Annotated in this window: 59 protein-coding genes, 1 tRNA gene and 3 pseudogenes (1 of these 63 running past the window's edge); 28 read left to right on the top strand and 35 right to left on the bottom strand. The window is 65.5% G+C overall.

Annotated elements, in window-relative coordinates:
• A pseudogene (locus tag ACIQ3B_RS07680) lies at positions 1-39 on the top strand (hypothetical protein) (its annotated part extends 167 nt beyond the left edge of the window); the annotation flags it as partial.
• A 264-nt stretch (positions 40-303) separates the two neighbouring features.
• Here ACIQ3B_RS07680 and ACIQ3B_RS07675 read toward each other — a convergent pair.
• Entirely contained in the window at positions 304-888 is a 585-nt protein-coding gene (locus ACIQ3B_RS07675) for a hypothetical protein (protein ID WP_397401244.1), read from the bottom strand.
• Positions 889-948: 60 nt separating this feature from the next.
• Between ACIQ3B_RS07675 and ACIQ3B_RS07670 the strand changes: the two genes are divergently transcribed.
• Positions 949-2,763 carry an AMP-binding protein gene (locus ACIQ3B_RS07670; RefSeq protein ID WP_397401242.1) on the top strand — a complete coding sequence of 605 codons (1,815 nt, stop codon included), beginning with the start codon at positions 949-951 and terminating at the stop codon, positions 2,761-2,763.
• A 6-nt stretch (positions 2,764-2,769) separates the two neighbouring features.
• Here ACIQ3B_RS07670 and acpS read toward each other — a convergent pair whose 3' ends face one another.
• The 5 genes from acpS to rpoZ form a co-directional block, all read right to left on the bottom strand.
• Complete coding sequence (gene acpS / locus ACIQ3B_RS07665; RefSeq protein WP_397401240.1) at positions 2,770-3,168, bottom strand: holo-ACP synthase; 399 nt, start codon at positions 3,166-3,168, stop codon at positions 2,770-2,772.
• Positions 3,165-3,923, bottom strand: a complete 759-nt coding sequence (locus ACIQ3B_RS07660) for a pyridoxine 5'-phosphate synthase (RefSeq protein WP_397401238.1) — start codon at positions 3,921-3,923, stop codon at positions 3,165-3,167. The genes acpS and ACIQ3B_RS07660 overlap by 4 nt, the downstream gene beginning before the upstream one ends.
• Positions 3,920-4,504, bottom strand: coding sequence for an orotate phosphoribosyltransferase (gene pyrE / locus ACIQ3B_RS07655; RefSeq protein ID WP_397401236.1), 585 nt, complete (start codon positions 4,502-4,504; stop codon positions 3,920-3,922). The genes ACIQ3B_RS07660 and pyrE overlap by 4 nt, the downstream gene beginning before the upstream one ends.
• A gap of 47 nt (positions 4,505-4,551) precedes the next feature.
• On the bottom strand, positions 4,552-6,720 hold the full coding sequence (locus ACIQ3B_RS07650; RefSeq protein WP_397401234.1) for a RelA/SpoT family protein: 2,169 nt from the start codon (positions 6,718-6,720) through the stop codon (positions 4,552-4,554).
• Between the two features lie 107 nt (positions 6,721-6,827).
• Positions 6,828-7,187, bottom strand: coding sequence for a DNA-directed RNA polymerase subunit omega (rpoZ, locus tag ACIQ3B_RS07645; protein ID WP_397401232.1), 360 nt, complete (start codon positions 7,185-7,187; stop codon positions 6,828-6,830).
• Between the two features lie 359 nt (positions 7,188-7,546).
• On the opposite strand from rpoZ, the gene ACIQ3B_RS07640 reads away from it, so the two are divergent.
• From ACIQ3B_RS07640 to ACIQ3B_RS07625, 4 genes are all read left to right on the top strand, one after another.
• Positions 7,547-7,756 carry a cold-shock protein gene (locus ACIQ3B_RS07640; protein WP_397401230.1) on the top strand — a complete coding sequence of 70 codons (210 nt, stop codon included), beginning with the start codon at positions 7,547-7,549 and terminating at the stop codon, positions 7,754-7,756.
• Positions 7,757-7,822: 66 nt separating this feature from the next.
• Positions 7,823-8,032 (top strand): hypothetical protein, encoded by a 210-nt coding sequence (locus ACIQ3B_RS07635; RefSeq protein ID WP_397401228.1) that lies wholly within the window; start codon positions 7,823-7,825, stop codon positions 8,030-8,032.
• Between the two features lie 60 nt (positions 8,033-8,092).
• Positions 8,093-8,254 carry a hypothetical protein gene (locus ACIQ3B_RS07630; protein ID WP_397401226.1) on the top strand — a complete coding sequence of 54 codons (162 nt, stop codon included), beginning with the start codon at positions 8,093-8,095 and terminating at the stop codon, positions 8,252-8,254.
• A 6-nt stretch (positions 8,255-8,260) separates the two neighbouring features.
• On the top strand, positions 8,261-8,521 hold the full coding sequence (locus ACIQ3B_RS07625) for a hypothetical protein (protein ID WP_397401224.1): 261 nt from the start codon (positions 8,261-8,263) through the stop codon (positions 8,519-8,521).
• On the opposite strand, the gene ACIQ3B_RS07620 is transcribed toward ACIQ3B_RS07625, so the two are convergent.
• A complete protein-coding gene (locus ACIQ3B_RS07620) occupies positions 8,522-8,914 on the bottom strand; it encodes a hypothetical protein (protein ID WP_397401222.1) in 393 nt (130 codons plus the stop codon).
• Positions 8,915-8,995: 81 nt separating this feature from the next.
• Between ACIQ3B_RS07620 and ACIQ3B_RS07615 the strand changes: the two genes are divergently transcribed.
• Positions 8,996-9,919 (top strand): hypothetical protein, encoded by a 924-nt coding sequence (locus ACIQ3B_RS07615; protein WP_397401220.1) that lies wholly within the window; start codon positions 8,996-8,998, stop codon positions 9,917-9,919.
• Positions 9,920-9,925: 6 nt separating this feature from the next.
• On the opposite strand, the gene folK is transcribed toward ACIQ3B_RS07615, so the two are convergent.
• Entirely contained in the window at positions 9,926-10,423 is a 498-nt protein-coding gene (folK, locus tag ACIQ3B_RS07610) for a 2-amino-4-hydroxy-6-hydroxymethyldihydropteridine diphosphokinase (protein WP_397401218.1), read from the bottom strand.
• Positions 10,424-10,474: 51 nt separating this feature from the next.
• Here folK and ACIQ3B_RS07605 point away from each other — a divergent pair, with 51 nt between their 5' ends.
• Both ACIQ3B_RS07605 and ACIQ3B_RS07600 read left to right on the top strand, forming a co-directional pair.
• Entirely contained in the window at positions 10,475-11,113 is a 639-nt protein-coding gene (locus ACIQ3B_RS07605) for a uracil-DNA glycosylase (protein ID WP_397401216.1), read from the top strand.
• 66 nt (positions 11,114-11,179) lie between these two features.
• Positions 11,180-12,568 (top strand): M20/M25/M40 family metallo-hydrolase, encoded by a 1,389-nt coding sequence (locus ACIQ3B_RS07600; protein WP_397401215.1) that lies wholly within the window; start codon positions 11,180-11,182, stop codon positions 12,566-12,568.
• Here ACIQ3B_RS07600 and ACIQ3B_RS07595 read toward each other — a convergent pair whose 3' ends face one another.
• From ACIQ3B_RS07595 to dapA, 3 genes are read right to left on the bottom strand one after another with little or no spacing between them, the layout of a single operon-like run.
• Entirely contained in the window at positions 12,569-13,300 is a 732-nt protein-coding gene (locus ACIQ3B_RS07595; RefSeq protein ID WP_397401213.1) for a GNAT family N-acetyltransferase, read from the bottom strand. It lies immediately after the preceding gene.
• Positions 13,301-13,759: an SsrA-binding protein SmpB gene (gene smpB / locus ACIQ3B_RS07590; protein ID WP_397401211.1), complete on the bottom strand. Its 459-nt coding sequence runs from the start codon at positions 13,757-13,759 to the stop codon at positions 13,301-13,303.
• Positions 13,759-14,643 (bottom strand): 4-hydroxy-tetrahydrodipicolinate synthase, encoded by an 885-nt coding sequence (gene dapA / locus ACIQ3B_RS07585; RefSeq protein ID WP_397401209.1) that lies wholly within the window; start codon positions 14,641-14,643, stop codon positions 13,759-13,761. The genes smpB and dapA overlap by 1 nt, the downstream gene beginning before the upstream one ends.
• 128 nt (positions 14,644-14,771) lie before the next feature.
• On the opposite strand from dapA, the gene ACIQ3B_RS07580 reads away from it, so the two are divergent.
• Complete coding sequence (locus tag ACIQ3B_RS07580; protein WP_397401207.1) at positions 14,772-16,877, top strand: transglycosylase SLT domain-containing protein; 2,106 nt, start codon at positions 14,772-14,774, stop codon at positions 16,875-16,877.
• Here ACIQ3B_RS07580 and ACIQ3B_RS07575 read toward each other — a convergent pair.
• The 5 genes from ACIQ3B_RS07575 to ACIQ3B_RS07555 all read right to left on the bottom strand — a co-directional run bounded on the left by ACIQ3B_RS07575 (position 16,874) and on the right by ACIQ3B_RS07555 (position 20,702).
• Positions 16,874-17,395 (bottom strand): DUF1993 family protein, encoded by a 522-nt coding sequence (locus ACIQ3B_RS07575; RefSeq protein WP_397401205.1) that lies wholly within the window; start codon positions 17,393-17,395, stop codon positions 16,874-16,876. The genes ACIQ3B_RS07580 and ACIQ3B_RS07575 overlap by 4 nt on opposite strands.
• Positions 17,396-17,540: 145 nt before the next feature.
• On the bottom strand, positions 17,541-18,302 hold the full coding sequence (locus ACIQ3B_RS07570) for an ABC transporter ATP-binding protein (protein ID WP_397401203.1): 762 nt from the start codon (positions 18,300-18,302) through the stop codon (positions 17,541-17,543).
• Positions 18,299-19,285: a FecCD family ABC transporter permease gene (locus ACIQ3B_RS07565; RefSeq protein WP_397401201.1), complete on the bottom strand. Its 987-nt coding sequence runs from the start codon at positions 19,283-19,285 to the stop codon at positions 18,299-18,301. Before ACIQ3B_RS07565 ends, ACIQ3B_RS07570 begins: the two co-directional genes overlap by 4 nt.
• The gene (locus ACIQ3B_RS07560) at positions 19,282-20,049 is read right to left on the bottom strand and encodes an ABC transporter substrate-binding protein (protein ID WP_397401199.1); all 768 of its coding nucleotides are present in this window, start codon (positions 20,047-20,049) and stop codon (positions 19,282-19,284) included. Before ACIQ3B_RS07560 ends, ACIQ3B_RS07565 begins: the two co-directional genes overlap by 4 nt.
• A gap of 17 nt (positions 20,050-20,066) precedes the next feature.
• Positions 20,067-20,702 carry a TetR/AcrR family transcriptional regulator gene (locus tag ACIQ3B_RS07555; protein WP_397401197.1) on the bottom strand — a complete coding sequence of 212 codons (636 nt, stop codon included), beginning with the start codon at positions 20,700-20,702 and terminating at the stop codon, positions 20,067-20,069.
• 139 nt (positions 20,703-20,841) lie between these two features.
• Here ACIQ3B_RS07555 and ACIQ3B_RS07550 point away from each other — a divergent pair, with 139 nt between their 5' ends.
• From ACIQ3B_RS07550 to ACIQ3B_RS07520, 7 genes are all read left to right on the top strand, one after another.
• Complete coding sequence (locus ACIQ3B_RS07550; protein ID WP_397401195.1) at positions 20,842-21,738, top strand: class I SAM-dependent methyltransferase; 897 nt, start codon at positions 20,842-20,844, stop codon at positions 21,736-21,738.
• Positions 21,735-22,526, top strand: a complete 792-nt coding sequence (locus ACIQ3B_RS07545; protein WP_397401193.1) for a TrmH family RNA methyltransferase — start codon at positions 21,735-21,737, stop codon at positions 22,524-22,526. Before ACIQ3B_RS07550 ends, ACIQ3B_RS07545 begins: the two co-directional genes overlap by 4 nt.
• Before the next feature lie 12 nt (positions 22,527-22,538).
• Positions 22,539-22,676, top strand: coding sequence for a hypothetical protein (locus tag ACIQ3B_RS07540; RefSeq protein WP_397401191.1), 138 nt, complete (start codon positions 22,539-22,541; stop codon positions 22,674-22,676).
• A 78-nt stretch (positions 22,677-22,754) separates the two neighbouring features.
• A complete protein-coding gene (locus ACIQ3B_RS07535) occupies positions 22,755-23,111 on the top strand; it encodes a hypothetical protein (RefSeq protein WP_397401189.1) in 357 nt (118 codons plus the stop codon).
• Between the two features lie 50 nt (positions 23,112-23,161).
• Positions 23,162-23,464, top strand: coding sequence for a DUF6516 family protein (locus ACIQ3B_RS07530; protein WP_397401187.1), 303 nt, complete (start codon positions 23,162-23,164; stop codon positions 23,462-23,464).
• A 5-nt stretch (positions 23,465-23,469) separates the two neighbouring features.
• Positions 23,470-23,823, top strand: coding sequence for a hypothetical protein (locus ACIQ3B_RS07525; RefSeq protein ID WP_397401185.1), 354 nt, complete (start codon positions 23,470-23,472; stop codon positions 23,821-23,823).
• Positions 23,824-23,953: 130 nt separating this feature from the next.
• A complete protein-coding gene (locus tag ACIQ3B_RS07520) occupies positions 23,954-25,888 on the top strand; it encodes a TonB-dependent receptor domain-containing protein (RefSeq protein WP_397401183.1) in 1,935 nt (644 codons plus the stop codon).
• Here the strand turns inward: ACIQ3B_RS07520 and hrpB are convergent.
• Positions 25,885-28,314 (bottom strand): ATP-dependent helicase HrpB, encoded by a 2,430-nt coding sequence (hrpB, locus tag ACIQ3B_RS07515; protein ID WP_397401181.1) that lies wholly within the window; start codon positions 28,312-28,314, stop codon positions 25,885-25,887. The genes ACIQ3B_RS07520 and hrpB overlap by 4 nt on opposite strands.
• Before the next feature lie 126 nt (positions 28,315-28,440).
• Between hrpB and ACIQ3B_RS07510 the strand changes: the two genes are divergently transcribed.
• From ACIQ3B_RS07510 to ACIQ3B_RS07490, 5 genes are all read left to right on the top strand, one after another.
• Complete coding sequence (locus ACIQ3B_RS07510) at positions 28,441-29,967, top strand: amino acid permease (RefSeq protein ID WP_397401179.1); 1,527 nt, start codon at positions 28,441-28,443, stop codon at positions 29,965-29,967.
• A gap of 75 nt (positions 29,968-30,042) precedes the next feature.
• Positions 30,043-30,729, top strand: coding sequence for an MBL fold metallo-hydrolase (locus ACIQ3B_RS07505; protein WP_397401177.1), 687 nt, complete (start codon positions 30,043-30,045; stop codon positions 30,727-30,729).
• A gap of 66 nt (positions 30,730-30,795) precedes the next feature.
• Positions 30,796-31,533: a response regulator gene (locus ACIQ3B_RS07500; protein WP_397401175.1), complete on the top strand. Its 738-nt coding sequence runs from the start codon at positions 30,796-30,798 to the stop codon at positions 31,531-31,533.
• Complete coding sequence (locus ACIQ3B_RS07495; RefSeq protein WP_397401173.1) at positions 31,530-32,867, top strand: sensor histidine kinase; 1,338 nt, start codon at positions 31,530-31,532, stop codon at positions 32,865-32,867. Before ACIQ3B_RS07500 ends, ACIQ3B_RS07495 begins: the two co-directional genes overlap by 4 nt.
• 105 nt (positions 32,868-32,972) lie before the next feature.
• Positions 32,973-33,185, top strand: coding sequence for a general stress protein (locus ACIQ3B_RS07490; protein WP_397401171.1), 213 nt, complete (start codon positions 32,973-32,975; stop codon positions 33,183-33,185).
• Here the strand turns inward: ACIQ3B_RS07490 and egtB are convergent.
• Entirely contained in the window at positions 33,182-35,383 is a 2,202-nt protein-coding gene (egtB, locus tag ACIQ3B_RS07485) for an ergothioneine biosynthesis protein EgtB (protein ID WP_397401246.1), read from the bottom strand. The genes ACIQ3B_RS07490 and egtB overlap by 4 nt on opposite strands.
• Positions 35,384-35,536: 153 nt before the next feature.
• Positions 35,537-35,752 carry a CocE/NonD family hydrolase C-terminal non-catalytic domain-containing protein gene (locus ACIQ3B_RS07480; protein WP_397401169.1) on the bottom strand — a complete coding sequence of 72 codons (216 nt, stop codon included), beginning with the start codon at positions 35,750-35,752 and terminating at the stop codon, positions 35,537-35,539.
• Positions 35,753-35,881: 129 nt separating this feature from the next.
• On the opposite strand from ACIQ3B_RS07480, the gene ACIQ3B_RS07475 reads away from it, so the two are divergent.
• Positions 35,882-37,441 carry a long-chain-fatty-acid--CoA ligase gene (locus tag ACIQ3B_RS07475; protein WP_397401167.1) on the top strand — a complete coding sequence of 520 codons (1,560 nt, stop codon included), beginning with the start codon at positions 35,882-35,884 and terminating at the stop codon, positions 37,439-37,441.
• Here the strand turns inward: ACIQ3B_RS07475 and ACIQ3B_RS07470 are convergent.
• From ACIQ3B_RS07470 to ACIQ3B_RS07435, 8 genes are all read right to left on the bottom strand, one after another.
• Positions 37,438-38,052 (bottom strand): glutathione S-transferase family protein, encoded by a 615-nt coding sequence (locus tag ACIQ3B_RS07470; protein WP_397401165.1) that lies wholly within the window; start codon positions 38,050-38,052, stop codon positions 37,438-37,440. The genes ACIQ3B_RS07475 and ACIQ3B_RS07470 overlap by 4 nt on opposite strands.
• Positions 38,053-38,115: 63 nt before the next feature.
• On the bottom strand, positions 38,116-38,577 hold the full coding sequence (locus ACIQ3B_RS07465) for a hypothetical protein (protein WP_397401163.1): 462 nt from the start codon (positions 38,575-38,577) through the stop codon (positions 38,116-38,118).
• A gap of 66 nt (positions 38,578-38,643) precedes the next feature.
• The gene (locus ACIQ3B_RS07460) at positions 38,644-40,128 is read right to left on the bottom strand and encodes a flavin-containing monooxygenase (RefSeq protein ID WP_397401161.1); all 1,485 of its coding nucleotides are present in this window, start codon (positions 40,126-40,128) and stop codon (positions 38,644-38,646) included.
• 76 nt (positions 40,129-40,204) lie between these two features.
• Positions 40,205-41,281 carry a phosphotransferase gene (locus ACIQ3B_RS07455; protein WP_397401159.1) on the bottom strand — a complete coding sequence of 359 codons (1,077 nt, stop codon included), beginning with the start codon at positions 41,279-41,281 and terminating at the stop codon, positions 40,205-40,207.
• Entirely contained in the window at positions 41,278-41,634 is a 357-nt protein-coding gene (locus ACIQ3B_RS07450; RefSeq protein ID WP_397401157.1) for a nuclear transport factor 2 family protein, read from the bottom strand. Before ACIQ3B_RS07450 ends, ACIQ3B_RS07455 begins: the two co-directional genes overlap by 4 nt.
• The gene (locus tag ACIQ3B_RS07445) at positions 41,631-42,869 is read right to left on the bottom strand and encodes an FAD-dependent oxidoreductase (RefSeq protein WP_397401155.1); all 1,239 of its coding nucleotides are present in this window, start codon (positions 42,867-42,869) and stop codon (positions 41,631-41,633) included. The genes ACIQ3B_RS07450 and ACIQ3B_RS07445 overlap by 4 nt, the downstream gene beginning before the upstream one ends.
• Positions 42,870-43,037: 168 nt before the next feature.
• The gene (locus ACIQ3B_RS07440; RefSeq protein ID WP_397401153.1) at positions 43,038-43,604 is read right to left on the bottom strand and encodes a histidine phosphatase family protein; all 567 of its coding nucleotides are present in this window, start codon (positions 43,602-43,604) and stop codon (positions 43,038-43,040) included.
• A gap of 221 nt (positions 43,605-43,825) precedes the next feature.
• Positions 43,826-44,686, bottom strand: coding sequence for an MBL fold metallo-hydrolase (locus ACIQ3B_RS07435; RefSeq protein ID WP_397401151.1), 861 nt, complete (start codon positions 44,684-44,686; stop codon positions 43,826-43,828).
• A gap of 110 nt (positions 44,687-44,796) precedes the next feature.
• Between ACIQ3B_RS07435 and ACIQ3B_RS07430 the strand changes: the two genes are divergently transcribed.
• Complete coding sequence (locus ACIQ3B_RS07430) at positions 44,797-44,961, top strand: hypothetical protein (RefSeq protein ID WP_397401149.1); 165 nt, start codon at positions 44,797-44,799, stop codon at positions 44,959-44,961.
• On the opposite strand, the gene ACIQ3B_RS07425 is transcribed toward ACIQ3B_RS07430, so the two are convergent.
• The 6 genes from ACIQ3B_RS07425 to gatB form a co-directional block, all read right to left on the bottom strand.
• Complete coding sequence (locus tag ACIQ3B_RS07425) at positions 44,958-45,980, bottom strand: sensor histidine kinase (RefSeq protein ID WP_397401147.1); 1,023 nt, start codon at positions 45,978-45,980, stop codon at positions 44,958-44,960. The genes ACIQ3B_RS07430 and ACIQ3B_RS07425 overlap by 4 nt on opposite strands.
• Positions 45,981-46,200: 220 nt before the next feature.
• Positions 46,201-46,977 (bottom strand): sulfite exporter TauE/SafE family protein, encoded by a 777-nt coding sequence (locus tag ACIQ3B_RS07420; protein WP_397401146.1) that lies wholly within the window; start codon positions 46,975-46,977, stop codon positions 46,201-46,203.
• 65 nt (positions 46,978-47,042) lie between these two features.
• Positions 47,043-47,483: an RrF2 family transcriptional regulator gene (locus ACIQ3B_RS07415; protein ID WP_397401144.1), complete on the bottom strand. Its 441-nt coding sequence runs from the start codon at positions 47,481-47,483 to the stop codon at positions 47,043-47,045.
• Between the two features lie 69 nt (positions 47,484-47,552).
• A tRNA-Ser gene (locus tag ACIQ3B_RS07410) sits at positions 47,553-47,642 on the bottom strand.
• A 112-nt stretch (positions 47,643-47,754) separates the two neighbouring features.
• A complete protein-coding gene (locus ACIQ3B_RS07405) occupies positions 47,755-48,027 on the bottom strand; it encodes a sel1 repeat family protein (RefSeq protein WP_397401142.1) in 273 nt (90 codons plus the stop codon).
• A gap of 141 nt (positions 48,028-48,168) precedes the next feature.
• Positions 48,169-49,668, bottom strand: a complete 1,500-nt coding sequence (gatB, locus tag ACIQ3B_RS07400) for an Asp-tRNA(Asn)/Glu-tRNA(Gln) amidotransferase subunit GatB (protein ID WP_397401140.1) — start codon at positions 49,666-49,668, stop codon at positions 48,169-48,171.
• 131 nt (positions 49,669-49,799) lie between these two features.
• On the opposite strand from gatB, the gene ACIQ3B_RS07395 reads away from it, so the two are divergent.
• A complete protein-coding gene (locus ACIQ3B_RS07395; protein WP_397401138.1) occupies positions 49,800-50,102 on the top strand; it encodes a hypothetical protein in 303 nt (100 codons plus the stop codon).
• A 34-nt stretch (positions 50,103-50,136) separates the two neighbouring features.
• Here the strand turns inward: ACIQ3B_RS07395 and gatA are convergent.
• A pseudogene (gene gatA / locus ACIQ3B_RS07390) lies at positions 50,137-51,606 on the bottom strand (Asp-tRNA(Asn)/Glu-tRNA(Gln) amidotransferase subunit GatA); the annotation flags it as partial.
• On the bottom strand, positions 51,606-51,893 hold the full coding sequence (gene gatC / locus ACIQ3B_RS07385) for an Asp-tRNA(Asn)/Glu-tRNA(Gln) amidotransferase subunit GatC (RefSeq protein ID WP_397401136.1): 288 nt from the start codon (positions 51,891-51,893) through the stop codon (positions 51,606-51,608). The pseudogene gatA and the gene gatC, both read right to left, overlap by 1 nt.
• A gap of 82 nt (positions 51,894-51,975) precedes the next feature.
• On the opposite strand from gatC, the gene ruvX reads away from it, so the two are divergent.
• The 3 genes and pseudogenes from ruvX to ACIQ3B_RS07370 all read left to right on the top strand — a co-directional run.
• Positions 51,976-52,443, top strand: coding sequence for a Holliday junction resolvase RuvX (gene ruvX / locus ACIQ3B_RS07380; RefSeq protein WP_397401134.1), 468 nt, complete (start codon positions 51,976-51,978; stop codon positions 52,441-52,443).
• Between the two features lie 61 nt (positions 52,444-52,504).
• A complete protein-coding gene (locus ACIQ3B_RS07375; protein WP_397401132.1) occupies positions 52,505-53,485 on the top strand; it encodes an aspartate carbamoyltransferase catalytic subunit in 981 nt (326 codons plus the stop codon).
• Positions 53,482-54,275, top strand: a pseudogene (locus ACIQ3B_RS07370) (dihydroorotase); the annotation flags it as partial. The gene ACIQ3B_RS07375 and the pseudogene ACIQ3B_RS07370, both read left to right, overlap by 4 nt.

Genomic DNA, 54,275 nt, shown 5'->3' with positions numbered 1-54,275 from the left:
CCGCGCCAGAAGGGCTACGACCCGCCCCCGCCGGGATAGCCCTATGCGAGACAACCGGCGCCGGGCCCGCCTGGCGCAGTTCCGGGTGAGGCGTCCCGGCGCCACGCAGGATCATCACCGCAGAAAACGCAGAAGTCCGCAGAACGATTCCCAACCCGGCGCCGCGCAGGCTCCCCGGGCGCCCTTCTGCGTTTTCAGCGCCTTTCTGCGGTAAAATCCTTCATCACCCGACCAACTGCCTGCCGGCCCCGCCTGGCGCAGCGAAAACACCCGGTCTATGGCCCGGCCAGGGCCAGGCTGCGGCTAGGCCGCGCGCCCTTCCGCGATCGCCTTGGTGCGGGCCAGTGAACCGCGCATCCGCGCGGCGTAGGGGCCGTTGAGGAAAGTCGCCTTCAGAAGCCACCCCTCGAGCGGTCCTAGAAACCCCGGAAACCGGTAGCGCCTGAGCTCAAATGAATAGGTCCAGCGTACGTAGGTGCGGCCCTCGCCAGCGTCGGCGTATTCAAAGTCACCCAGGCCATAGAGTAGCGGGCGTGCAGCGGCGGTGACGTAGTTCCAGACCACATAGCGGAAGCGGTAGCCCGCCCCGGCGCGCGACGTCTCCAGCACCTGTTCGACCACGGTCGTGCCATCCGTCAGGAATACCATGTGCCGCGAGGCCGGCGCGTCGAAGCGGTCGCCTGCCAGCATATGGGTTCCGGTCAAGTACGGCAGCGCGCCGGAGCGGTCGATCCAGTCGGCCAGGGCCACGGTTTCGGTTTGTGCGATCACCTCGGCCAGCGGCCGGTTGATAGCAATCTCCTCGACCCGCGAGACCAGGCGCCCAGGCTCCGCGACCGGGGGATGCGGGGTGTCGATGAAGCCCGGCGGCGGCTGGAGCGCCGTCATTTGATCGTGACCGTGGCGACGCCCTGAGGTCCCGACATCTCGAAGCTGTCGCCGGACTCCTTGTCCACGGAAAAGGCGGTACAGGTTTCACTGGGATCGAAGTCGGAGCTTGTGCAGAGCCTGTCGCCGTCGATCCGCCAGGCCCCGGTGATCTGGTCGTCGAGGGCGGCGGCGGCAACGGCCGTGATCGCAAGCTATCGCATGGCAGGCTCCGCAGAATGGCGGGGCCAACTTGGCGGACATACCGGAGGGCTCAAGACGGAGGCATTGACAGGGCACGCCGCGCCTCATCTGCTGGCGTGGCGAGCAAGAGGAAACGTCCAGATGTACCCCGGCGCCCACGCCAAGACCCAGCCCGACCACCCCGCCTTCATCATGGCCTCCACCGGCGAGACGGTGACCTATGGCGAGCTGGAGGCCAGGACCAACCGGCTGGCGCACTATTTCAGGTCGGTGGGGTTGAACCGGAACGACCACTATTCGATCATCATGGAGAACAACGCCCGGTATCTGGAGGCTTGCGGCGCGGGGGCCAGGTCAGGCCTCTACTACACCTGCGTCAACTCCTACCTGACGCCGGAGGAACTGGCCTACATACTCACCAACAGCCTTTCGCGGGTGCTGATCACCTCCGAGGCCAAGCGGGAGGTGGCGCTGAAGGCCATGGCGCTGGCGCCGGGCGTGGAGCGGTGTCTGGTGGTCGACGGCCCCGGTGATGGCGACAGGGTGCTCAATCTGGACGAGGCCGTGGGCGGGTTTCCGTCGACGCCCATCGCCGACGAGAGCTCCGGCGCGGCGATGCTCTATTCCTCGGGCACAACAGGAAAGCCCAAGGGGATTCTGCGGCCCTTGCCGGAGCTTCCGCCCTCGGAGAACGCCGCGCTGTTCTCGTTTCTGGACGGACTTTGGCGGTATCGCCACGGGATGGTCTATCTGTCGCCGGCGCCGCTCTACCACTCCGCGCCCCAGGCGGCCGTGGGGCTCACCATCATCCGCGGCGGCACGGTGGTGATCATGGAGCACTTTGATCCTGAACAGTATCTGGGCCTGATCGAGCGGTATCGGATCACCCACAGCCAGCTGGTGCCAACCATGTTCTCACGGATGCTAAAGCTGCCGGACGAGGTTCGGACCCGCTACGACCTCTCATCGCTGGAATTCGCCGTCCACGCCGCCGCCCCTTGTCCGCCCCAGGTCAAGGAGGCGATGATCGACTGGTGGGGTCCGATCATCCACGAGTACTACGGCGCTACCGAAGGCATGGGCTTCACCACCTGTGACAGCGCAGAATGGCTGGCTCACCGGGGCACGGTCGGCCGCGTCGTCTCCGGCGAGTTGCATGTTCTGGACGACGAGATGAACCCTTCCGCGCCGGGCCAGCCGGGCACGCTCTGGTTCAAGATGGCCAACGCCTTCGAATACTTCCAGGACCCTGATCGCACCAATGAGACGCGCTCGGCTGACGGAACCATGGCGACGGTGGGGGACGTGGGCTACGTGGACGCCGACGGGTTTCTCTATCTGACCGACCGGGCGACCTTCATGATCATCTCCGGCGGGGTGAACATCTATCCGCAGGAGTGCGAGAATCTGCTGATCACCCACCCGAAGGTGGCCGACGCGGCCGTGTTCGGCGTGCCGCACGAGGATCTCGGCGAGGAGGTCAAGGCGGTGGTGCAGCTGATGCCGGGGGTCGAGCCCGGCCCGGAGATGGCGGCGGAACTGATCGCCTTCTGCCGGCAGCATCTGGCGGGGCTGAAGTGTCCGCGATCGGTGGACTTCGAGGCAGAACTACCGCGCCTGCCGACGGGCAAACTCTACAAGCGGGTACTGCGGGATCGCTATTGGGGCGATCGAAAGAGCCGGATCGTCTGAAGGCGGCTATTGCGGCAACGCCTCGATGATCACGAAGGCCTGCGCATAGGGATGATCGTCGGTGAGGGTCAGGTGAATGACCGCCTTCATGCCCTCAGGCGTCATCTCCCGCAGCCGGGTGAGCGCGCCGCCGGTCAGCGCCATGGTGGGCTGGCCGGAGCGCATGTTGATCACGCCCATGTCACGCCAGAAGACGCCGCGACGCATGCCGGTGCCCAGGGCCTTGGCGCAGGCCTCCTTTGCGGCGAAGCGTTTGGCGTAGCTGGCGGCGGCGTCGGGCTTGCGCTCGGATCGGGTACGCTCAAGTTCGGTGAACACGCGTTCGCGAAAACGGTCGCCGAAGCGGTCTAGGCTGGCCTGGATACGGCGGATATCGGAAAGGTCGGAACCCAGGCCAAGGATCATGCGGCTTTGACGGCGCGCGCCTCATCCATGAGCGCGCGCATCCGCTGAATGGCGGGACCGAGGCCGATGAAGATCGCCTCGCCGATCAGGAAATGGCCGATGTTGAGCTCCATCAACTCGGGGATGGCGGCGAGGGGTTTGACAGTCTCATAGTCGATACCGTGACCCGCGTGCACTTCGAGGCCCAGGCGCGCGCCCTCGGCTGCAGCGGCGCGCAGTTTCTGAAGCAGGGCGTCGGCGTCGGGGCGGCGCTCCCGGACCGCCTGACAGAAGGCGCCGGTGTGGAGTTCGATCACCTGGGCGCCGACGGCCTTTGACGCGGCCACCTGCACCGGATCGGCATCGATGAAGCAGGAGACGCGGATGCCGGCGCTCACCAGCCGGTTCACGACAGGCGCGATGGTGTTGTGGCCCTTGACGATATCCAGGCCACCCTCGGTGGTGACCTCCTCACGCCGTTCGGGCACCAAGCATGCAGCGTGCGGCAGATGGGCCAGCGCGATCGCTTCCATCTCTGCTGTGACAGCGCACTCGAAGTTCAACGGCCGACCCCGACGGCGGCAGGTAGCGGCCAGCTGGTCGATATCGGCGTCGGAGATGTGACGCCGATCCTCCCGCAGGTGGGCGGTGATGCCGTCAGCGCCTGCGGCCAGCGCTATCTCGGCGGCGCGAACGGGATCGGGATAACCCTCCCCCCGGGCGTTTCGAACGGTGGCTACGTGGTCGATGTTCACGCCAAGGCGAAGACGGCTCATGCGCGCAGCCTCTTGGACCCGGGTTCCTCGGCCGGCAGGGCGGCGAGTTCGGGCGGCAGCGCATCGGCGGGCCAGGACGGCACATCCAGCGTGGCCAGCGCCACCAGCGGCCAACCCACATCGGCCTTGCCGCCGGAGCGGTCAACGATACAGGCGCAGCCCAGGATCATGCCGCCCGCCGCCTCGATCGGGGCAACGGCCTCACGGAACGACCCACCGGTGGTGATCACATCCTCGATCACCACGACCCTGGCGCCCGGTTCGATCCGGAAGGCTCGGCGCAGCTTGAAGCCGCCATCCTCACGCTCGACAAACATCGACGGCACACCCAGCCAGCGGGCAGTCTCGTAGCCCGGAATGATGGCGCCCACCGCCGGCGAGACAATCACGTCGGGCTTGCCGAACCGCGCCTCGATCTTCGCCGCCAGCGCCTTGCACAGACGCTCCGTCCGATCCGCGTACTGGAAGACCAGATTCTTCTGCAGGAACATGGCGCTGTGGCGACCGGAGGAAAGGATGAAATGGCCTTCGCGCAGCGCGCCCGCGCCGCGAAACTCGTCAAGTACGTCTTCGGTGTTCATGGGACCGGAGATAGTCCGGATTTGCGGGCGGCGAAAGATGGCGGCGCTTACCCCTTGGTCCGCTCAACCTCTTCGACGCTGGGATTGGCGCGAAGGGCAGCCGATATGTGGGTCAGGTGGCGAGCGTCATTGACGTCCACGTCGATGAGCACATCGAAGAAGTCCGACTGGCGATGGTTCATGCGCAGCCCCACGATATTGCCGCCCGCCTCGCCGATCACGGTGCAGACCTGGCCCAGTACCCCCGGCGCATTGCGGATCGTGGCGGTAAGACGGGCGCGGGCTATGGCGTTGCGCTCGGCCTCGGGCGTCCACTGCAGGTCGCGCCAGAGGTCCTCGCGATCCTCGTAGTCCACAAGTTTTTCGCAATCGATGGTGTGAACCGTGACGCCGGGCCCGTCCTTGGCCAGGATGCCGACAATACGGTCGCCCGGCACCGGCGAGCAGCATTCGGCGAAGTGTAGCGTGACGCCCGGGGTCAGGCCGCCGCCGCGCACATAGAGTCGGGCATGCTTGGCGTCACGGACATGTCGGCGCGCTGTCGCCGCCTCGCGTTCGGCAGGCTTGAGACCCGGGAATACGATCTCCAGCACCTGCGAAGGCGTGGCGCGGCCCCGACCGACGGCCTCGAACAGGTCTTCCTCGGTGGCGGCCGCAAACCGCTCCAGGGCGGGGCGCAGCGAGACGTCCTTGCGACTCTTGCCGGCCGCATCGAAAGTCTGATCCAGGGTGGCGCGACCCAGCCGGATGAATTCCTCACGCTCTGTCTGGCGAAGGTGCCGACGGATGGCAGAGCGCGCCCGGCCTGTGACCGTCAGCGAACGCCAGTCCAGCGGGACCGCCGGCTTGCCACCCCGGATCACCTCGACCACATCGCCATTGACCAGCGCCGTACGTAGTGGCTTCAGCTCGCCATTGATCTTGGCGCCAACCGCGGTGTCGCCGATGTCGGTGTGAAGGCCATAGGCAAAGTCCAGCGGCATGGCGCCGCGCGGCAAGCTGACCAGCTTGCCCTTGGGAGTGAAGACGAACACCTGATCGAGGTACATCTCCAGCTTGGCATGCTCGACCAGTTCCTCGGCGTCACCGCCGTGCTCCAGCACCTGAACAAGGTGACGCAGATTGACAAGCGGGTCCCGGCCGCCGGCGGCCTTCTGGTGCTCGGCGTCAAAGCCGTAGGACTTGTTCTTATAGCGCCAGTGAGCGGCCACGCCTTCTTCCGCCACCAGATCCATGGCGTCTGTGCGGATCTGCATCTCGATGCGCATACCCTTGTAACCGACCACGGTCGTGTGGAGTGACCGGTAGTTGTTGCGCTTGGGTGTGGAGATATAGTCCTTGAAACGCTCCGGCACGGACGGCCAGGCCCGGTGGATAACACCAAGCGCCCGGTAGCAGTCTTCCTCGCTGTCGACGATCACCCGAAAAGCATAGATGTCGGACAACTGGGAAAAGCCGATGGATTTGCGCTGCAGCTTCCGCCAGATGGAAAAGGGGTGCTTCTCGCGACCATAGACGCGCGCGGGTATACCGGCCGCCTCCAACCGCGCCGACATTTCCTGGCTGACCGTAGAGACCGCCCCGCCCTGCTCGCTCCGCAGCACCGCCAGACGCCGCATGATCGCGTCGCGCGCCACCGGATTGAGGTGGGCGAAGGCGAGTTCCTCGAGCTCCTCGCAGATCCGGTGGACCCCGATCGAACGGGCCAGAGGGCCATAGATGTCGAGTGTTTCGCGGGCGATCCGTTCCCGCTTCGCCGCCTGCTTTATGAAATGCAGGGTGCGCATGTTGTGCAGTCGGTCGGCCAGCTTGACCAGCAGGACGCGGACATCCTTGGAGATCGCCAGGATGAACTTACGCAGGTTCTCGGCCTGGCGAAGGTGGGCTTCGGAAAGCTCCAGCTTGGAGAGCTTGGTGACGCCTTCCACCAGTTCGGCGACTTCCGCGCCGAACAGGCGCTCGATGTCGTCTCGCGTGGTCTCGGTGTCCTCGATGACATCGTGCAGCAGGGCGGTGACGATGGTCTCTGTATCGAGGCGATAATCAGTGAGAATACCCGCCACCTCGATCGGGTGAGCGAAGTAGGGATCGCCGGACGCCCGCTTCTGCGCGCCGTGGGCGCGCATGGCATAAACGTAGGCGCGGTTCAGCAATGCCTCATCGGCGGTCGGGTCGTAGGAGCGGACCTTCTCGATCAGCTCGAACTGGCGCAGCATCTTTGGACGCGGTGGGGCCGCAGGCGGTTCAGCTACGGATACGTCGGGGAGCGCGGCGGCAGGCTGGCTGGCCGCGTCCTTAAGGAGGGGTTCTGCGCCTTCCGGGCTCAGTACCGCTCCTCCTGACCGCCGTCGCGGTCGCTTTGCAGGGCGCGGATCAACTCAAGCTCGCTCATCTGCATATGCGTGGGATCGGCGAGCAGGGCCAGGGTCTCGGCCTCTTCCTCGGCTTCGGAGCGTTCGTCGACGCGCTGCAGCGAGAGGATCAGGGCTTCCTTCAGTTCCTCGGCGTCGACCACGTCGTCCGCGATCTCACGAAGCGCCACAACCGGGTTCTTGTCGTTGTCACGATCCACCATGATCGGCGAACCGGCCGAGACGGCGCGAGCCCGATGCGACGACAGCAGAACGAGGCTGAAGCGGTTGGGCACTTTTTCAATGCAGTCTTCGACGGTGACGCGAGCCATGGGATCTCTCTGGCGAAATATAGAGCCGCCGAAACTAGCGGCTTGGCGCTCGTTGTGCAACGCCGCAAAGACATTGCGAGCCCAGAAGGCGGGACTTTTCGCTACATCGCCCGCAATTCTCGCGGGAATTGCCCAAGCCGTGACCATCCAGCCCGGTGAGCCGTGATGGGTGCGATGCAAAAAGACTGGCTTTCGGCGATGTCTCTGATATAAGACCGTAGTCGAATATCGCTTTGGTTCGGTTGCTCTCTACGCTTTTTCTTCGGATCGAGCCCCGAGCCTACCACGATCCTCTCCGAGATTTTGATTTCGTAGCCCACTCGGGGCACACGAAAACTTGCACCCGAAAGGTGACAACTATGGCTACCGGTACTGTGAAGTGGTTCAACCCCACCAAGGGCTTCGGCTTCATCCAACCTGACGACGGCGGCGCCGACGTATTCGTGCACATCTCGGCCGTCGAGCGTTCGAGCCTCGGCTCGATCAACGAAGGTCAAAAGCTCTCCTACGAGCTCGAGCGTGATCAGCGCAGCGGCAAGATGTCTGCTGGCCAGCTCGGCGCAGCCTAAAGGACGGCGGGACACCCCGGCGGTGATGGCCGCATGGTCGCCTCCGTCGGGGCCCCAATCCAGAACATGACAACATCAACAATTGAACGCGCTTACGAGCTGGCCCGCTCGGGGAATGTCCCCAACCTGGCCCAGCTGAAAGCGAAACTGAAAGCAGACGGCTGCCGCGCCGTGGACGCCTTGCTGGCGCCCCGCGCCGTGCGCGGCCATCTGGAAGCGATCTGCGCGGCCACCTTCAAGGCCTCCGAGTCTGAACGGCCCGAGACCGAAGCCTAAGGGTCACCCTGGCTTCAGCCATCCCCGCCGACTGCAACACCACCCTCACGGAGTGAACGCATGGCGCGGAAGCCAAACTACCAGTTCGAGCGCATGGAACGTGACCGGCAGAAGGCCCTGAAGGTCAACGAAAAGGCCAGCGCCAAGCGCGAGCAGCGGGAACGTGACCGCGCCGTAGCGGCTGGCGACAGCCCGTCCGAGCCTGACGCAGACGAAACCTGAGACCCGATGCCCAGCGACACCATCTACAATCATGAAACCGTTCTGCTGGACGGAGAAATGTTTGACGCCTGCGAGTTCCGCGATTGTCGCATGATCTATGCGGGCGGCGAGCCGCCCACCTTCAGCAAATGTCGGTTCGATGGCTGCGACTGGCGCTTCGACGAGGCGGCGGGGCACACGATGGCCTATCTGAAGACGCTCTGGAGCGTTGGTCAGAAGGCGACTGTGCAAGGTCTGATCAAGGAAGTGACCGGCGTCGCGCGCTGATCAGTTCATGGTGCGGCGACGCAGCGCCATCTGTTCGCCCAGCGCCGTCTCGAACAACAGGAACAATGGCTCCAGCCGACCCTGCGCCAGACGCTTGCGGCCGGCCTCTGCCAAGGCGGCGTAGTCGCCGGGCCAGGCGGCCACATCGGCGGCCCCTTCGGCCAGAACCCTGGCCTGATTCATCCCCAGATAGACCGCGCTCAGGCATGCCGTCTCTGCGGGATCCAGCCCTACGCGGCGCATGACCACCAGGCTGTCCATCAGGTAATCCTGAGGAATGGCTTCCAGCTGTTCCGGATCGTCGGCGTCGATGTCCTGCGCCAGACCCGCCTCCTTCAGCAACTGCGCCATCATGCCGGTAAAGGCTTCCACGTCGGCAGGCAGGGCAGGCATCGGGACTCCGGCGAACAGACTTCAGGGCAAGCGCCGCTCGTGACATGCTGCGTCGGCATTGCCAACCTGGGAGACGTGCGGATGCCTCATCCTGCGATCGATGACCCAGCGCCGATCCGCTACATCGAACGCACCCACGCATGGTACGCCGCGCTGGGTTACGGCGCCCCATATCAGTACGCGCGTTTCGAAGACGTCCCGTTCGCGCGCCTGCAAAGCCTGCTGACCGCATGCCGGGTTGCGCTCCTGACGACCGCGGCGCCCTTCCAGCCGAACAAGGGCGATCAGAGTTCGGGCGCGCCCTACAACGCCGCCGCCAAGTTCTATGCGGTCTATTCCGGTGAAACGGCCCGGGACCATGATCTGCGGGTCAGCCACGTGGCCGTCGACCGCGCACACCTCAGCGACGACACGAACTGCTGGTTCCCTCTCCCTGCCCTGCGCCGCGCGGTGGAAGCGGGCCGGATCGGCGGCCTGACGCCTCGCTTCCACGGCGTGCCGACCAACCGAAGCCAGCGACACACGCTTGAGGTCGACGCGCCCGAGGCCCTGTCGCGATGTCGGGCTGACGGTACGGATATCGCCCTCCTGGTGGCCAATTGCCCTGTCTGTCACCAGACCATGAGCCTGACAGCCCGCATCCTGGAAGCGGCGGGCATTCCAACCGTGGTGATGGGCGCTGCGCTGGACATCGTCGAACACTGTGGCGTACCGCGGTTCCTGTTCAGCGATGTGCCGCTGGGCAACGCGGCCGGACTGCCGTTCGACGCGGCCTCACAAGCGGCGACGCTGGAGATGGCCTTGGAGCTGCTGGAGGCGGCGCCCGGCCCACGCACGACGGTCCGGAATCCGCTGATCTGGCCGGGGCCGCCAGGGTGGCGGCGGGGTTATCTCGGTCTGGATGGGCTTACGCCCGAGGATCTCGCGCGGGAGCGGCGGGCGAACGACGCGATCAAGGATATAGCGCAGGGAGTGCGGGACGCGATCTTTGCGAACCGGGGATAGGCCCTTTCACACCCTTGCCGCATCCATCCCGACCCTCGCCGTCCTGGCCAGCACCTCCGCCGTCTCCCCCAGCACCGGATGCACCCACGCGGGCGCGATCTCCGCCAACGGCCCCATGACGAAGCGGCGTTCGTGGGCGCGGGGGTGTGGGAGGGTGAGGTCAGGGTTGTCGAGGATCGTGCGTCCGTAGGCGATCAGGTCCAGGTCAAGGGTTCGGGGCGCGTTGCGGGTAGTGCGGCGGCGGCCGAGCGCAGCCTCGATCGCCAGCAGGGTCTCCATGACGGCGGCAGGATCGCGGTTCGTCTCGACAATGGCGACGCCGTTGCGGTAGGCAGGCTGGGTCGGGTCGGGCCAAGCGGCGGATCGCCACCAGCCGGAGCGCGCCAGGATCGGCAGGCCTTCGGCGGCTAGCCGTAGCAGGGCGGCCTCCAGGAGATCTTCGGAGGTGCCGAGATTGCTGCCCAGCGCGACGATTACCGCCCGATCAAGGTCGAGGATGTTCAACGAGATGCCCTGTCGCCCTGCCAGCGCCCGACCTACACCGGAGACGCCAAAGTGACCACGCCTGCCGAGGCGCCAGCCGACTGCCCGCTCTGCCCCCGGCTGGTGCGGTATCGCGATGACAACCGCCGTTCGATCCCGGCAGGGTTCAACGGCGCCGTGGCCTCGTTCGGGGATCCGGAGGCCCGGCTGGCGGTGGTAGGCTTGGCGCCCGGACGGATGGGGGCCAACCGGACAGGCCGACCATTTACCGGCGACGGCGCCGGGGTATTGCTGTTTGATACCCTGCTGAAGACTGGATTTGCGACGGGGACCTATGCGGCGCGGCCTGACGACGGCGTGCGGCTGGTCGACTGCATGATCACCAATGCCGTGCGCTGTGCGCCACCGGCCAACAAGCCTGAAACCTCCGAGGAAAACGCCTGCCGTCCGTTCCTGACGGCCAGGCTTGGCGCACTGCGCCGGCTGAAGGTGATCGTGACCCTGGGCGATGTGTCGCGGCGCAATGTGCTGAAGGCGCTGGGGCTGAAGGCTTCAGCGGGGTTGCCGGGTCATGGGACGGAGTTTCAGGCCGGACCCTATGTGGTGCTGAACAGCTATCACTGCTCGCGGCTCAACACGAACACAGGACGGCTGACGCCAGCGATGTTCGAGGCGGTGTTTTGGCGGGCGCGGACGCTGATCGAGGCTTGAGACCGATTGACCGGGCGCAGGTTATGTCCAATGGCTGCTGCAATCTTCTAGTTGAAAGACCGAAAAGTGCCTGTCTCCCGTTTCGTGTCGCTCGGTCTTGTCGCCACCCTTCTCGCCACCTCCGCAGGTGCCGCGCCGAAGCCTGATCCGGCGTTGAACGCCCAGGCGCTGGAAATACTCAAGCGGGGCATCGCATTCCGGACAGTGGCCGGCGGCGATCAGTTCATTCCCTATGCCGAGTACCTGAAGGGCGTGCTGGTGGCAGGTGGGTTCAAGCCCGAGGAAATCACCATCGAGCCGATGGCCGGAACCGCGTTCCTGCTGGCCCGCTATCCTGGCAAGGACCCCGGCAAGAAGCCGATCGTGATCTCCGCCCACATGGATGTGGTCGAAGCCAGACCCGAGGACTGGACACGGGATCCTTTCACCCCGGTGATCGAGAACGGCTACATCTATGGCCGGGGCGCGACGGACAACAAGTTCGAGCTTTCGGTCATGGTGGCGACGCTGGCCAAGTTGCGCCGCGAAGGCTGGAAGCCTGGTCGAGATGTAATCCTGGCGCTGTCCGGCGACGAAGAGACCGTCATGGCCACGACCGCCGTGATGGCCCAGCGGCTGAAAGGCGCCGAGATGGTGCTGAACATAGATGGTGGCGGCGGCAGCATCATCAACGGCAAGCCGGCCGTCTATGATATCCAGGGCGCCGAGAAGACCTACGCCGACTTCGAGATCACCGTGACCGATCCCGGCGGCCATTCCAGCCGCCCCACGCCGACCAATGCGATCTATCGGCTCTCCCGCGCGCTGGACCGCCTGGCGGCCTATCGGTTCCCGGCGATGCAGAACGAGATCACCAGGGGCTCGATGCTGGCGGATGCGGCGAGCACATCCGGCGTCATCGGCGATGCGCTGCGGCGCTACGCGAACAACCCGGCCGACGCCGACGCGATGGAAATCCTCAGCAAGGACACCCAGCAGAACCCTCGCCTGCGCACGACCTGCATCGCCACGATGATTCAGGGCGGGCACGCGCCCAACGCCCTGCCCCAGCGGGCCACAGCGACCGTCAACTGCCGCATCTTCCCCGGAACGCCGGCGACAAGCGTGCGCGAGACCCTGGTTCAGGTGATCAACGACCCCAGCGCGACCGTGACGCGGCTGGCGGACGGTTCGGTGGACAGTCCGCCTTCGCCTCTGCGCGCTGATGTGATTGCGGCGGTCACCAAGGCTGTGAAGGCCCGCTTCCCCGGCGTTCCCGTCGTGCCGTCCCAGCAGGCCGGGGCGACCGACAGCATGCACTTCCGCGCGGTCGGCATCCCCAGCTATGGCGTCTCCGGCATGTTTACCCGGCCGGGCGAATCCTTCGCGCACGGCCTGAACGAGAAGGCGCCGCTGGACACCCTGGACGGCAGCCTGGCGCACCACGAGAGCCTCTTGCGGGATCTGGCGAAGTAGTCAGCGGCTCCAGTAACGATAGGGCCAGACCGGCTGGAATCCCGCCTTGCGGTAGAGAGAACGGGCGTCCTTGTTGTTCTCTTCGACCTGCAGAAACACGCGGGTGATTCCGCGGGCCTGCGTGGCCCGTCCCAGAGCGGCGAGAACCTGACTGCCCAGGCCCCTGCCCCGGCATTCCGCGTCGGTGCGCATGCCGTGGATGCCCGCCCAGCCATGGCCGAAGGTCACACACCCGACAGCGACGGTGCGGCCATCCTCGCGCACGCAGCCGTACATCGCATCAGGCGATCGCGTCAGTGCTGCCACGCGGCTGACGCCGTCCTCAGGATCGAATCCCGGCCCCAGAAACACGGCGCCCCAGTCGTCGTCGGGCGTTGTGAGGAGTTCTCCCGGTTGGTCGCGCAGCCGGGCCAATCGGTCAACATCTCCGACCTCGACCATCGTCGGCTTGCCAGTCATATAGCCCCGGGTTGCGAGCGCGTCGCGAACGACCCGAAGACCCGGCTTGTCGGGAACACGAAAGGCCGGAGCCAGGCCCGCAGTCCAGTAGGCGGCTTCGATTTCGCTCAGCGCAGAGGCGTCGAGGTCGTGGCGGAGCGGTACGGCGCTCTTGCCGCGCTGGATCGCGCCATCATCAAGCGGCACGAGCCAGCCGCCGACTTCCACCATTCCGGCAGGCGCCACGCCCTCGACCGTGGCGCGCTCGAGGCTCTCGATATCGGCGGGCTTCACCTAGCCCCTGTCCTTCATGAGCCGGGCCTTGTCCCGCTGCCATTCCCGGGCGGCGGTGGCTTCGCGCTTGTCGTGTTCCTTCTTGCCCTTGGCGAGGCTGATCTCGAGCTTCGCCATGCCCTTTTCGTTCCAGTAGAGCTTGGTGGGGATGATGGTGCGCCCGTCGCGCTGGACGGCGCCGATCAGCTTGTCGATTTCCTTGCGCTTCAGCAGCAGCTTTCGATGGCGCCGGGGCTCGTGATTGAAGTGCGGACCAGCCTGCGCGTAGGGCGGGAAGTCGGCGTTGACGAGCATGATCTCCTTGCCTTCCACTGCCGCATAGCTCTCGGCGATGTTGGCGCGACCCACGCGCAGGGATTTGACCTCGGACCCGGTCAGGGCAAGACCGGCCTCGAATGTCTGCTCCAGAAAGTAGTCGAACCGGGCGCGGCGGTTTTCCGCAATGAGCTTGCCGGCCATCAGATCAGTCCCGCATCCCGCATCCCGGCCAGCACTTCGACGCGAGCCGCCTCCGAGCATGCGACGATCGGCAGACGGGCGTCCTCGGCGCAAAGGCCAAGGTGCGCCAGGGCGAACTTGGTGGGCGATGGTGAGGCATCGGAGAACAGTGCCTTGTGCAGGCGGATCAGTGCGTCCTGACCCTTGAGCGCCGCGGCCCAGTCGCCGGACATGGCGTCGTTGTAGAATCGGGCGCAGGACTTGGGCGCCACATTGCAGGTGACGGAGATGGCGCCATGGCCGCCGTGAGCCATGTAACCCAGCGCCGAGTCGTCGTTGCCCGACAGCATGACCCATTCATCACCGCACCAGATACGCTGGAGGCTGGCGCGGGTCATGTCGCCGGTGGCGTCCTTGATCCCCACCATGTTGGGCAGTTTGGCCAGGCGGGCCAGGGTCTCGTTGGAGATGTCGACGCTGGTCCGGGCGGGCACATTGTAGATCAGCACGGGCAATTGCACCGCATCGTTGATCGCGCGGTAGTGGGCGTAGAGCCCCTCCTGGCTGGGGCGGTTGTAGTAGGGCGTGACCACGAGGGCCGCGTCAGCGCCGACCGTCTTGGCGTGATGGACCAGTTCAATGGCTTCCGACGTCGAGTTCGAGCCGGCGCCGGCGATAACCGGCAAGCGCCCGCCCGCCACCGCGACGCAGAGCTCGACGACGCGACGGTGCTCGTCATGACTGAGCGTGGCCGTCTCGCCTGTCGTGCCCACCGGCACCAGGCCGTGGACGCCACCCGCGATCTGGCGTTCGACCAGCGCCACAAAGGCGTCCTCGTCAAAGGCTCCGTCGCGAAATGGAGTGATGAGCGCCGGCATGACGCCGCGAAAGAGAGGATCAGACATGGGGATAAGCAAATGACCGTGAAATTGCCGCAAGGCGATGCGACGTTCAGATTTGGCGCGACAATATGTTGCGGCAGGCTTAGCCCGCAACGCCGATTCCGCGCAGTGTTGAGTCGGATGGAGGTTGATTGAACGTCCGGACCCGAAATCTGTTGCTCGCCGGTTGCGGAATCCTGATCGCAACGACGGTGGCGCGCGCGCAGTCACTGGACCTCATCGGCGACCTGATCAGCGCCGCGAACGCGCCGGGCGCTGTTCAGGAACCCCCTGTCCGACAACAGACCGTAGCTCGCCCCCTGAGCGATTCAGACCAGAATCTGTTTCGCGCCGGCCTGGCGGCGGCGCGGCGCGGCGATGTCTCGGGCGCGCGACGGGTGATCAATGATCTTTCCGACCCCGTCGCGATAAAGACCGTTACCTGGGCGCTCGTAGACGCCAACGCAGGGGCGCTGGGTTTTGCGGAGCTGGACGCTGCGCGGCGGGATCTGGAAGGCTTCCCGAGGCCAGGCCGCCGCCAGGTGGCCGCCGAGCGCGTGGTTGAATCCTCCGGCAAGTCGCCCGCAGACATCGTGGCGTGGTTCGGTGGCCAGGAACCACAGTCTGTGCAGGGCGCGCTGGCGCTGGCCTCGGCCTACCGCAACCTCGGCCGGCAGACCGAGGCCGCTGACCTGATACGCACATGGTGGCGGACCCGAAGCTTCGAGGCTGACGCCCAGCGCCTCGTGCTGTCGCGATTCGCCGATGTCCTGACGGTGGACGATCATCTCCGGCGCGCCGACGTCCTGCTTTACGGCGCCCAGGGACCTGCGGCCCGGGATATGCTGGCCCTAATCCCGGCAGAGCAGCAACCGGCTGCGTTGGTCCGGATCGCGCTCCGCTCGGATAGCCGCGCGGCGGACGACGCCTTTGCGAGCCTTTCGCCAGAGATGCAGGTCAGTCCTGGAGTCGCCTACGAACGCGCGGCCTCGTTACGCCGCCGTGGGCGTGAGAGCGAGGCCATGGCGCTTTTGCCCATGTTCCCTCGCGAGATGATCACCGCCGATGGCGCCGAGAGGATGTGGAACGAACGCTACCGGCTGACGCTGCTGGCGATCCGGGCAGGCGACTGGCGCAGCGCCTATCAGGCGGCTGCCAATTCCGGGCTCTCCGTGGGTACAGACGCCACTGAGGCGGAGTTCTATGCCGGCTGGATCGCACTCAACCGCCTGCAGGACCCCGTCGCAGCCGCCCGGCATTTTGCGACGATCGAGCGGATCGGGTCTTCTCCCATCACCAAGGCCAGGGCGTTCTACTGGCAGGGACGCGCGGCCGAGGTGCGCGGCGACAGGGCCGCAGCCGATGTCTTCTACGATCAGGGCGCCCAGCACGGCACCACCTTCTATGGCCAGCTTTCCGCCGAAAAACTCGGACGGGCATTGGTGCTGCCGAAGGACCCTGAGCCGGCCGACGCGGACCGAGCGGGTTTTGAGGGCCGCGATGCTGTCCAGGCTATGAGAATGCTGGCGGATCAGGGGCAGCGCGACCTGTTCCGCGCCTTCGCGCTGCACATCGACGATACGGTGCCCACGACGGTGGAGGCCGCCATGCTGGTGGACGCCATCCGCGGCTACGGCGATCAGGACACGTCGATGAAGGCTGCGCGCGCGGCGGCGACGAGGGGATTGATCCTGGCCGACCGCGGCTATCCGATGCGGAGCACGCCGGCGGTTCCTGGCGCACCCGAACCGGCGCTGGTGTTGGGCATCACACGTCAGGAGAGCGGGTTCGATCCCGGTGTCCGCTCCGAGGCCGACGCCCGGGGCATGATGCAACTGCTACCGTCGACCGCATCCAGCGTGGCGAGGCGTATGGGACTGGGGTTTTCGGCCGCTCGGCTCTACGAGGCCGAATACAATATGCAGCTCGGGTCATCGTTCCTGGGCCAGCTGGTAGACCGGTTTTCCGGCTCCTACATCATGGCTTCCGCCGGCTACAACGCCGGGCCCGGGCGGCCTCCACAGTGGGTAGCCTTCTGCAGCGATCCACGTGCCGGATCCGCTGATCCTCTGGATTTCATCGAGTGCATCCCGTTCTCGGAGACGCGCAACTACGTCATGCGGGTGATGGAAAACATGCAGGTCTATCGGGCCAAGCTGAACGGAGGCGCGGTCCAGATCACCCTGGCCCGCGACCTGCGCCGGGGCAGCTACAACTATGCCGCCACCGACGCCGGTGTTTCCGCCAGCAACCCTTAAGCCGGGATCGGCGTCCCGCCGGTGAGGTAGTCCATCTTGCCCAGTGGCACGCCCTGGGTGCGCAGGATGCCGTAGGCTGTGACAACGTGAAAATAGAAGTTGGGCAACGAGAAGCGCATCAGGAAGTCCGCGCCCGTGAACGTCATCGTGCGGCCCGGGAGCGGCAGTTCGATGGTCCGGGTCTCGGCGCCGTCCAGCTGACTGCGCTCGATCGTCTCGACGAAGGCGATGGTCTTCGCAAGGCGTTCCTTGATCTCGGCCCAGGTCGTTTCGGTGTCGGCATAGCTGGGCGGCGTGACCCCGGCCAGGCGCGCTGCCCCGCCCTTGGCAGAATCGCTGACCATCTGGATCTGCCGGATCAGGGGATGCATGTCAGGCGCCAGTCGCGCCTCGAGAAACGTTGAAACATCGGCGCCGGATGTGCCTGCATGCCCCTCGGCCTTGGCCAGCAAGGCCGCCAGATTTCGCATCATCTGCAGATAGACCGGGATCGAGGCGTCGTAGATCGAGAAGGACATGATGGAGTTCCAAGCCGGGGAATGAAGGTCAGACACATGGGGCGAAACGGGTTTCGCCCCAAGGGTTTTCGCGCTCACGCGACAGGCATGTGTCGCCATGACGCCTGAATCAGGACATCCGGCGCCATATCGATTGCGACAAGGGTCATGGGCTCACCCGGCGTTGGACCCTAAGCCTTGGTGCGCCATCGATCATCTCCAACGCGCCATCCAGATTGAATGCGGCCGCCAGCATCTCCGAGCTGAGCGCGCCCAGCGGCGTCGCGTCCGCCGCGATACGACCATGATGCAGCACCACCAGACGATCACAGAAGCGCGCGGCCAAAGAGAGGTCATGCAGGGTCAGCACAACAGCTGCGCCGCGCCGGGTCTCCTCACGAAGTAACTCCATCGCCAGAAGCTGGGCGTCCGGATCCAGACCGGCGATGGGTTCGTCAGCCAGCAGCAACGGCGCGCCCGTCACCAACAGCCGGGCCAGCAGGACGCAGGCGCGTTCGCCCCCCGAAAGGTCGAGGACTCCCCTGTGCCGGACATCATGGAGGCCAACCCGCAACAGGGCCGCGCCTGCCGCTTGTTCCGCCTCTTGCGGGGCCAGATCGACCGCACCCAGGGCTGCGATCCTGAGCGCGGACATGTTCCAGCCTACGTGGCGCTCCTGCGGCAGATAGGCGGCCAACCGCGCCCGGGCGGCATCGGACAGGCGGTCCAGCGGTCGACCGGCGAGCTCAACCTTCCCTGCCTTGAGCGGAACAAGGCCGAGGGCGGCGCGCAGCAGGGTGGTCTTGCCCGCGCCGTTCGTGCCCACGACGCCGATCATCTCGCCCGCAGCTACAGTCAGACTGGCGGCGTCAAGCACCGGACGATCGCCGCGGATGACCGTGACGCCCTGCACCGACAGCGCCGTCATCCGCGCCAGCTCCGGGCCGCGCGCCAGGCGATCGTGGCGAATAGGGGCGCGCCGAACAGGGCCGTCATTACGCCCAGCTTCAGTTCCACGTCGGTGGGAATGACCCGGGCTGCGATGTCAGCCAACGCCAGCAGCACAGCCCCGGTGAGCGCGGAGGGCAGTAGCACCCTGCCCGGATCGCCGCCCAGCGCGGCGCGAACCAGATGCGGCGCTGCAAGCCCCACGAAACCGACGATGCCCGCCATGGCGACCGACGCGCCGGTCAGGAGCGACGCACCGGCCACAGCTGCGGCGCGGAGGCGGGTCATGGGCAAGCCGGAAAGTGCGGCTGTCTCCTCGCCCAGCGTCAGCATCGCCAGACCCCGCGCCGCGTACCCGCACAAGACGATCCCCAGCCCCAGGGCCGGGAGTTGTCGGATGATATCGTCCCAGTCCCGATTGGCTACCGACCCCAGCAGCCAGGAGAACACCTCGGCCAGCGTGACCGGTGACGGTGCGAAGTTGAAGACCAGCGACGTCAACGCCCCCAGAAAAGCCGACAGGGCCACCCCGAACAGGATCAACACCTCAGGCTCGCGAAACCGCGACGCAATGACCGTGAGCAGCGCGCCAACCCCCAGAGCCGCCGCCATCGCCGAAACCTCGATCAGGCCAGGGCTCGCCGCCAGACCCAGCGAGATCGCCAGCGCTGCGCCCAGGCCCGCGCCACCAGAGACCCCGAGCACCCCGGGATCGGCCAGGGGGTTTCTCAACAGTCCCTGCATCACTGCGCCGGCAAGTCCCAATGCAGCGCCCACAACCAGTGCTGCGACCGTACGCGGCAGCCGGATGTTGAATACGACCTCATGGGCGCCGGAGGAAGGGTCGGTCAGCGCCAGGACGAACTGGTCCGCAGAGAGGGGCGACTCGCCCAACAGCAGGCCCGCCACAGCCAGGCCAGCCACCAGGCCCAGAAGACCCAGATTGATCGCCAGTGGCCTCATGGCCGGGCCACCAGCGCCAGGCGCTCCACCGCGTCGCCGGCGCTGCCATCCGGGCAGCTGAGCAGCGCCGCCGGCAGGGCGGCGAGCGTGCGCGTCTCGAGGGCATCGCGAAGCAAGCGATGACCGCCGATACCCCATCGGTCTGTGGTCGCCTGCCGGGAGTCGAAAAACCCGAGCACCAGGGCCTGGGGCGGAGCCAGCGCGAGGCGCTCCAGCGACACCGTCCGGAAGCCCGCCCGGGTCTCGGCGTTGGTGAAGCCGGCAGCGCGCAGGATGGCGTCCACCAACGTGCCGGGCCCCGTCGTCGCGCCGCCCGGCGTAAGGTAGAGCGCTTCCCGCCCGGCCCAGGCGTTGGCCGCCCGGTTGAGCTGGCCGTCGAGCCGGGCCACCAGCCGCTCGCCGGCTGCGCGCTGTTCCAGCGCTTCGGCTACCTTGCGGATATTGGCGCGGACGGCCGCGAAGTCGTTTGCCTCATCTACACTGACCACCTGCACGCCACGGGTCTGAAGGGCCTGAACCAGCCGGGGCTCCCCGCCCCAGTACCGGACCACCACTTCAGGCCGCGCCGCCAGAACGGCTTCCAGGTCGACGCGGCGCTTTGGCAGACCCTTGGCCGCAAGCCGGAGGCGGGAGTCGGCATCATCGGCGCGACTTGAGACGCCCACGATCACATTGCGCGGGCTGAGCGCCATGACGAACTGGTCGGCGCACTGGTCCAGCGACAGAACGCGGGGCGCGGCTTGCACTCCCAGCGGCGCCGACATCAACACCATGCCCAGGATCAGTCGATGACCAGCCCGTAAAGCATGCCGTCCAGCGTCACGGTCATGATCTCGTCCAGGTCGTCCCAGCCAAAAGCGGGACGGCTTGCGGAGAGCGCCACCACGCCATGACAGGCCATCCACAGCGCCTTGGCCGCCGTGTCGCCCGTGCCCTTCCGCAGGCGGCCGCTGGCGGCTACCTCGCGCACCACGTCGAAGAAGGTGTCGTAGCATTGGCGGCTCAGGTCCGTGGCGCCCTCGGGCCAAGGGGTGTTCGATACCGGACCCCGCTGACAATAGACAAGCTCATAGGCGTTCGGCTGTTCCAGCCCCCACTGCATGTAGGCCTCAAGCATCATCCGAACCCGCACCACCGGATCAAGGGGCAAGCCCGCGATCTCGCTGTTTCGGGCCAGCAGCACCCGGAACGTGATCTCGGTGATCTCGTGGAGGATCGCCGCCTTGTCCGGAAAGTGCATGTAGAGGGCCGTCGAGGACACGCCCACCTCGTCGGCGATGCGACGGATGGTGGCGCCCTCATAGCCTTCGGCCACAAAGATGCGTTCGGCGGCTTTCAGGATCTCGGCCCTGCGAAGGTGGCCGTCCCCTTTCGCCTTGCGCGCGGTTTTCCGCGTCGCAGCTGCGATCATGCTCATGGAGTCTCCCCACTTCATTAGCAGGCACAGCGGAGCCTAATTCCGGGCTGATGACAAGCCTTTGTCACATGAGCGCAATAATCCACGATCAGGCGGCGAGGGCTGGACGCGCGGGCCGGGTTCGGCTTCAAGGTCGCTCATGAACCCGCCCCGGATCGCCGAGACGCCTGGCGTGATGCGCACTACCGGCTGGGCCGACTACGCGCTGCTGGATAGCGGCGGCGGGCGGAAGCTCGAGCGGTATGGCCCCTATCGCGTGGTCAGGCCAGAGCCCCAGGCGATGTGGACCCCTCGTCTGCCCCCCGCAGACTGGGAGGCCGCCGACGCGGTGTTCGACCCCACCGATGAGGACGAGGCAGGCAACTGGCGGTTCCGGGAGCGCCTGCAGGAGAGCTGGCAGCTCGGCTGGGGCGAGGTGAAGTTCCATGGCCGGTTTACGGCGTTCCGGCATCTGGCGTTCTTTCCTGAGCAGGCGGCCAACTGGGCTTGGCTGGATGGTCAGGTGAGGGCCGCCGGCGGACAGCCCCGGGTCCTGAACCTGTTTGGATACACCGGGGTCGCAAGCCTTGTGATGGCCTCGGCCGGGGCCGCCGTGACGCATGTAGATGCCTCGAAGAAAGCCGTCGGGTGGGCGCGCGAGAATGCCGAGCTTTCCGGCCTGGCGGATCGTCCGATCCGCTGGATCACCGAGGACGCACGCAAGTATGTCCAACGCGAGGTTCGGCGAGGGTCGCAGTATGAGGGGATCATTCTTGACCCGCCCAAATATGGACGTGGCCCCACGGGTGAGGTGTGGCGGCTGTTCGAGGATTTACCCGAACTTGCCGAGCTATGCGCCCAACTTCTTTCCGGTAATTCCAGCTTCCTTGTCCTGAACGCCTATGCCGAGCGTATCTCCGGCGCGGCGCTGGCCGGGTTGTTGGCGGATAAACTGGGTTCGCGTGGCGGCGGGATCGAATGGGGCGAACTGGCCCTTGCTGAGGATACGGGCGACCGGGCCATAGGCATGAGCTTTTACGCCCGGTGGGCGCCGTGAGCGCGCGCACCATCACCTCGCTCACAAACCCGACGGTCAAGGCCGTCCGCGCCCTGCACATGCGCAAGGAGCGCGATGAAACGGGGCTGTTCGTCGCCGAGGGCCTGAAGACCGTCATTGAAGGCGTCGAAACAGGCCATGCGCCGAAGGTCCTGATGTACGGTCAGGGCGCTGCGGACCACCCCCTGCTTCAGAACGCGATCCGGGCGACGCTGCAGGCCCGTGGCGAAGTGATCGAGGTGACGCAGGACATCCTGGCCAAGGTGTCGCGGCGGGACAATCCACAGGCCGTGGTGGGCGTGTTTTCGCAGGTTTTCAAACCGCTCACGGCAATCGAACCGGCGGCCGCGCCGTGCTTTGTGGCCCTGCATCGGGTGCGCGACCCCGGCAATCTGGGGACCATCATCCGCACCGCCGACGCGGCAGGGTGCGGCGGCGTGATCCTGGTGGGTGAATGCTGCGATCCCTGGTCCGTTGAGGCGGTGCGCGCCACCATGGGCTCGATCTTCGCCGTGCCGCTGACGATGGCGACGGAGGCGGAGTTTACCGACTGGCGCGCGACCTGGCCGGGCTCCGTGGTGGGCACCCTGCTCTCCGCTGAAGTCGACCATCGCGAGGCGGTCTACGCAAGACCGGTTTTGCTGTTGATGGGCAATGAGCAGCAGGGCCTGACGCCGGACCTGGCCGCGCTGTGCGACGTCAATGTGAAGATTCCCATGCGTGGCCGGGCCGACAGCCTGAACCTGTCTGTCGCGACGGGCGTCATGATCTACGCGGCGACGGGGTGATCGGAGGAATTCATGCGAACCTGGATGATCGGTCTCGTCATGAGCGTGACAATGGTTGGTCCGGCCTCCGCACAGACCGCCACGGCGCCAGCCAACCCGGTCATGGCGCAGATCTTCGCAGAGGATCAGGCAGATCGCGCCGCCGGGTAGAGCATCGATTGGACGAAAGTTGGTCCGAGAGACGATAAGCGACGGACCGCCGTGCGCAAGCTACTCGCGGATGGGGCTTTGTCCACGGCCGCGGATTTCCGGGCCGCGGCCTTTGTGTTCCAGCATGGCGGTGAGCCAAACGACTATCTGCTGGCGCATACGCTGGCGATGATCGCGGTCGCCAAGGGCGAGCAAGCTGCACTGTGGATCGCGACGGCGACCCTCGACCGGTATCTGATCGCGGTCGGCCGGCCGCAAATTTATGGCACTCAGTATAGCCGCGACCGGGCAACGCGCGCCTGGACGCAGGAACCCTATCAGCGCGATCTCGTCTCGGACGCTCTGCGGGCGCAACTCGGGGTCAAGACCTCGGTCGAACAGGCGGCACAGCTAGCCGATTTGCAGACGAAGGCCGCGCCCAAGCGCGAGCAATAGGTTTGCTATGACAATTGACGACATAGACAACCTATGCTATGTACTGTCATATGTCGAAAGCGACGCTCATTCTGCATCGCAAGCGTCTCTTCGACGACGGATCGATTTCGGAGATCAAACTCTGGCAGGTGATTGCGCCGGTTCGGGGTTCATCACATGATTTCAAGTACAGCCTCTATTATGGAAAGCCCGGGGAGCGCTGGGTCGGCTACGACAACGAAGCGGGCAAAGGCGACCATCGGCATCTGGGAGGCCAAGAGACGCCCTATCTCTTCACCTCACCGGAGCAACTTGTGTCGGACTTCATGGATGAAGTTCGCGCAGAACGCCTGAAGCGATCCTGGAAGGACTAAGTAATATGAGCCGTTTGACCGTAACCGTTGGCGGAACACTTGGAGACGACCTCTCGGCCTTTGTCGGCGCCTGGCGCCGGGCCGAGCGTGGTGAGGCTGTGGCCGACCATGTGTTGGCTTTTGAAAGCTGGGAAGGACTGGCGCGGGTCATGACCGGCGAGCGGTTCCGTCTGCTGCGCCACCTTCATGCTCACCCCGAACCGTCGGTGTCGGCGTTGGCGCGGGCGCTGGGCCGGCAGTATCGGCGCGTGCACGCGGATGTTACGGCTTTGGAAGTGGCTGGACTGCTGGATAGATCATCCGGCGGTGTGCGGGCGACAGCGGACCGGATTACGGCCGAGTTGAGACTGGCGTCTTAGCGTCGGGCGCCTCGAAGTTGCGCGAATGAACGGAACCCTGAGTTCGTCAGGTTGATCGCCTTGACACTCCACACGGCGCAGCGGCTTTGCATAGCACGCGGTCGGTTTGGCCGTTCGGGGGCTATTGCGGTTGAAACTCAAGTTCTGCCTCGGCGCGCTTGTTCCAGCCTCGCTTATCGTCAGCACCCCGGCCCTCGCCCAGCGGTCAGCTGAGAACGCCGTCGCCGCCGCCGATGATGCTTTCGGCAGCACCGTCGGCACGGAAAAGATCGGTATCTACAATGATATGGAGGTGCGCGGCTTCAACCCCGTTCGCGCTGGAAACCTGCGCATCGAGGGCGTGTATTTTGATCAGGTCGCCGGGCTGACCGGCCGAGTCCGCGCCGGCTCACGTATTCGCGTAGGCATCGCGGCCCTGGACTATCCGTTTCCGGCGCCCAGCGGGATCGTGGACTACAATCTGCGGCCAGCCGGCGACAAGCCGGCCGGAAGCCTTGCCCTGTTGCGTCAAGCCTATGGCGGAGTGAATGTCGAGCTGGATGTGAGCGCTCCGATCATTCCAGGCTGGCTAAGCCTGGCCGGCGGCATAACCCGCAACCACGATGAAGCCGTCGATGGCTCGCATTTCATCAACTACGCCGCCGGTCTGCTGCCGCGCCTGAAGTTCGATCATGGCGAGGTCATGTTGCTGGCCAGCCATATCCTGCAGGCGGAAATCACCAGCCGGGTGGTGATTACGGCGCCCGGGGCGTTCCTTCCGCCGATGCCGGAGCCCCGCCGTTACCTGGGCCAGGACTGGGCCAAGGCCAGGGCCGAGAACACCAACCTGGGCTTCACCGCTAAGGCAGACCTGGGCAGCGCATGGTCGATGCGTGTTGGGGGGTTCCAGTCATCGCAGTTGAAACATCGGGGCTTCAGCGAAATCTTTGTGGTTGCCGATCCCGCCGGGAACGCGCGCCACAGCGTGGTGGCAGACCCTCGCCAGCTGCCGCGATCCTATTCAGGCGAAGTCCAGCTTGCCTGGCGCGACGATGGACCGACGCTTCGCCACCGACTGCTGTTCAATCTGAGGGCGCGCGACAAGACGGCCGAAACAGGCGGCGCCGACAGTCGTGATCTGGGACCGGTGCGGCTTGGCGACTTCGACCCCGAGGTGAAACCGGTTTTCACCTTCCGGCAGACCGACCAGAGCGACATCCGCCAGATCACCGGCGGCGTCGGCTATGTGGGGCGCTACAAGACCCTGGCGCAACTGAACCTGGGTCTGCAGAAGACCGACTACCGGGCCAGCTTCGAACGCCTCGGACGCACGACCTCAGTCACCGATCGCCCCTGGCTGTACAACGCCACCCTGGTGATTTCCCCCTCCCCGCGTTGGCTGGTCTATGGCGGCACGGTTCGCGGCCTCGAAGAAAGCGGCGTTGCGCCAGAGAGCGCGTCTAACCGGAACGAGACACTGCCAGCCTCGCGTACGATCCAGTACGATGGGGGCGTACGGGTCAAGCTATGGACGACCCAGCTCGTGGTCAGCGCCTTCCAGATCGAGAAGCCCTACTTCAGTTTCGACGCCGCCAACAGGTTCACCGATCTGGGACAGGTTCGTCACCGTGGCGTGGAGGCCTCGATCTCGGGCCCGGTCGGAAAACGGCTCAATATTGTCGCCGGAGCCGTGTTCATGCGCCCCGAAGTCACCGGCGAGGCCCGCACCCTGGGCCGCGTGGGGCCACGCCCGGTGGGTGTTGCCTCAACCCTGCTGCGTCTGGACGCCGACTACCGAACTCCGTTTGAAGGCCTGACTCTAACGGGCTCCGTCGTCCGGACCGGCCCCCGCGCAGCGTCGGCCAGACCCTATGCATCGCTGGGCGGAGCACAACTGTTCACCCCGTCCTTCACGACCCTGGACCTCGGCATGCGCTACCGGTTCAAACTGGAAGACCATCCGATCAGCGTGCGCGTGCTGATGTCCAACATCACCGACAGCCGCTCCTGGAAGATCGTCGCGGCCAACAGCTACCAGCTCAACGAGACACGGCGTCTGGCGGTGAACATACTGGCGGACTTTTAGGTCCCGCGAGGTTTGGCCCGGGCTGTCGGGGGAGCCACCGAGGGGTCCTCCGGCCACACGTGTTTGGGATAGCGGCCGCGCATGTCGGCGCGTACGTCCTTCCACGAACCCTTCCAGAAGCCCGGCAGGTCCCTGGTCGTCTGGATCGGACGGTGGCCGGGAGACAGGAGCGACATCGTCAGCGGTACGCCGCCTACGGCGGGGTGCGAGGTGAGCCCGAACACCTCCTGCACCCGTACATCCACGCGAGGCCCGGTCTCGGCTGTATAATCGATGGCGAAGCTGTTCCCGGTCGGCGCGGTCCAGCGTGCCGGGACCTCGGCGTCGAGGCGGCGCTGCAATTCCCATGGGATCAACGACCGAACCGCATTGTCCAGGGCGTCAGGTTTCAGAGCATTGAGCGCACGGACCCCGACAAGCATCGGCGCCAGCCAGTCGTCCAGGGTGGCCACCAACGCGGCGTCTGACAGATCCGGCAAGACGGCGTCCCGGGCGCGCAGGAAGGCGGCGCGTTCGCGGAGGGCTGCCGTGGCAGAACTCCAGGGCAAGCTCGCCAATCCATCACGACGGACCCGATCGGCCAGGGCCCGGGCGATCAGGGCCGGGTCGGGATTGTCGAGGATCTCCTCGCGCACCGTCAGTCGGCCCAGGCGGGTCAGGCGCTTGGCGCGCAGGCGTCCCTGACCTGTCTCCTCGAGACGATCCTCGATCTCGAACTGGTGCTCAAAGGCCGCCAGTTCGGCGGGATCCAGCGGCGCGGCCAGCAGGATGCGGTCGCGGCGGTCGCCGCCGCCCAGTTCAGCCACCGCCAGCCAGGGTTCGCGGGCCAGGGCGTCTGTGGGTTCAAGAAAGGCCCCGCGACCGGAAACCAGCTGAAACTCCCCCTGCCCGCCACGCGCCCTGGCCACGCGCTCGGGATAGGCAAAGGCTAGCAGCAGGCCGTCGGACAGCGGTTCGGCGTCTCCCGCCTTCGCGGCGAACCGCGCCCATCGGTCGGCCAGCGCCCGGGCATCGCGGACGCGCGGCGAGCGGTCGCGGTCGAGGCCCTCCAGGCGATGGCGCAGGTCGACGTCGCGACCGCCGAGACCACGCTCGGTGATCAGTGCGGCGATGCGGGCGGCGCGCAGAGCCTGACCGGTGTCTGCACCCTTCAACACCATATGCGCCAGCCGTGGCGGCAGGGGCACGGCGCTCAAGGCGTGACCATGCGCGGTCAAGACGCCCTGACTGTCCAGCGCGTCCAGGCGGGAGAGCAGCGCGCGGGCCTCAGTGAAAGCCGCGGCGGGTGGCGGATCAAGGAATGCCAGATCGGCGGCGTTTTTCGCGCCCCAACGGGCAAGGTCCAGCGCCAGGCCCGAGAGATCGGCGTCGAGGATCTCCGGATCCGCATAGGCCGGCAGCGCGCGGGTCTCTGCCTCATCCCAGAGCCGGTAGCACACCCCCGGCTCCGTACGCCCGGCCCGGCCCCGGCGCTGGTCAGCGGCAGCGCGGCTGACACGTACAGTGGCCAGGCGCGTCAGACCCGAAGCGGGATCAAAGCGCGGGATGCGGGCTAGCCCACAGTCGATCACCACCCGCACCCCCTGAATGGTCAGGCTGGTCTCGGCGATGGAGGTGGCAAGGACGACCTTGCGGATCCCCTCAGGGGAGGGACGGATCGCGCGGTCCTGGTCCCGCGGGTCCAGTGCGCCGTAGAGCGGCGCGATCTCCACATTGGGGGGCCGTCGCTCGGCGAGCCGCTCGGCCGTACGCAGGATCTCGCCCTGCCCCGGCAGGAACACCAGGAGGCTTCCAGGCTGCTCGGCCAGAGCCGTTCCCACCGCCCGAACCACCCGGTCTTCGAGGCGAAGGCGATCATCGCGGCCAAGATAGCGGGTCTCCACCGGAAACATCCGCCCCTGGCTCTCGATCACCGACGCGCCGTCCAGCAACCGCGCCACGGCCGCGCCATCCAGGGTAGCGGACATTACCAGAAGGCGCAGGTCACCGCGGAGCAGGCGCTGGGTATCGACGGCCAACGCCAGACCCAGATCGGCATCAAGGCTCCGCTCGTGAAACTCATCGAAGATCACGCAGGCGATCCCGGCAAGCTCGGGGTCCGCCAGGATCATGCGCGTGAAGACACCTTCGGTGACCACCTCGATGCGGGTGCGCGCGGAAACCCGCGACTGCATCCGGACCCGAAAGCCGACCGTCTCGCCTACCGGCTCGCCCAGCGTCGCCGCCATGCGCTCGGCGGCAGCGCGCGCGGCGAGGCGGCGAGGCTCCAGCACGATGATCCGCCCATCACCCCGCCAGACCTCGCCGAGAAGCTCCAGCGGGACCAAAGTGGTCTTGCCAGCCCCGGGCGGTGCGACAAGCACAGCGCAGGGCCCGGCGGAGAGGGCCGCCTTCAATGCGGGCAAGGCCTCGTATATCGGCAACATTCCTGCGCCTCTAGCCGCAAGCCGACGCGCCCGCCAGTGCTTGGTGCTTGACCGGACCGCTGCAAGCAAGCCACGGTCATGACAGTGATTTTACAGCGCGGCCGGGGGCCGCTGGTGGGAGGAACAATGTGGCGCGTTAAGTCGCTAGACGCCATACTGGCGACGGCCGAGAAGAAATCCCTGCAACGCTCCCTGGGCGCGTTCCAGCTGACCATGCTGGGGATCGGTGCGATCATCGGCACCGGAATCTTCGTGCTGACCGCCGAGGCGGCCCAGAAGGCCGGCCCGGGCATGATGCTGAGCTTTGTGATCGCCGGTTTCGTCTGCGCGGTTGCGGCGCTCTGCTACGCGGAGATGTCGGCGATGGTGCCGGTTTCCGGCTCGGCCTACACCTACAGCTACGCCGTGATGGGCGAGATGCTGGCCTGGATGGTGGGCTGGGCGCTGATCCTGGAGTACGCCGTCGCCGCGGGCGCCGTCTCGGTGGGCTGGTCGGGCTATGTTGTCGGACTACTCGAAAATGCCCTTCATATGGATATTCCCGACCTGTTGGTGCGGGGGCCGTTTGACGGCGGGATGATCAACCTGCCGGCCATGGGCATCGCCTTGCTGGTCACGGCCCTGCTGGTGGTCGGCACGAGGGAGTCTGCAGCGGTCAACGCCTTCCTGGTCTGCATCAAGGTGGCGGCGCTCGTGCTCTTCATCGTGCTGGCGGTGCCTGTCATCAAGATGGAGAATTTCGAGCCCTTCTCGCCGCTGGGCTTCGGCGGCATCAGCGCGGCTGCGGCCTCAATTTTCTTTGCCTACGTGGGCTTCGACGCCGTCTCGACGGCGGCTGAGGAGACCAAGAACCCTCAACGCAACATGCCGATCGGCCTCATCGGATCGCTTGGCATCTGCACGATCTTCTACATCCTGGTGGCGGCCGGCGTGATCGGCACGGTTGGCGCCCAGCCGGTGCTTGGCGCCGATGGCGCGGGCCTGCGTCCCGGCAGCCCGGAACTCAGCGCCGCCTGCGCGGCCCTGGGCGACGCCAAGGTCGTCTGCTCCAAGGAAGCCCTGGCCTGGACCTTGCGGGAAATCGGCTGGCCCCAGATTGGAAACCTGATCGGTCTGGCGGCAGGTCTGGCCCTGCCCTCTGTCATCCTGATGATGATGTTCGGCCAGACCCGGATCTTTTTCGTCATGAGCCGGGACGGCCTGTTGCCGCCGATCCTCTCCACCGTCCATCCCAAGTACAAGACGCCGCACATCATCACGATGATCACCGGCGTTTTCGTGGCCTTGTTCGCCGCCTTCTTCCCGGTGGGAATCCTGGCCGATATCTCTAACTCGGGCACCTTGTTCGCCTTTGCCATGGTGGCGGTGGCGGTTCTGGTGCTCCGCCGGACAGATCCCGGTCGCAAGCGGCCCTTCCGGACGCCGGCGATCTACGTCGTGGCGCCGCTGGCGGCAGCGGGCTGCGTCTATCTGTTCTTCAGCCTGCCGCTTGATACGCAGATAATGTTTGCGGTCTGGGCGACGATCGGTCTGATCGTGTATTTCCTCTACGGTTATCGCAAGAGCCACGTGGCGCATGGAGAGCCGGGCGAGGTCCACGAACTTGACGCCGACGCGCCTCCGGGTCCGGTTCCGCCCATGCCGGGCGTCTGATCAGAGCACTGGATTGGCCCGGGTGCGAACCTGGGCCTTTTCATGTGAGCCAAGAGGCACGATCATAGGGGCGACATGAACGCTCCGACGCCCCAGCCCCGCCCCTTGCCGATCCGCGCCCTCATCGCGCCGGTCACACCGCTCCAGCAGAACTGCACCATCGTCTGGTGCGTGAAGACGATGAAGGCGGCGATTATCGATCCCGGCGGTGAGGCGCCGCGCCTGATGGCCGCACTGCAGGAGCAGGGTCTGACTCTCGAGAAGATCTGGATCACCCATGGTCACCTGGATCACGCCGGAGGCACGGCTGCGCTGAAGGCGCTCACCGGTGTGCCCATCGAAGGGCCGCATCCGGACGACGCCTTCTGGATAGATGAAATCAGCGCATCCGGCGCGAAGTGGGGCATGCCGGAGGCCGAGTCATTCACCCCGGATCGATGGCTGCAGGACGGTGATACCGTGACGCTTGGCGAGACGGTGTTCGAGGTGATCCACTGCCCCGGTCATACCCCCGGCCACGTGGTCTTCTTCAACCGCGAGGCCCGCTTCGCCCAGGTGGGCGACGTGCTGTTCCAGGGCAGCATCGGACGCACCGATTTTCCGCGTGGAAACTACCAGCACCTGATCGACGCCATTACGCAGAAACTCTGGCCGTTGGGTGACGACGTGCGTTTCGTGCCCGGTCACGGTCCGATGTCCAGCTTCGGTCAGGAGCGCCTGACCAATCCGTTCGTGTCGGACGCGGTGCTGGCCGGAGATTGATCTCCGAACCGCTCACGTTTCAGGATAGACATTCGTGTGTTACCGGTCGCGCCCAGGTTCCCGGCCATGGAGCAGACAATCGACATGGCCGAAGCTGGCTCCCGAATTCTGATGGTCGATGACGACGCGGGAATCCGCGACGTCGTCTCCGACTTTCTGGGCCGCCACGGATACCGCGTGGAGACAGCGGCGGACGGGCAGGAGATGCAGCGCGCGCTGGAACGCGGCCCGGTTGACCTGATCGTACTGGACGTGATGCTCCCGGGCGAGGACGGGCTGGCGATCTGCCGGCGGCTGACCTCTTCCGACAGTTGCCCGCCGATCATCATGCTGTCGGCGATGGGCGAGGATACGGACCGGATCGTGGGGCTCGAACTCGGGGCCGACGACTATCTGGCCAAACCCTGCAATCCACGCGAACTTCTGGCCCGGGTGCGAGCGGTGTTGCGTCGCGCGGAACAGAGATCGACCGGCAGTGCGCTCGGCGCGGGCTGCGAGTTCGCCGGGTGGCGCCTGGATCTGGTGCGACGTGAACTGCGCTCACCCCCTGGCGTGGTGGTGAACCTGTCCTCGGGTGAGTTTTCCCTGCTGCGAGCCTTTGTCGAACGGCCCCAACGCGTGCTTACCCGAGATCAACTGCTGGAGTTTGCCCGGGGACCGGATTCCGACGCGTTTGATCGCGCCATTGATGTTCAGATCAGCCGCCTGCGTCGCAAACTGGACGACGGCGGCGACAACCATGACCTGATCCGCACTGTTCGCAACGAGGGCTACATGTTCACCGTCAAGGTCAAGCGCGCGTGACCTCTACCCGGCGTCCGGGCGCACCCTTGCTGGTGCAGCTTTTGACCCTGACCGGCCTCGCTCTTGTCGCAGCGTGGGCGACAAGCACCTTGCTGCTCTTTCTGCTGCCCCCGCCGGCCCCGGATTTCTACCGGCTGTCGGAAATCGAGAGTACGTTTGCCGGTCGCCAATCCGGACTGAATGAGCGCCGGCCGCTGATTCGTCAGGTCCGCACCGAGGCGCCGGCTCCGGAACTGAAGGGAGCAGCGTTTGCCGCAATCCGGGCGAAGTTCGCCGCAAACCTGAAAATTCCCGAGACCGACATAGTCATCGCGGGTGAGCGCGGACCCATCTCCGACCGGAATGTCGGACGCGTTGTCCGCGATCGTGCCTCGCGCAGCAGCGCCGACGATCAACACATCCTGATCGCTCCGTTTCGACTGGGCGTACGCCAGGCGGACGGGTCCTGGCTCGTGGTTCAGCCGAAGCCCACCTTCGGGCTTACCACCTGGCAGAAGCGGCTGGCGCTCTGGTTCTCCCTCTCGGCTCTGGCGATGGCGCCGATCACCTGGCTGTTCGCACGAAGGCTGACCAAACCGATCCAGGTATTCGCCGACGCCGCGGAACGCCTGGGGCGGGATCCCGGCGCGCCACCGCTTGAGGTGCACGGTCCCGCCGAAATCGGCGTCGCCGCCCGCGCCTTCAACGAAATGCAGGGTCGTTTGCGCCGCTATGTCGAGGATCGTACGGCGATGGTGGGCGCCATCGCCCATGACCTGCGTACGCCCCTTACCCGCCTCCGTTTCCGCATCGAAAGCCTGCCTGAGGACCAAAGGCGCAAGTATGCTGCCGATCTGGATCAGATGGAGGAGATGATCGCAGATACCCTGGCCTTTGTGCGCGACGCCACCCGACCCGGCGAGCGAACGCCGCTGGAACTCTCCTCGCTGGTGGAGAGCCTTTGCGATGAGATGGCTGAAACGGGTTCATGCACCGAGGTCGAGCGTGGCGAAAAGGTGATCCTTGAAGGCGATCCCATGGCGCTGCGGCGGCTGGTTTCGAACCTGCTGGAGAATGCCGTGAAGTTTGGCGGTCAGGCCCGCGCGCGGGTGTTTTCCGACGCCGGCAGCGCAATCGTCGAGATCGATGATGATGGTCCAGGCATTCCCCCGGCCGACAGCGAGAAGGTTTTCGAACCGTTCTACCGCCGCGAGCCTTCCCGCAGTCGGGAAACCGGCGGCATCGGGCTTGGTCTGGCGGTGGTTCGCTCCATTGCCCGGGGACACGGCGGGGACGTGAGCCTGATCAACCGCGCGGGTGGCGGCCTTACCGCCCGGGTTCAACTTCCCCTGTAGTTCAAGGGCGATTTCTACCGCCGGAACGCAACCTCTGCCGCGTCCCGGGTGTTTAGCTATGGGCGAGACCCTGTCGTCCCGCCAAACTGCAGAGGAGAGTAATCCATGCCCCTGGCTGACCCCATTATCATTCGCGCTCGCCGTGGCTTCGCCGTCATGAGTCCCGAGCGCCGCCTCGAGATCGCCCGCAAGGGCGGCGCCAGCGTGCCCGGTGAGAAGCGCAGCTTCGCCAAGGATCGCGATCTGGCCGCCACCGCCGGCCGCAAGGGCGGCGAAGCCTCACGCGGCGGCGGGCGCACTCGTCTCCTGGACCTCTAGGCGCGCAGGAGAACAATGGCGAAGGCGGGGTGGGCGCTCACCCACTCCGCCTCACGCGACCAGCCGGCGGATTGCGCAAGATCGGAAAACCCGCTCAGGGTGAACTTGTGAGAATTCTCGGTGTGGAGAGTCTCGCCGGCCTCAAACCGGAATGTCGCGCCGCAGACTTCGACGACCTGGGGCTTCAGACTTTCAAGGTGCATCTCGATACGGCTGTCCGCCGCGTTCCAGCCCGCGCGATGGGTGAAAGCGGAGAGATCGAAGGTTCCCCCCAGTTCGCGATTGATACGAACCAGCAGGTTCTTGTTGAACGCGGCGGTGACGCCCCGGGCGTCGTCGTAGGCGGCCACCAGCGTCGGTTCGTCCTTGACCAGATCAAAGCCGACCAGAAATGCCGCTCCGTCGCCCAGCAGGCGTCGGGCGCTCCTGAGGAAGGCCTTCGCTTCCAACCCCGTGAAATTGCCGATGGTGGAGCCAGGGAAGAAGCCCACGACGGGCCGCCCGGCGCAGGCGGCAGGCAAGGCGATGGCGTTCGTGAAATCATCGCGAAGCGGCGCAACCTCCAGTCCGGGATAGTCCGCCCGCAACCCGATAGCGGCCCCCTCGAGGGCGGAGGCGCTGATATCGATCGGCGCATACACCGCCACTTGTGGCGCTGCGTTCAGCAGAATGCGGGTCTTGACGCTGGCGCCGCTGCCGAATTCGACGAGCGCCGAACCTGGCGCAATGTGGGCGGAGATCTCCTGCGCAGCCTGCTGCAACAGCGCCACCTCGGTCCGCGTCGGGTAGTATTCCGGCAACCCGGTGATCGCCTCGAACAGATCAGAGCCGGCGGCATCGTAGAAGTGCTTTGGCGGGATCGACTTCCGCTGTCTCGAAAGGCCCTCGAGCACATCCTGCTCGAAATCCGAAACCTCAAGCCCGTCTCCGGCACCATCGCAGGCCAACCGGACCCCTGAGAACATCCAGCGCTGGCCCGGATGGAAGAAATTTCGGTAGCTGGGCCGGGTGTGACCGGCAGGCGTGACGCACGCGCCGCCTCGCAACACGAACTGACCCGACATGAACTTGCCGTTGTACTCCCCCACCGCGCCGGGCGCGGTACGGAAGCCCGGATAGGGCAGATAGGCGCTGCGCGTCCATTGCCAGAGCTCACCGGCCATCTGCCGGAGCCCGACGCCGGGCGACGCCGCACGCGCGTCGAGCTGGCCTCGGCCCGCCTCGCCATTCTGGAAGCTGGTGGAGGTTGCCGCATGTTCCCATTCAGCCTCGGTCGGTAGCCGGACGCCGGCCCAGGCCGCATAGGCATCGGCCTCGTAGTAGCTCACGTGGCTGACCGGCGCTGCGGGATCGAGCGCCCTGAGGCCATGCAGGCTCATGACGCGCCATTCACCATCGTCGTCACGCCAGTAGATCGGCGCTCGCCAGCCCTCGGCCTGTGCCAGGGCCCATCCGTCCGCCAGCCAGAGTTCAGCCCGGCGATAGCCGCCGTCCGCCATGAACGCCAGCCACTCTGAATTGGTGACGAGACGGTCGGCGATGCGGAACGGTTCCAGCCATACGCTGTGGGCGGGGCTCTCATTGTCGAACGCGAAGTCTTCCCCGCCATGGCCGATCTGGACCAGGCCACCTTGAAATCCGACATAGGTGAGCGGGGAGAGGGGCAGAGAAGGCGTTGCGGGACGCGGCGGCGCAAAGGCTGGTGAGAGCGGCGATTGGGCGAAGAGATGCAGAATGTCCATCAGCAACAGCTCCTGATGCTGTTCCTCATGCGCCAGGCCCAGTTCGACCAGGTCATGCATCGCCCGGTCCGCCCGGACGGCAAGAAGCCTGGTCATGGCAGCATCCACATAGGCCCGGTAGGCCATCACATCGGCCAGCGACGGCCGGGTCAGCATTCCCCGCGCCGGTCTCGGCTGCCGGGGTCCGACGGCCTCGTAGTATGAGTTGAAAAGGTAGCTGAAGCGGGGATCGAAGACCTTGTAGCCTGGCGCTCTTGGAACCAGCAGGAAGGTCTCGAAGAACCACGTCGTATGCGCCAGATGCCATTTGGTGGGGCTGGCGTCGGGCATCGACTGAGCCGCCATGTCCTCGGGAGTCAAGGATCGCGTCAGGCCCTCCGTCGCTTGGCGAACAGCGTTGTAACGGGCCTGAATGCCCTGCCCCGTCAGGTCGGTGATGACGCGCGACAGGCTCATGGAAGTTTCGGTCTCGCCCATTTGACGGAGTTCCTGAGGGGTCAAGTCTGATGGAAGACCCCTGCCTGTGACAGACAGGGCGTCCTTCGACAACGCGTTACTCGCCCAGTGGATGCAGTCTGATGACCGCCCGGACCTTGGGGCGACGGCCTGTTACCTGCCTTCGGCCGGGTAAACCAACGGCAGCACCACCGCAGAGGGACGCGACGCATCGATATAGATGGTGTTTATCGCCGCGCGCGGCTTCGCCTTTCCGTAGGTGTTCTCTCCGGTGTTGGGATTGACCTCGAAACGCGGTGCGTTTGACGAGGTCACGTGGACCGCGATCCGATGGCCTTTCTCGAAAGTCAGTGCGGTAGGCTGGATCACCGGTCAGCGGGGAACATCGGCTTGGCGCATATCAAGAACGCGCCAGAGTGACCTGATCAGGCTAGCGCCGGGCCCGACGCTTCCTATCTTCAACGCAACAGAATAACGCCAAGGGAAACGCAGATCCAGATGACCGACGATCCTATCCAGCTCCTCACCGATATTCCGCGCGTCCACGGCGTGGGTCGGGCTAACCACGTCGCCATCGCCTTCGAGGGTCGCGATCTGACCTATGCCGAACTGGACCGGCGGTCCGACAAGGCCGCAGGCATGTTACAGGACCTGGGCGTCAAGACCGGCGACCGGATCGCCTGGCTAGGCCGCCCCTCGGAAGCCTGGTTCGAAATCTTCTTCGGCGCGGCCAAGGTTCGCGCCTGCTTCGCGCCCATCAATACACGGCTGGCCAACCCGGAGATCGCCTTCATCCTGAAGGATTCCGGCGCCGACCTGTTCTTCGTTACGCCGGAATTCTACGCCGCCGCCGAGGCCATCGTCGCCGAGACCGACCGGCCGATCCGGGTGGTGGGCGTCGGCGGCGAGCACCCGGTGTTCGACGACTACGCGGGGCTGCGCGATGCCGCATCGGTCCCTGACCTGTCGGCGCCCAGCGCGGATGACGACGTGCTACAGCTCTATACCTCAGGCACCACCGGGCTGCCCAAGGGCGTACGGCTGACCAACCGCAACTATTCGGCCTTCATGGAATTACGCCATCAGGTCGAGGGCTTTTCCTACGAAGCGGACGACACCGTGCTGATCCTGATGCCGATGTTCCACGTGGCCGGCACGAACATCAGCTTCGCCGGCCTGGCCGCTGGCGGGCGGTTGGTGTTGCAGGCGGACTTCGTGCCGCCGAAGGTCCTGCAGGCTATGGCTGCGGAACGGGTCGCCCACGTTTTCCTGGCCCCGGTGATGATCAATGCGCTGCTGCAGACGCCGGGCGTTGAGGCCACCAACTTCTCCAGCCTGAAATCAGTGTCCTACGGCGCCTCGCCGATCTCCGAGGCTGTGCTGGCCAAGGCGACGCAAACCTTCGGCTGTGGCTTCATCCAGTTCTACGGCATGACCGAGACCACGGGCGCGGGCACCACCCTGGCCCCGAAGGATCACCAGGGCGAACTGCTGCGCGCCTGCGGCAGATCCTGGGCGTCGCTGGAGACCCGGATTGCAGACGAAGACGGCAACGAGGTCGCCATCGGCGAGATCGGCGAAATCGAGATCCGCGGCCCCATCGTGATGGCCGGGTACTGGAACCGCCCAGAGGCCACCGCTGAAACCATCCGGCCTGATGGCTGGCTGCGCACCGGCGACGCTGGATACCAGAACGCCGACGGCTATTTCTTCGTCCACGACCGGGTGAAGGACATGATCGTCTCCGGCGGCGAGAACGTCTATCCGGCCGAGGTGGAGAACGCGATCCTGGGCTGCCCGGGCGTCGCGGACGCCGCCGTAATCGGCGTGCCGGACGACCGCTGGGGCGAGGCGGTGAAGGCGATCGTCGTGGCTGCGCCCGGCCCACGGCCCGACCCCGCGGACATCATCGCCTGGGCCCGGGAACGGATCGCGGGCTACAAGGCGCCGAAGTCCGTGGACTTCGTTGACGCCCTGCCCCGCAATCCATCCGGCAAGGTTCTGCGGCGTGAACTTCGCAAGCCCTACTGGGAAGGCCGCGACCGCAAGGTGGGTTAGGCGCTGGCCGCTACGCTGGGGCGAGCCTTCACGCGGTTGAACCAGTCGTTGATCTTCACGAATTTCGGATCCAGCGGCTGGCCGACCACGGCGCCAAATTCCAGGAAGCAGAACAGCAGAACATCGGCCAGGGTGAAGCGGTCACCGGCAAGCCAGGGGCCCTGGAAGTTGTTCTCGAACCACTGGATGCCGTCCTGCGCGATCGCCTTCAGGCCAGGCGAGGCGTCGGGCAGGCAGCGCATCCGCCCCTGGAACATGGGCAGGCCTTCGCCAAAGCGGAAGCCGTTGGCCAGGGGCTCGCAGACCTTGAGGTCAACCCGGCGGGTCCACATGCGGGTTACGGCCCGATCTTCCGCCGTGGCGCCGATCAGCGAGGCGCCAGGGTTTTTCTCGTCGAGATACTCGCATATCGCGGTGATCTCATTGAGGTTCGAGCCGTCATCGAGCTCGAGCGAAGGGCTCTGGCCCGAAGGGTTTACCTTCAGAAAGGCCTCCTGGCGGTTCTCGCCGCCGCGAATATCAACCGTGACCATGTCGAGCGTAATGCCCTTCTCGGCCATGAACATCGTCACGACCCGCGGATTGGGGCCGACGGAGGTGTAGAGTTTCATTTCTGGGGGTTTCCTTCCTGTTTGATCGATGTCGTAGCACGCGCCTCGTTCGGCGCGGAACCACTAGCGGCGTGGATTCAGGGTGAAATTCGACGCCCGTACGCAGCGTGCCTCATCGTGGGGCGTGGAGATTGTCGCCGGCTGTCCCATGCCCGGCGCGAAATACCACTCGCCCTTTCTGGTCTCGACCTTGATCACATTGGGGCCGGTGAACTGGCACACGACATATTCGCTGAGCCCCCACGCCTGGCCATAGCGGAGCGCCGAACAGGTGATGTGGCCAAACTGGCGGGAGACCACCACGCCGGAATAGTCGACGCTTTTCGGCGCCTTGAAACCACGGTTCTGGAACGCCGCAGCCGACAGCGCCGGGCATGGCGGGCCCTCTATGGTCCAGCTGCGTGACAGCGCGAGCGCGGCGTTACGGTCCTTGAGGTAGGTACCGCCGATCACCCACGCCGGCAGCGCCACGATGATGGCGCCTGCGATCACGAACGTGATCTTCTGCCCGAGGGTCAGGCGCATGCGGCGCCCCTTGCCAACCTGCCAGATCACGCGACACCCCCCACCCCGACGAAGACCTCCGTCGGCTCAGGCCGCGATCCGGGTCGACTTTTCGCCAGCCTTCGCCGAAGGGCTGGAGAACCGCAGCACGCCGTCTTCCAGCTTCGAGTATCGCAGGCTCATCAGGTCCTTGGCGTAGTTCTGGTCCAGCTTCCAGGGAACCTTCGTCCCCTGTTTCGGGAACTTGGCCATCGCCCGTTGCACATAGCCCGACGAGAAATCCAGCCAGGGCTCAAACTCGATGTTCGGATCGTCATTCACCGGCACAGCCTGGCGCGCGCCCGTCTTCTTCAGATGATTAAGCAGGCGGCAGACATACTCACAGGTCAGGTCGCACTTCAGGGTCCACGATGCATTGGTGTAGCCGAAGGCCGAGGCGAGGTTCGGCACGCCCTCATACATCATGCCCTTGTAGCTGAGGGTCGTGGCGGCATCGATGTGGCGACCGTCGACAGAAATGTCGATGCCGTTCCAGACCTCCAGCACCAGCCCCGTCGCCGAGACGATGACGTCGGCCTTGAGTTCCTGCCCCGATTTCAGCCGGATACCGTCCTTGGTGAAGGTCTCGATATGGTCGGTTACGACGGACGCGCGGCCGGCCTTGATCTCTTTGAACATATCGGCGTCGGGGACCAGGCAGAGCCTCTGGTCCCATGGATTGTAGGTCGGCGTGAAGTGAGTGGCGACGTCGTAGTCCGGCCCCAGTTCATCCTGCACCATCTTGATGATACCGGCCTTGACCTGTTCAGGCCGCTTGCGCGCCAGGTTGAAGAAATACATGCCGCCCAGGACATTGCGCGCCCGGATCAGGTTGTAGGCCAGCATGCCAGGTAGCCACTTGCGCAGCGTATTGGCCATCTTGTCCTCGGCGGGACGTGAGACGACGTAGGTTGGCGAGCGTTGCAGCATGGTGACGTGGGCGGCAGTTCTGGCCATTTCCGGCACCAGCGTCACGGCGGTGGCGCCAGACCCGATCACCACGACAGACTTGCCAGCATAGTCCAGGTCGGCGGGCCACTGTTGAGGGTGTACCATGCGCCCCTTGAAGTCCGAGACACCCGGGAAGTCCGGCGTGTAGCCGCCATCGTAGGAATAGTAGCCGCCGCACAGAAACAGGAAGTTGCAGGTGTAGCGGACGGAATTGCCCGCCACCTCGGCCTCGACAGTCCAGAGTGCGTCGGCCGTAGACCAGTCGGCCCGCCTGATCTTGTGGCCGAAGCGGATGGCCTTCTCGATGCCGTTCTCGCGGGCGGTCTCACGGACGTACTTCAGGATCGACGGTCCATCGGCGATGGCCTTGGCCTCGGTCCAGGGTTTGAACGCGTAACCAAGCGTGTACATGTCGCTGTCGGAGCGAATGCCGGGATAGCGGAACAGGTCCCAGGTGCCGCCTATGGCGTCGCGACCCTCGAAGATCGCGAAGGTCCGCCCCGGGCAGGCTGTCTTGAGGTGATAGGCTGCGCCAATTCCGGACAGGCCCGCGCCAACGATCCCTACGTCAAAGTGTTCCATGGCCATATCGTTTCGCCCCGATCTCGATGTCCGCCAGATAACTGAACAGCGTTAAGTCGCCTAACGCAAATCCGGCTCAGCGCAACAGATCGAGCGCCTGATGGTCATGAATGTGGGTCGTCGCACCACCGACCATCTGCAGAAACATTTCGTCGCCCCGCGCCGTCTGTTCCACCACCATCGCGGCGAAAAAGGCGGTGAGGAAGAGGGTGAAGGCGCCGTGCCGATAGTGGTGACGCAGGTCATCCAGGCTGTAACCGGTGACGCCGAGATCCATGAGGGCACGGTGATAGAGCCCCAGAAGTTCCGGCTCCGCAGCCCGGCGTTCCTCCGGCTTCAGCGCACCCGCCAGGAAGTAGGCGACGTCCATGGAGCCGGCGCCATAGGCGAAGGACTGCCAGTCCAGAATGGTCAGCGGATGGCCCCCCGCTGCGGTCCCGAACATCATGTTGTCCGGTCGGAAGTCGTTGTGCGTGAGACAGCGGGGCCCATCGTAGATCTCGCCCATCCGCCCCCAGCGCGCCGAGATCGCCTCCCCGATGACGATTGACCCCGGGCTCAGGCGGTCACCGTAACGGGCGCAAAATCCCTGCCAGAGGCTGCCGACAAGGTCCGGTGAAACCGGGCTGGACGGCGCGGCCCTTGAACCCGACACCCACGGCAGCTCATTCAAGCTGTCGTCGGCCCAGAATGACGCGTGCAACCGCGCGGCCTGAACCATGGCCAGCTGCGCCTGGTCGAGGCTCACCCCTTTTAGCTGGTCGCCCTGCGTGGCGGGCGCCAGGTCCTCCATCATCAGCACGAACTCGCCGGTGGCTTCCTCGACATCGGTGAACCAGACACGAGGGGTCTGAACCAACGCCTTTTCAGCCAGTTGCTGGTAGAATCTGACCTCGCGCAGATAGTTGCCCAGCATCACGCCCGTACTGCGACTGGCGTCATTGGCAGCCGGGAACTTGCCGACCAGCGACGCCGGCGCGCCGGCGGCGGCCCGGGCGTAGGTCAACTTGAACCGGACGCTGTCGCCGATCTGCCCCGTACCAATTCCCCCTGCGGTGAAAGACGAGACCACGGCGTCAACACCGGCGTGCTGAAGCACCCTGGTCAACCAGTCGGCATCGATGGCGTCCGGGCGGCGAATATCGGGCGTCATGCCGGCATCTGGTGAATATAGACCTCGTTCAGCGTGATCTGGTCATCCTTCAGGATCACGAGGTCGAAGCCGCGCAGGCGGCCTGCGGCCCCGTCGGGACCCATGGCCGCGTACCAGCGGCCGCAGTAGCCGCCGTCGATGGCCCAGGTTTCCTCCGGCGTATAGATCGTGGGCGGCATGGCGGCGAACAGGCCCGTCAGATAGCCGCCCAGCGCCTCATGCCCGATCAGGCCTGCCGCTGTCTGGGCGTCCTTGTAGACACAGTCCGCCGCGTAGAAGCCCAGCAGCCCCGGCACATCCTTGTCGGACCAGGCCTTCAGCCACCGGTCATTGAAGTCGATGATGTCGATCATGCCTGACGCTCCAGCACCCGGGCGCGGTGTGCCTCGGTGAAAACTTCGGGCGGCAGAACTTCCGGACCAGCCATGGCCACCATGGCGTGCGCCTTCAGGCTCGGATCGGCCGCACCGCGCGCGTGGTAACTGTGACGCAGGGCCCGGCCTGCCTCGCCGAACTCCATGTCGAGGGCCGAGGTCAGGCTGGCGGCGAACCGCAGCCGGCGCATCCGCTCGGTGCGCTCATCGGCATAGGATGCAAAGGCCGCCATGGACCAGTCCTCGCCGGCCAGCAGGATCTCGCTGACAATCCGGACGTCCCGATAGGTGATCGAAAGACCCTGGCCAATGATCGGATCATTCCAGCCAGCAGCGTCCCCGATGAGGACGACCCCCTCCGCGAGAGGCGCATCGGTCCAGCTGTCGGCATTCAGATAGCTGAACAGGGGCCCTGCCGGCCGGCCTTCCACGAGGTGACGGTTCGCCGGACAGCAGTTCACCGCAAAGGCATCGAGAAAGCGGCGCGGGCCGTCCGGACCCGAGAACCGTCTCGCATCCTCCAGCGCATAGCCGCCATAGACCCTGACCTTACCGTCGCCCTGGGGAAAGGCCAGGAAGCCGAAGTCGCCTTCCGTCCCGATCGCCTGCAGGTCGTCCGCCCAGCCTACGGCGCCTTCCACCAGCAGCCCCGCAAACCAGTGATGCGGCTTGTCCTGATGCAGCGTGATGCCGGCGGCCTCGCGCACCATCGACGTCCGGCCGTCCGCGCCGATCACCAGCCGGGCCGTCGCCGTTCGAACCTCTCCTGCATGCTCGAAGATCACCGACGGCGCAGCGCCCGGCGTCACGGCCTCCACGCTCACGCCGCGCAACACCTCCGCGCCGGCTGCCTTTGCCGCATCGAAGAGTGTCTGGCAGTGGGTTGGATGCCCCAGGCACAGCGGCCCCGAGATGCCCGGCCGGAAGATGCCCAGGGGCAGGATCTCCGCCTCGGCGGCGTCTGGATCCACGTCCTCGTCATAGGTGATATGGCGGGTCACGTGATGACCACCAGCAGACATCAGGAGCCTGTAGAGGCCGACGCGCTGGACCTCCTCTACGCCCCAAGGCGCAATCCACTCGCCGCGAACCCGGTCTTCGTACACCTCGGACTGTTCCAGCAAGAGCACGGTACGCCCTGCCCCGGCCATCACCTGCGCCAGAGCCGAGCCGCCGATGCCGCCACCCACGATGATCAGGTCATAGTCTGCCATTTGATCCGCCCACGAGTGACCCTCTGACGGGGTTCGCCGAGAAAGGACCACGTCGCCCCTGCGTCACACAAGACCAAACCTCGGTCAGGGCCTTGCCACTAAAGCAGACCACCGATGCGCCGGAGATGTCCCCGGCTTGTCGTAACACCCGGCTGAAATCGCACGGGGTCAGCGCAAGTGAGCGCGCTCGTTCAGGCTGACCACATTCCGCTGGCCGCTGCGGGCGCACATGAAGCGGTGGATGCTCGTGTAATCGGGCTCGAAGAACAGCCGCGGCGTCATGCCAAGCACGTGGGCCGTCCAGACATTGATCACCCCGCCGTGGCAGAAGACGGCGACCCGCTTGCCGGCGTGGCTCTCGACGATCTCCTCCAGGGCGGCGACAACGGTCGCGTGGAATACGCCGATATCGACCCCGTGTTCACCCTGCGCCATGGCCAGCCAGGCCGGGTAGTTGTCGCGCTTCAATTCTTCCATCGGGATGTAGCGCCCGGAACCGCGGTCGAATTCGGCAATCCCGTCGTGCTGGGTCACGGCATGCCCGGCCTGGGTCGCAAAGGGCTCGGCCGTCTGGATCGCGCGGCGCATCGTCGAGGCGAAGACGGCGTCGACCTTCTCGTCCGCAAGCCAGGCGGCGACACGCTGGGCCTGTTCAACGCCTGCGACGGCCAACGGCGGGTCAGCCGTGTCGTGCCGGCGTTCCGGAAGGCCGTGACGGATGAGGATCAGTTCCATGGTCTCATTGTTCCTGAAGGGTCTTGTTGGTCGTTGATCATGGCGTGCGCCCCGCGTCGGCCGCCGCCTGCTCCGGACGGCGACAAACCCGGTCAGCAGGCACCTCTGGCCCACCGGACAGGTCGGGCGCGACGAACTCCCCCCACATCCAGTGAGGCCGGTGGCGATGGCGCCAAGCAACAGCCCGTACAGGAACGCGCGCGCCATGGATCAGCGCGACATCACGTCTCGAAACGGAAAGCCGCGCCGTCTCGGCGGATATGGCCCGCCGTCGGCTCGGCATAATGCGTGCCGATCACCAGATGCTCGGCATCGGCCCACTCGGCGAACATGCGAGCCCGCGTGACAGCGGCGGCCTTCTTGTCACTGTCGAACGACGGCGACCACTCCGGATGGGCGAGTTGGCAGGGGTGGTGGCTCATGTCTCCGGTGATGATCGCGCTATTCCCGTCAGACTCGATCAGCACGCTGACGTGGCCAGGCGTGTGGCCGGTGGTGGGAACCAGGCGCACATTGGGCGATACCACATGGTCCAGACCTACGAACTCCGCGAGGCCGGCGTCCAGGATCGGCTGTACCGAGTCCGCCAGGATCGCCTGCTGCTCCGCGTCACCTTCGGCGCTCCAGTGCTCGAACTCGATGCGCCCCAGCAGGTAGCGGGCATTGGGGAAGGTCGGCACGAACTTGCCGTCTACCAGCATGGTGTTCCAGCCCACGTGGTCGACGTGCATGTGGGTGCAGATCACCGCGTCAACGCTCTCCCGGGTCCAGCCGGCCTCGGCGAACGCCTCGAGGAACCCGGTGGCCAGTGCATTGCCGCCGGTGAGGCCGCGCGGTTTGTCGTTGCCGACGCAGGTGTCGACCACCAGCCGCAGGCCCGGCGCCTCGACCAGCAGGGCATGGATCGACAGCAGCATCTGATCCTGATCGTTCACGAAATCCGGATAGAGCCAGGGAATGGCGCGCAGGGCCGGCGCCGTCGCTTCGGCGATGAAACCGCCATCCGGTCCGGCGGGAATCGGAACCTGCATTTCCTGAATACGCGTGATCTTCACCGCGCCGACCTGCCAACTGAGCATCATTCCCTCCCCCGCTTCGGTCTCGTGACCCTAAGGGCTTTTGCCCGCGTCGGTAAACCTGTCCCGGTCGGTGGACGCGTGCATCCAATTTCGACCTGCCGCGTTCATCCCGCATGCAAAACGATCCAGCAGCGAACCCGGGAGGAGATGGCGAGACCATCGAGGTCACCGACGCACGCGGAGGGCAGAAGACCGGCCACATGCGGTGGGTGCTGGGCGTCAGCACGGTCCTGGCCGTGCTGGCGATGATCGGTGCGTGGCTCGCGATGCGGCCCTAGACGGCCAGCCGTTCCTCGGGCTCGCCTTCCACCGCAGAAATCTGGCTGTGGGTAACTGACACAATCGTCCCTGGATGTGCGTCGGTCAGGCGGACGTGCGCATTCAACTGGTTGGCCAGCGCTTCAACGATGGTGGTGCCAAGACCTGCCTTGGCGCTGGCCTTGTCATGAGGCATCCCCACGCCGTTATCCTGCACCTTAAGAGTCCAGTTCGGCCCGCGCGAGCTGTAGCCCACCTTGATCCTGCCCGGGCGCCCGTCGGGAAAGGCGTGCTTCAGACAATTGATCACCAGCTCGGTAACAATCAGTCCGAGGCTCACGGATACCTCCGCCTCGCACTTGCTGTCATCGACCTCAACGTCGAGCACGAGGTGATCGTGATCCCGGATCATCGACGCGCCGATGCTCTCGCATAGCCTTGTAAAGTAGGCGCGAAGGTCCACCGCACCCAGCCTCGACGCTGAGAGTTCCTGCTGCAGCGCCGCGACCGACATCACCCGGTTGTGCGCGTCGGTAAGGTGGCGTCTGGTCTCCTCCGAGTTCACCCTGCGGGCGCTTTGAAGGATCACACTGGCGATGATCTGGAGGCTGTTGGCGACGCGATGCTGGACCTCCTGGAGGAGGATGGTCTTTTCGCGCAACAGATCATCCTGGAGCTTTGTCGCAAGCCGTGCTTCGGTCACATCGGCGATGGAGAGCAGGAGATAGCGGTGAGCGGCGTCTCCGTAGTCCAGCCTCTGTGCATTGAGGACCAGCCGGCGGGGCTCACCCACCGCGCTCTTCAGGTCCATTTCGTAGGCTTCGATCTGAGCGTCGCCCTCAGCGGTGGCCCGGAGGAGCGAACGGAACTGCCGCACATCCCACTCACCGACACCGATGTCGAAGATCTGGCGGCCCCGCGCCGTGCCAGGATCGATATTGAAGGCGCGATAGAAGGTTTCGCTCGCCCCTATGACTTCGAGGTCGCCGTTAAGCAGTACGAGTGGTGACGTTGCTGATGCGACGACCGCAAAAGCCAATCCATGCCTCGCATCCGGATGGACTACCATTGATGTACTTTCAGGTTGCCTCGCTCCGCGTTGCGCAGGGAAATAGCGGCAGGGGGCAACATTTGGTCGAAACATGACCGGCTTCGCAGCCTGCTGACTTGATCTATATCATGCCCGGAGTTTTATCCGGCGCGAAATGTCACGAGCCCCCTGTGTGCCGAAGTGGAAGCCCGGGCAGACGAACAGGCTGTCAAATCCAGCCAAACAGCCGGGCCGCCTGATAGCCCGCCAGACACATGACCAGGATACCTACGGCGTAGGTCAGCACGCGTACCGGCGCGATCTTGACGATGTAGCCGGCCAGAGGCGCGGACAGCAGCCCTCCGGCGACAAGCCCGGCGACCGACGAGGCATGTTCGACAATCCCGTCAGCTTCCTGCCAGTGACCGGTCAGCAGCGCGGTCAGGAACGTCGCCGAGATCGTGGCTGTCACGAAGAATTCGGCCGTATTTGTGGTGCCGATGCTTACGCGGGGCTCGGCGCCTGATCCGACCATGGCGCTGGTGACCGTGGGGCCCCACCCGCCCCCGCCGACCGCATCCAGAAACCCGCCGACAAGACCCAGTGGTCCGCTGAATTTCTGCGGGAACGGTCTGGGATTGCCGGCGCGCCAGGCGCGATAGACAATCAAGAGGCCCATGAGACCCAGGTAACTGGCGATGAACGGCTTGAGGACGTTTCCGTCGATCGAGGTCAGCACGAAGGCGCCGAGGGCGCCGCCCAGGCAGCCACCCGCCGCCAGCGGGATGAACAGCTTCCGGTTCACATTCCTGTTGGCTGCGTGAGATCCCGCCGATGCAGCGGTGGTAAACACTTCAGCCGCATGGACGCTGGCAGACGCCGTCGCCGGCGGCACGCCGAAGCTCATCAGCACCGTCGACGAGATCACGCCATAGGCCATCCCCAGCGCGCCATCGACGGCCTGGGCGAGGAAACCCACCAACGCAAAAATTAGAAAATTGTCCATCGAGGCGACTCCGACATGTCTCGCTCTCTTGCGTTCAATTTCCCACTAAATCGATAGAGTTTATGTTATTTAGCTTGGAGGTTTTCTGCGCCCAGGGGTCCGATCGCCCGGCTCAGGCTCCATCCCTCAAGCACACCGGCCACAGCCTCGCGCGCCGCCACCAGCGCCGGGTGGACGGGACAGTCGGTGATCCCGGGGCAGGCTTCGCAGGGCCTGAACGCCGTCTTCGAAGCGCAAGGCGCCAGCGCGAGCGGCCCATCCAGGGCCCGGATCACGTCGGCAAAGCTGATCTCACTCGGGGGTCTCGCCAGAAGGTAGCCGCCAAAGCGTCCCCGGCTGGAGACCAGGATCCGATGCCGCTTGAGTTCCAGCAGGATGGCCTCGAGAAACTTGCGCGGCGCAGCCGACGCCTCGGCGATGTCGACGATGGCCGCAGGCCGCGGATCCTCACGGCCAGCGAGAAAGCAAAGCGCTCTGAGCGCGTATCGGGCGCGTTGGGAAAGCATGGCTGGCACTAAAGGCCCAGTCCCGCCCGCACGTCCAGTTTGATGAAAGCCCTGCCTCGCGAGGCAGGATGGCGGTGACGCAGGGATTCGAACCCTGGATACGCTTTCACGTATGACGATTTAGCAAACCGTTGCCTTCAGCCACTCGGCCACGTCACCCCCCGGCGAACGGCGCAGGCACGCTCGCAAGGAGCGGGGTTTCTAGCGGAGGATGGCGGCTGTGGCTAGCCGGTCGCGGCGACCAAATTGAGCTGGCGACGAAGCCGTCGTATCAGCCCTGGGCCAGCCACTGGCGCGCCTGGCGCTGGGCCTCGGCGACGTCGTCGTGATCCATCTCGCCGGCCAGTTCCTTGCGGTAAACCTTGGCCTCGATGGAGCCGCGCATCGCGGCCAGGTTGAAAAGCATGTGTGCCGAGACATAGTCGAGCGGCGCACCGCCCTGACCGGTCGAATACATCAGACCCATCCGGAACAACTCGTCGCCGGTCGCGTCCGGGGTCGGCAGCGGCAGGCCATCGCACTTCATGTCGACGGTAGCGAGCATGGTTATAGTCCTCGTCAGGCCGGCGAGCTTGCTTTTTGCACGCCCCGAACCAACCCATGCCGACACTCAAGCAAGGTTATCTTGAACACATGGTTAAGGCGCGCGTTGTCAAATTGACAGGAAAGGCGCGGCGTTGCGGATTTACAGCCCCAGCTTGGCCTTCAGAAGCTGGTTGACCGTACCCGGATTGGCCTTGCCGCCGGTTTCCTTCATCACCTGACCTACGAACCAGCCGATCGCCTGCGGCTTCTCCTTGACCGCCTCGGCCTGGCCAGGATTGGCGGCGATCAGCTTGTCGATGATGGCCTCCAGCGCGCCGGTGTCGGACACCTGGCGCAGGCCGGCTTTTTCAACTACCTCGCCCGCCGCGCCCTCGCCGGCCCACATGCGCTCGAACACGTCCTTGGCGATGCGGGACGAAATCACACCTTCCTCGATCAACTGGACCAGTTCGGCGATCCCGGCGGGGCCGATGGGACTGTCAGCGATATCGATGCCGCCTGCGGTCAGCCGCGCGGCCAGATCGTTGGTCACCCAGTTCGCGGTCAGCTTGGCGTCGCGCCCCTGAGCCGCCGCCTCATAGAAATCGGCCCGGGCCTGTTCGATGATCAGCACGCCCGCGTCGTAGGCCGTAAGGCCATACTGCGTCTGCAGCCGCGCTTTCTTGGCGTCGGGCAGTTCGGGCAGGGTCGCCTCGATGGCCTTCACCCAGGCCGGGTCCAGTTCCAGCGGCAGCAGGTCCGGGTCGGGGAAGTAGCGGTAGTCGTGCGCCTCTTCCTTGGAGCGCATGGAACGCGTCTCCATCTTGCCGGGATCGAACAGGCGCGTCTCCTGGTCGATGGAGCCCCCGTCCTCCAGGATCTCGATCTGACGGCGGGCCTCGTACTCGATGGCCTGCTGGATATAGCGGTAGGAATTGACGTTCTTGATCTCGCAGCGCGTGCCCAGATGCTTGAAGTCGCCGCTCTCGCGGAACTTCTCATAGGCCCCGGGGCGGCAGACCGAGACGTTCACGTCGGCCCGCAGATTGCCCTTCTCCATGTCGCCGTCGCAGGTGCCCAGATAGATCAGGATGGTCCTGAGCTTCTTCACATAGGCGGCAGCCTCCTCGGAGGTGCGCATGTCCGGCTTTGAGACGATCTCCATCAGGGCCGTGCCCGAGCGGTTCAGATCGACATAGGTATAGTTCGGGTCCTGATCGTGCAGGCTCTTGCCGGCGTCCTGCTCCAGATGGAGCCGCTCGATTCGCACCGTGAAGGTGGAGCCGTCATCGCGCTCGACGATTACCTCGCCCTCGCCGACGATGGGGTCCTTGAACTGGCTGATCTGATAGCCCTGCGGCAGGTCGGGGTAGAAATAGTTCTTCCGGTCGAACCGCGACCAGTGATTGATCTGCGCCTTCAGGCCAAGACCGGTCTTCACCGCCTGCTCGATGCAGTGGCGATTGATCACGGGCAGCATGCCGGGCATGGCCGCGTCGACGAGGCTCACCTGCGCGTTGGGGGCCGCGCCGGCGCCCACCGCCGCGCCGGAAAACAGCTTGGCGTTGGACGCGACCTGGGCATGGACCTCAAGACCGAGGACAATCTCCCAGGGTCCGGTGCGCCCCTGGATCTGCTTGGAAGTCGCGACGTCATTCATGCGCGGTTCAGTAGCCTGCCATGAAAGAAACCGGAAGCGCGCCCACATGCGCATTTGCATATTTGCCTTGAAAAGACCTCAAGGTTCGCTCACGTCTGAACGGCGTTTAGAATGGGAACAGGAACCCCCTTATGAAGACCCTTGCACTCGTCGCCGCGCTCGCGGTGGCCTCGATGGCCGCTCCGGCCCTGGCCCAGACCGCTCCTGCCGCCGCTCCGGCCGCGGGCGCCATGTCGGTCGAAACCACCCCGATCGGTGATCTGATCAAGAACGAGGCCGCCAAGGCCGCGCTTGAAAAGGCCCTTCCGGAAATCACCCAGTTCTACGACCAGATCGCGACCATGACGCTGGCACAGGTCGCCCCGATGAGCCAGGGCGCGCTGGACGACGCCAAGCTGAAGGCCCTTCAGGCCGAGTTCGACAAGAACAAGTAAGAGGGGGTGGTGGGGGCACCAGCGGGAGCCCACACCACCACTTCTGCGGCTTGGCCCGGAGGTCAGCGGCCTTCTCGATGGCCGATCCCAGCGAAAACAACGTGCCCTCATCCAGATTTCGGCCAATGAGCTGAAGTCCGAGCGGCAACCCTTGCGCATCCAGTCCCGCCGGCACGCTCATGCCCGGCAGACCCGCCAGGTTCACGGTCACCGTGAAGATGTCGTTCAGGTACATGGCGACCGGGTCATCGGATTTCTCACCCAATGCGAAGGCCGCGGACGGCGCCGTCGGGGTCAGCAGGGCGTCGCACGTCTGCCAAGCCTGGTCGAAGTCATCAGCGATTCGGCGGCGGACCTTCAGCGCCTTGACGTAGTAGGCGTCATAGTATCCGACCGAGAGCACATAGGTGCCGATCAGGATGCGGCGCTTGACCTCTTCCCCGAAGCCCTGGGCGCGAGTGTTCTCGTAGGTCTCGGTGAGGTTGCCGCCCTCGACCCGCAGGCCATAGCGCATGCCGTCATAGCGGGCGAGGTTCGAGGACGCCTCCGCCGGGGCGATGATGTAGTAGGCCGGCAGCGCGTACCTGGTGTGGGGCAGCGACACCTCGACGATCTCGCACCCGGCGTCCTTCAGCCAGGCTATCCCCTGCTCCCACAAGGCATCGATCTCAGGCGGCATCCCGTCGACGCGGTACTCCTTGGGCACGCCGATCCGCAAACCCTTGACCGACTTGCCGCAGAAGCTCGCGAAATCAGGCACCTCGGCGTTGATGCTGGTGGAATCCTTGGGGTCGTGACCGGCCATGGACCGCAGCAGGATCGCCGTGTCCTCGACAGTACGCGCCATCGGCCCGGCCTGATCCAGCGACGAGGCGAAGGCGACGATCCCCCAGCGGGAGCAACGGCCGTAGGTCGGCTTGATTCCCACCGTGCCGGTGAAGGCCGCCGGTTGCCGGATGGACCCGCCGGTGTCGGTCGCCGTCGCACCGAGACAGAGGTCTGCAGCCACCGCAGCGGCCGAGCCGCCGGACGAACCACCCGGCGTCAGGTTGGCGTTGCCGCCCTTCGCCCGCCAGGGATTAGCCACCGGCCCCCAGGCCGAGGTCTCGTTCGACGAGCCCATGGCGAACTCGTCCATGTTGAGCTTGCCCAGCATGACCGCGCCGTCGCGCCAGAGGTTCGACGTCACGGTCGATTCGTAGGTGGGCTTGAAGCCCCGCAGGATCATCGAACCCGCCGTCGACTCCACGCCTTCGGTGCAGAATAGATCCTTGATCCCCAGCGGCGCGCCGTCCAGCGGCCCCGCATCGCCGCTGGCGCGCCGGGCGTCCGAGGCCCGCGCCATTTCCAGCGCCTTGTCCGGCGTCTGGACCACAAAGGCGTTCAGCGCTGACGAGGCCTCGACCGCGGCAATGTGGTCGCGGGTGATTTCCTCGGACGAAAAGGTCTTGCTCGCCAGCCCATCGAGGGCGGCCTTAAGTGAGAGTCCGGTCAGGCCCGCCATTACTCAACCACCTTCGGCACAACAAAGAAGCCCTTGTCGGACTTGGGCGCGTTACTGAGCACCCGCGCCGGATCACCCCTATCGGTGACCACATCGTCGCGCAGGGGCAATTTCATGGCCACAGAGGTGGTCATGGGCTCCACCCCATCCGTGTTGACCTCGGCCAGCTGCTCGATCCAGTCGAGAATGCCCGACAATTCGCGGGCCAGTGGCTCCAGTCTCTCTTCCGGCTCGGCGATCCGCGCGAGCCTGGCGACCTTGCGAACGGTCGCCGCGTCGATGGCCATGGGGCCCTCCAGAACTACAAGTGCGTGGGTTAGCCGTGGCGGGCGCCTCTTTGCAAGCGGCGAGACGTGATATGGACAGGCCATGCCCGTCGTCGACCTGACTGCCCTGCCCCCGCTCCTGCCTGGACAGGCGCCCGTTGTAGGCCTCGACCTGGGGGAGAAGACGATCGGCGTGGCGGTCTCGGACGCGACCCGGGGGATCGCCAGCCCGCTGGAGACCATCCGCCGTACTAAGTTCAACGCCGACGCGGTCCGATTGTTCGAGTTGATGGAAAGCCGCGGCGCTGCCGGGATCATCATCGGCCTGCCCGTGAACATGGACGGCACGGAAGGTCCGCGCTGCCAGTCCAGCCGCGCCTTTGCGCGCAACCTTCTGCGGCTGCGAGACCTGCCCATCGCCTTCTGGGACGAGCGCATGAGTTCGATGGCGATCAACCGGATGCTCATCGAGGAGGCCGACATCAGCCGCGCCCGTCGCGCCGAGGTGGTGGACAAGGCCGCCGCCGGGTGGATCCTTCAAGGAGCGCTCGATCGGCTGAAGAATCTTTAGGGACCACCGCCGCAAAGCTGCGCTTGGCTTGGGCCGCCCAGTCACCTAAGACCGCGCTTTGATGACTATGACCCCGCCCGGTCTGAATGAGGTCCTGCAGCGGACCTTTTCGTTTCCGAAGAAGCATTTCCTGTCTGCCACCGACCTGAACGAGGTCGAGGTGGCGAATCTGCTGGATCTGGCCGACGGCTTCGTCAGCCTCAATCGTCAGACTGCGAAGAAGCTGGACCTGCTCAAGGGCAGGACGCTGATGAACCTGTTCTTCGAGAACTCCACCCGCACCCAGAGCTCATTCGAGCTGGCCGGCAAGCGGCTGGGCGCCGACGTGGTCAACATGAGCCCGCGCTCCTCGGCCATGTCCAAGGGCGAGACCCTGATCGACACGGCCGTAACCCTTAATGCGATGCAGCCGGACCTGTTGGTCATCCGCCATGCCTCCTCGGGCGCCGCCAGCCTTTTGTCGCAGAAGGTCGGGTGCTCGGTGGTCAACGCCGGTGATGGCCAGCATGAGCACCCCACCCAGGCCCTGCTGGATGCGCTGTCGATGCGGCGCGCCTTCGGACGAATTGCGGGTCTCAAGGTCGCCATCTGCGGCGACGTGCTGCACAGCCGCGTCGCGCGATCCAACATCGCCATGCTGCAGATGCTGGGCGCGAACGTGCGGCTGGTCGGCCCGCCCACCCTGATCCCGGTGGCGGCCGAACGCTGGAACGTCGAGGTGTTCCACGACATGCGCGAGGGGATCGCCGGTTGCGACGTGGTGATGATGCTGCGCCTGCAACTGGAACGCATGGACGGCGTCATGGCGCCGTCTCAGCGCGAGTACTTCCGGTTCTATGGGCTGGATCGCGAGAAGCTGGCCTGTGCGGCGCCGCATGTGCGGGTGATGCACCCGGGACCGATGAACCGCGGTGTCGAGATCGACTCAGAAGTGGCCGATGATCTGTCCGTCAGTCTGATCCAGGATCAGGTGGAGATGGGCGTCGCCGCACGCATGGCGGTACTGACCTCGCTGGCCGCGCGTCTGGACAACGACCGATGAGCCGACCTGTCGCCTATCTGAACGCCCGCCTTGTCGACCCTGCCTCGGGCTACGACGGTCCCGGCGCCGTGGTCGTCACCGAAGGCGTGGTCGCCGATATCGCGCACGCGCCGGACTTTGGCCGGCTATCCGCGGACATCGAAGTCATCGATGCGGGCGGCGCCCTGCTGATCCCGGGCCTGATCGACATCCGGGTCAAGACCGGAGAGCCGGGAGCGGAACCGAAGGAAACCTTGAAGTCGGCGGCGCTGGCTGCCGCAGCCGGCGGGGTGACCACCATCGTTGTCCAACCGGACACCAATCCCGTGATGGATGAGCCCTCGGTGGTGGACTTCATCCTGCGCCGCGCCCGCGACATCGAACTCGTCAATGTCTATCCCGCAGGTGCGGCCACCAAGGGCGGCCTTGGCGAGCGGATGGCCGAGATCGGGCTGATGCACGAGGCGGGCTGCCTTTATATCACCGACGCGGATCGGCCCATCGTGGACTCCAAGGTGCTTCGCCGCGTCCTGAGCTACGCCAAGGCGTTTGGCGTGCCGGTGGCGCACCGTCCCGCCGATCCCTGGCTCTCGGCAGGCGCTGTGGCCAGTGAGGGCGAGTTCGCCGCGCGCATGGGCCTTCCCAGCGTACCGGCCATTGCCGAGCGGATCATGCTGGAACGTGATCTGGCGCTGGTGGAACTGACCGGCGCACCGTTCATTGTGGATCAGGTCACAACGGGCGCGGCCCTGGAGAGTCTGAAGCGCGGCCTGGACCGGGGTCTTCCCGTCACGGCCACCACCTCGATCAA

It is taken from the genome of Phenylobacterium sp. (genome assembly GCF_044358365.1).
In the GTDB taxonomy this organism is placed as follows: Bacteria; Pseudomonadota; Alphaproteobacteria; order Caulobacterales; family Caulobacteraceae; genus Phenylobacterium.
The sequence above is the reverse complement of the archived record's forward strand: the minus strand, read 5'-3'. Positions and strand labels throughout refer to the sequence as shown.

Coding starts and splice junctions, on each gene's coding strand:
- ACIQ3B_RS07575 (WP_397401205.1), bottom strand. CDS start 17,395: ATGTCCTTCTCGATCTACGACGCCTCGATCCCGGTCTATCTGCAGATG.
- ACIQ3B_RS07500 (WP_397401175.1), top strand. CDS start 30,796: ATGGAGCAGACAATCGACATGGCCGAAGCTGGCTCCCGAATTCTGATG.
- ACIQ3B_RS07675 (WP_397401244.1), bottom strand. CDS start 888: ATGACGGCGCTCCAGCCGCCGCCGGGCTTCATCGACACCCCGCATCCC.
- ACIQ3B_RS07395 (WP_397401138.1), top strand. CDS start 49,800: ATGAAGACCCTTGCACTCGTCGCCGCGCTCGCGGTGGCCTCGATGGCC.
- ACIQ3B_RS07375 (WP_397401132.1), top strand. CDS start 52,505: ATGACTATGACCCCGCCCGGTCTGAATGAGGTCCTGCAGCGGACCTTT.
- ACIQ3B_RS07625 (WP_397401224.1), top strand. CDS start 8,261: ATGCCCAGCGACACCATCTACAATCATGAAACCGTTCTGCTGGACGGA.
- ACIQ3B_RS07490 (WP_397401171.1), top strand. CDS start 32,973: ATGCCCCTGGCTGACCCCATTATCATTCGCGCTCGCCGTGGCTTCGCC.
- ACIQ3B_RS07635 (WP_397401228.1), top strand. CDS start 7,823: ATGACAACATCAACAATTGAACGCGCTTACGAGCTGGCCCGCTCGGGG.
- ACIQ3B_RS07415 (WP_397401144.1), bottom strand. CDS start 47,483: ATGCTTTCCCAACGCGCCCGATACGCGCTCAGAGCGCTTTGCTTTCTC.
- ACIQ3B_RS07475 (WP_397401167.1), top strand. CDS start 35,882: ATGACCGACGATCCTATCCAGCTCCTCACCGATATTCCGCGCGTCCAC.
- ACIQ3B_RS07525 (WP_397401185.1), top strand. CDS start 23,470: ATGAGCCGTTTGACCGTAACCGTTGGCGGAACACTTGGAGACGACCTC.
- ACIQ3B_RS07440 (WP_397401153.1), bottom strand. CDS start 43,604: ATGGAACTGATCCTCATCCGTCACGGCCTTCCGGAACGCCGGCACGAC.
- dapA (WP_397401209.1), bottom strand. CDS start 14,643: ATGTCTGATCCTCTCTTTCGCGGCGTCATGCCGGCGCTCATCACTCCA.
- ACIQ3B_RS07565 (WP_397401201.1), bottom strand. CDS start 19,285: ATGAGGCCACTGGCGATCAATCTGGGTCTTCTGGGCCTGGTGGCTGGC.
- gatB (WP_397401140.1), bottom strand. CDS start 49,668: ATGAATGACGTCGCGACTTCCAAGCAGATCCAGGGGCGCACCGGACCC.
- ACIQ3B_RS07420 (WP_397401146.1), bottom strand. CDS start 46,977: ATGGACAATTTTCTAATTTTTGCGTTGGTGGGTTTCCTCGCCCAGGCC.
- ACIQ3B_RS07450 (WP_397401157.1), bottom strand. CDS start 41,634: ATGATCGACATCATCGACTTCAATGACCGGTGGCTGAAGGCCTGGTCC.
- pyrE (WP_397401236.1), bottom strand. CDS start 4,504: ATGAACACCGAAGACGTACTTGACGAGTTTCGCGGCGCGGGCGCGCTG.
- ACIQ3B_RS07445 (WP_397401155.1), bottom strand. CDS start 42,869: ATGGCAGACTATGACCTGATCATCGTGGGTGGCGGCATCGGCGGCTCG.
- ACIQ3B_RS07465 (WP_397401163.1), bottom strand. CDS start 38,577: ATGCGCCTGACCCTCGGGCAGAAGATCACGTTCGTGATCGCAGGCGCC.
- ACIQ3B_RS07615 (WP_397401220.1), top strand. CDS start 8,996: ATGCCTCATCCTGCGATCGATGACCCAGCGCCGATCCGCTACATCGAA.
- ACIQ3B_RS07640 (WP_397401230.1), top strand. CDS start 7,547: ATGGCTACCGGTACTGTGAAGTGGTTCAACCCCACCAAGGGCTTCGGC.
- ACIQ3B_RS07650 (WP_397401234.1), bottom strand. CDS start 6,720: ATGCTGCGCCAGTTCGAGCTGATCGAGAAGGTCCGCTCCTACGACCCG.
- ACIQ3B_RS07435 (WP_397401151.1), bottom strand. CDS start 44,686: ATGATGCTCAGTTGGCAGGTCGGCGCGGTGAAGATCACGCGTATTCAG.
- ACIQ3B_RS07630 (WP_397401226.1), top strand. CDS start 8,093: ATGGCGCGGAAGCCAAACTACCAGTTCGAGCGCATGGAACGTGACCGG.
- ACIQ3B_RS07455 (WP_397401159.1), bottom strand. CDS start 41,281: ATGACGCCCGATATTCGCCGCCCGGACGCCATCGATGCCGACTGGTTG.
- ACIQ3B_RS07660 (WP_397401238.1), bottom strand. CDS start 3,923: ATGAGCCGTCTTCGCCTTGGCGTGAACATCGACCACGTAGCCACCGTT.
- ACIQ3B_RS07405 (WP_397401142.1), bottom strand. CDS start 48,027: ATGCTCGCTACCGTCGACATGAAGTGCGATGGCCTGCCGCTGCCGACC.
- ACIQ3B_RS07510 (WP_397401179.1), top strand. CDS start 28,441: ATGTGGCGCGTTAAGTCGCTAGACGCCATACTGGCGACGGCCGAGAAG.
- gatC (WP_397401136.1), bottom strand. CDS start 51,893: ATGGCCATCGACGCGGCGACCGTTCGCAAGGTCGCCAGGCTCGCGCGG.
- ACIQ3B_RS07620 (WP_397401222.1), bottom strand. CDS start 8,914: ATGCCTGCCCTGCCTGCCGACGTGGAAGCCTTTACCGGCATGATGGCG.
- ACIQ3B_RS07560 (WP_397401199.1), bottom strand. CDS start 20,049: ATGTCGGCGCCGCTGGGAGTGCAAGCCGCGCCCCGCGTTCTGTCGCTG.
- ACIQ3B_RS07570 (WP_397401203.1), bottom strand. CDS start 18,302: ATGACGGCGCTGTCGGTGCAGGGCGTCACGGTCATCCGCGGCGATCGT.
- ACIQ3B_RS07550 (WP_397401195.1), top strand. CDS start 20,842: ATGAACCCGCCCCGGATCGCCGAGACGCCTGGCGTGATGCGCACTACC.
- ACIQ3B_RS07460 (WP_397401161.1), bottom strand. CDS start 40,128: ATGGAACACTTTGACGTAGGGATCGTTGGCGCGGGCCTGTCCGGAATT.
- egtB (WP_397401246.1), bottom strand. CDS start 35,383: ATGAGCCTGTCGCGCGTCATCACCGACCTGACGGGGCAGGGCATTCAG.
- ACIQ3B_RS07505 (WP_397401177.1), top strand. CDS start 30,043: ATGAACGCTCCGACGCCCCAGCCCCGCCCCTTGCCGATCCGCGCCCTC.
- ACIQ3B_RS07470 (WP_397401165.1), bottom strand. CDS start 38,052: ATGAAACTCTACACCTCCGTCGGCCCCAATCCGCGGGTCGTGACGATG.
- ACIQ3B_RS07540 (WP_397401191.1), top strand. CDS start 22,539: ATGCGAACCTGGATGATCGGTCTCGTCATGAGCGTGACAATGGTTGGT.
- rpoZ (WP_397401232.1), bottom strand. CDS start 7,187: ATGGCTCGCGTCACCGTCGAAGACTGCATTGAAAAAGTGCCCAACCGC.
- smpB (WP_397401211.1), bottom strand. CDS start 13,759: ATGGCCGGCAAGCTCATTGCGGAAAACCGCCGCGCCCGGTTCGACTAC.
- ACIQ3B_RS07430 (WP_397401149.1), top strand. CDS start 44,797: ATGCAAAACGATCCAGCAGCGAACCCGGGAGGAGATGGCGAGACCATC.
- acpS (WP_397401240.1), bottom strand. CDS start 3,168: ATGATCCTTGGCCTGGGTTCCGACCTTTCCGATATCCGCCGTATCCAG.
- hrpB (WP_397401181.1), bottom strand. CDS start 28,314: ATGTTGCCGATATACGAGGCCTTGCCCGCATTGAAGGCGGCCCTCTCC.
- ACIQ3B_RS07555 (WP_397401197.1), bottom strand. CDS start 20,702: ATGAGCATGATCGCAGCTGCGACGCGGAAAACCGCGCGCAAGGCGAAA.
- ruvX (WP_397401134.1), top strand. CDS start 51,976: ATGCCCGTCGTCGACCTGACTGCCCTGCCCCCGCTCCTGCCTGGACAG.
- ACIQ3B_RS07530 (WP_397401187.1), top strand. CDS start 23,162: ATGTCGAAAGCGACGCTCATTCTGCATCGCAAGCGTCTCTTCGACGAC.